Annotated in this window: 53 protein-coding genes and 1 pseudogene; 38 read left to right on the top strand and 16 right to left on the bottom strand. The window is 74.4% G+C overall.

Annotated elements, in window-relative coordinates; genetic code table 11:
- The coding region (locus F8279_RS09320; protein WP_151499680.1) for an AAA family ATPase at positions 1-1,070 on the top strand (1,070 nt) is incomplete at its 5' end.
- A 48-nt stretch (positions 1,071-1,118) separates the two neighbouring features.
- Positions 1,119-1,976, top strand: coding sequence for a DUF2567 domain-containing protein (locus tag F8279_RS09315; protein WP_091420744.1), 858 nt, complete (start codon positions 1,119-1,121; stop codon positions 1,974-1,976).
- Here F8279_RS09315 and F8279_RS09310 read toward each other — a convergent pair.
- Positions 1,942-2,646, bottom strand: a complete 705-nt coding sequence (locus F8279_RS09310; RefSeq protein WP_091420742.1) for an LON peptidase substrate-binding domain-containing protein — start codon at positions 2,644-2,646, stop codon at positions 1,942-1,944. The genes F8279_RS09315 and F8279_RS09310 overlap by 35 nt on opposite strands.
- Before the next feature lie 108 nt (positions 2,647-2,754).
- On the opposite strand from F8279_RS09310, the gene hisD reads away from it, so the two are divergent.
- The 12 genes from hisD (at position 2,755) to hisF (ending at position 10,962) form a co-directional block, all read left to right on the top strand.
- The gene (gene hisD, locus F8279_RS09305) at positions 2,755-4,080 is read left to right on the top strand and encodes a histidinol dehydrogenase (protein WP_091420739.1); all 1,326 of its coding nucleotides are present in this window, start codon (positions 2,755-2,757) and stop codon (positions 4,078-4,080) included.
- Entirely contained in the window at positions 4,077-5,150 is a 1,074-nt protein-coding gene (locus F8279_RS09300; RefSeq protein WP_151499678.1) for a histidinol-phosphate transaminase, read from the top strand. Before hisD ends, F8279_RS09300 begins: the two co-directional genes overlap by 4 nt.
- Positions 5,147-5,758: an imidazoleglycerol-phosphate dehydratase HisB gene (gene hisB / locus F8279_RS09295; RefSeq protein WP_018785239.1), complete on the top strand. Its 612-nt coding sequence runs from the start codon at positions 5,147-5,149 to the stop codon at positions 5,756-5,758. The genes F8279_RS09300 and hisB overlap by 4 nt, the downstream gene beginning before the upstream one ends.
- 58 nt (positions 5,759-5,816) lie before the next feature.
- The gene (locus tag F8279_RS30230) at positions 5,817-5,984 is read left to right on the top strand and encodes a hypothetical protein (RefSeq protein WP_013287581.1); all 168 of its coding nucleotides are present in this window, start codon (positions 5,817-5,819) and stop codon (positions 5,982-5,984) included.
- Positions 5,984-6,604 (top strand): imidazole glycerol phosphate synthase subunit HisH, encoded by a 621-nt coding sequence (hisH, locus tag F8279_RS09290; RefSeq protein WP_091420731.1) that lies wholly within the window; start codon positions 5,984-5,986, stop codon positions 6,602-6,604. Before F8279_RS30230 ends, hisH begins: the two co-directional genes overlap by 1 nt.
- A 46-nt stretch (positions 6,605-6,650) precedes the next feature.
- Positions 6,651-6,971, top strand: a complete 321-nt coding sequence (locus F8279_RS09285) for a hypothetical protein (RefSeq protein WP_091420728.1) — start codon at positions 6,651-6,653, stop codon at positions 6,969-6,971.
- Positions 6,972-6,990: 19 nt separating this feature from the next.
- Positions 6,991-7,719 carry a bifunctional 1-(5-phosphoribosyl)-5-((5-phosphoribosylamino)methylideneamino)imidazole-4-carboxamide isomerase/phosphoribosylanthranilate isomerase PriA gene (priA, locus tag F8279_RS09280; protein WP_018785235.1) on the top strand — a complete coding sequence of 243 codons (729 nt, stop codon included), beginning with the start codon at positions 6,991-6,993 and terminating at the stop codon, positions 7,717-7,719.
- A complete protein-coding gene (locus tag F8279_RS09275) occupies positions 7,716-8,141 on the top strand; it encodes a RidA family protein (protein WP_091420723.1) in 426 nt (141 codons plus the stop codon). The genes priA and F8279_RS09275 overlap by 4 nt, the downstream gene beginning before the upstream one ends.
- Positions 8,142-8,222: 81 nt before the next feature.
- Positions 8,223-8,669, top strand: a complete 447-nt coding sequence (locus F8279_RS09270) for a MarR family winged helix-turn-helix transcriptional regulator (protein ID WP_091420721.1) — start codon at positions 8,223-8,225, stop codon at positions 8,667-8,669.
- A 1-nt stretch (position 8,670) separates the two neighbouring features.
- Positions 8,671-9,096, top strand: coding sequence for an organic hydroperoxide resistance protein (locus F8279_RS09265; RefSeq protein WP_151499677.1), 426 nt, complete (start codon positions 8,671-8,673; stop codon positions 9,094-9,096).
- Between the two features lie 5 nt (positions 9,097-9,101).
- The gene (locus F8279_RS09260) at positions 9,102-10,109 is read left to right on the top strand and encodes an NADP-dependent oxidoreductase (RefSeq protein ID WP_091421957.1); all 1,008 of its coding nucleotides are present in this window, start codon (positions 9,102-9,104) and stop codon (positions 10,107-10,109) included.
- Between the two features lie 85 nt (positions 10,110-10,194).
- A complete protein-coding gene (gene hisF / locus F8279_RS09255; RefSeq protein ID WP_091420714.1) occupies positions 10,195-10,962 on the top strand; it encodes an imidazole glycerol phosphate synthase subunit HisF in 768 nt (255 codons plus the stop codon).
- 8 nt (positions 10,963-10,970) lie between these two features.
- Here hisF and F8279_RS09250 read toward each other — a convergent pair whose 3' ends face one another.
- Positions 10,971-11,432, bottom strand: a complete 462-nt coding sequence (locus tag F8279_RS09250) for a hypothetical protein (RefSeq protein ID WP_091420710.1) — start codon at positions 11,430-11,432, stop codon at positions 10,971-10,973.
- A 116-nt stretch (positions 11,433-11,548) separates the two neighbouring features.
- Entirely contained in the window at positions 11,549-12,184 is a 636-nt protein-coding gene (locus F8279_RS09245; protein ID WP_091420707.1) for a YitT family protein, read from the bottom strand.
- 59 nt (positions 12,185-12,243) lie between these two features.
- Between F8279_RS09245 and F8279_RS09240 the strand changes: the two genes are divergently transcribed.
- Together F8279_RS09240 and F8279_RS09235 are read left to right on the top strand one after the other, a co-directional pair.
- Positions 12,244-13,695: a PLP-dependent aminotransferase family protein gene (locus F8279_RS09240; protein ID WP_091420703.1), complete on the top strand. Its 1,452-nt coding sequence runs from the start codon at positions 12,244-12,246 to the stop codon at positions 13,693-13,695.
- Positions 13,696-13,808: 113 nt separating this feature from the next.
- Positions 13,809-15,080 (top strand): low temperature requirement protein A, encoded by a 1,272-nt coding sequence (locus F8279_RS09235; protein ID WP_091420700.1) that lies wholly within the window; start codon positions 13,809-13,811, stop codon positions 15,078-15,080.
- Between the two features lie 62 nt (positions 15,081-15,142).
- On the opposite strand, the gene F8279_RS09230 is transcribed toward F8279_RS09235, so the two are convergent.
- From F8279_RS09230 to F8279_RS09220, 3 genes are all read right to left on the bottom strand, one after another.
- Positions 15,143-16,969 carry a long-chain fatty acid--CoA ligase gene (locus F8279_RS09230; RefSeq protein WP_091420696.1) on the bottom strand — a complete coding sequence of 609 codons (1,827 nt, stop codon included), beginning with the start codon at positions 16,967-16,969 and terminating at the stop codon, positions 15,143-15,145.
- A 138-nt stretch (positions 16,970-17,107) separates the two neighbouring features.
- Positions 17,108-18,058 (bottom strand): terpene synthase, encoded by a 951-nt coding sequence (locus F8279_RS09225; protein WP_091420692.1) that lies wholly within the window; start codon positions 18,056-18,058, stop codon positions 17,108-17,110.
- A 129-nt stretch (positions 18,059-18,187) separates the two neighbouring features.
- Positions 18,188-18,817 (bottom strand): TIGR03085 family metal-binding protein, encoded by a 630-nt coding sequence (locus F8279_RS09220; RefSeq protein WP_091420688.1) that lies wholly within the window; start codon positions 18,815-18,817, stop codon positions 18,188-18,190.
- Positions 18,818-18,986: 169 nt separating this feature from the next.
- On the opposite strand from F8279_RS09220, the gene F8279_RS09215 reads away from it, so the two are divergent.
- Together F8279_RS09215 and F8279_RS09210 are read left to right on the top strand one after the other, a co-directional pair.
- Positions 18,987-20,885 carry an ABC transporter ATP-binding protein gene (locus tag F8279_RS09215; protein WP_225853201.1) on the top strand — a complete coding sequence of 633 codons (1,899 nt, stop codon included), beginning with the start codon at positions 18,987-18,989 and terminating at the stop codon, positions 20,883-20,885.
- A complete protein-coding gene (locus F8279_RS09210) occupies positions 20,882-22,663 on the top strand; it encodes an ABC transporter ATP-binding protein (RefSeq protein WP_151499676.1) in 1,782 nt (593 codons plus the stop codon). Before F8279_RS09215 ends, F8279_RS09210 begins: the two co-directional genes overlap by 4 nt.
- Before the next feature lie 4 nt (positions 22,664-22,667).
- On the opposite strand, the gene rpsD is transcribed toward F8279_RS09210, so the two are convergent.
- Positions 22,668-23,276, bottom strand: a complete 609-nt coding sequence (rpsD, locus tag F8279_RS09205; protein WP_151499675.1) for a 30S ribosomal protein S4 — start codon at positions 23,274-23,276, stop codon at positions 22,668-22,670.
- A 67-nt stretch (positions 23,277-23,343) separates the two neighbouring features.
- Here rpsD and F8279_RS09200 point away from each other — a divergent pair, with 67 nt between their 5' ends.
- Positions 23,344-24,099, top strand: a complete 756-nt coding sequence (locus F8279_RS09200; protein WP_151499673.1) for a DUF2470 domain-containing protein — start codon at positions 23,344-23,346, stop codon at positions 24,097-24,099.
- On the opposite strand, the gene F8279_RS09195 is transcribed toward F8279_RS09200, so the two are convergent.
- From F8279_RS09195 to F8279_RS09185, 3 genes are read right to left on the bottom strand one after another with little or no spacing between them, the layout of a single operon-like run.
- Positions 24,092-24,688, bottom strand: a complete 597-nt coding sequence (locus tag F8279_RS09195) for a TetR family transcriptional regulator (RefSeq protein WP_091420671.1) — start codon at positions 24,686-24,688, stop codon at positions 24,092-24,094. The two genes, F8279_RS09200 and F8279_RS09195, sit on opposite strands and share 8 nt — an antisense overlap.
- Positions 24,685-25,440, bottom strand: coding sequence for an ABC transporter permease (locus F8279_RS09190; protein WP_151499672.1), 756 nt, complete (start codon positions 25,438-25,440; stop codon positions 24,685-24,687). Before F8279_RS09190 ends, F8279_RS09195 begins: the two co-directional genes overlap by 4 nt.
- Positions 25,437-26,159: an ABC transporter ATP-binding protein gene (locus F8279_RS09185; protein WP_091420667.1), complete on the bottom strand. Its 723-nt coding sequence runs from the start codon at positions 26,157-26,159 to the stop codon at positions 25,437-25,439. The genes F8279_RS09190 and F8279_RS09185 overlap by 4 nt, the downstream gene beginning before the upstream one ends.
- Positions 26,160-26,269: 110 nt before the next feature.
- Here F8279_RS09185 and F8279_RS09180 point away from each other — a divergent pair, with 110 nt between their 5' ends.
- The 5 genes and pseudogenes from F8279_RS09180 (at position 26,270) to F8279_RS09165 (ending at position 30,170) form a co-directional block, all read left to right on the top strand.
- Positions 26,270-26,659, top strand: coding sequence for a MerR family transcriptional regulator (locus F8279_RS09180; RefSeq protein ID WP_013287558.1), 390 nt, complete (start codon positions 26,270-26,272; stop codon positions 26,657-26,659).
- A gap of 162 nt (positions 26,660-26,821) precedes the next feature.
- Positions 26,822-27,472: pseudogene (locus F8279_RS30545) on the top strand (phosphoribosyl-AMP cyclohydrolase); the annotation flags it as partial.
- Positions 27,473-27,652: 180 nt separating this feature from the next.
- A complete protein-coding gene (hisI, locus tag F8279_RS30540) occupies positions 27,653-28,066 on the top strand; it encodes a phosphoribosyl-AMP cyclohydrolase (protein WP_091421954.1) in 414 nt (137 codons plus the stop codon).
- Positions 28,063-29,616, top strand: a complete 1,554-nt coding sequence (locus F8279_RS09170; protein WP_091420663.1) for an anthranilate synthase component I — start codon at positions 28,063-28,065, stop codon at positions 29,614-29,616. Before hisI ends, F8279_RS09170 begins: the two co-directional genes overlap by 4 nt.
- Complete coding sequence (locus F8279_RS09165; RefSeq protein ID WP_151499671.1) at positions 29,613-30,170, top strand: Trp biosynthesis-associated membrane protein; 558 nt, start codon at positions 29,613-29,615, stop codon at positions 30,168-30,170. The genes F8279_RS09170 and F8279_RS09165 overlap by 4 nt, the downstream gene beginning before the upstream one ends.
- Here F8279_RS09165 and F8279_RS09160 read toward each other — a convergent pair.
- Positions 30,163-30,438 (bottom strand): hypothetical protein, encoded by a 276-nt coding sequence (locus F8279_RS09160; RefSeq protein ID WP_091421949.1) that lies wholly within the window; start codon positions 30,436-30,438, stop codon positions 30,163-30,165. The genes F8279_RS09165 and F8279_RS09160 overlap by 8 nt on opposite strands.
- Before the next feature lie 444 nt (positions 30,439-30,882).
- Here F8279_RS09160 and trpC point away from each other — a divergent pair, with 444 nt between their 5' ends.
- Genes trpC through trpA form a run of 3 tightly spaced genes read left to right on the top strand, consistent with a single transcriptional unit; the run spans position 30,883 to position 33,755 of the window.
- Positions 30,883-31,686: an indole-3-glycerol phosphate synthase TrpC gene (gene trpC, locus F8279_RS09155; protein WP_175438750.1), complete on the top strand. Its 804-nt coding sequence runs from the start codon at positions 30,883-30,885 to the stop codon at positions 31,684-31,686.
- Positions 31,687-31,720: 34 nt separating this feature from the next.
- Positions 31,721-32,947 (top strand): tryptophan synthase subunit beta, encoded by a 1,227-nt coding sequence (gene trpB / locus F8279_RS09150; protein WP_091420653.1) that lies wholly within the window; start codon positions 31,721-31,723, stop codon positions 32,945-32,947.
- A gap of 4 nt (positions 32,948-32,951) precedes the next feature.
- Positions 32,952-33,755: a tryptophan synthase subunit alpha gene (gene trpA / locus F8279_RS09145; protein ID WP_151499670.1), complete on the top strand. Its 804-nt coding sequence runs from the start codon at positions 32,952-32,954 to the stop codon at positions 33,753-33,755.
- A 95-nt stretch (positions 33,756-33,850) separates the two neighbouring features.
- Here the strand turns inward: trpA and F8279_RS09140 are convergent, their stop codons facing one another.
- Positions 33,851-34,387 (bottom strand): NUDIX hydrolase, encoded by a 537-nt coding sequence (locus F8279_RS09140; RefSeq protein ID WP_151499669.1) that lies wholly within the window; start codon positions 34,385-34,387, stop codon positions 33,851-33,853.
- Between the two features lie 102 nt (positions 34,388-34,489).
- On the opposite strand from F8279_RS09140, the gene lgt reads away from it, so the two are divergent.
- Both lgt and F8279_RS09130 read left to right on the top strand, forming a co-directional pair.
- Positions 34,490-35,704, top strand: coding sequence for a prolipoprotein diacylglyceryl transferase (lgt, locus tag F8279_RS09135; RefSeq protein WP_151499668.1), 1,215 nt, complete (start codon positions 34,490-34,492; stop codon positions 35,702-35,704).
- 11 nt (positions 35,705-35,715) lie between these two features.
- Positions 35,716-36,903 (top strand): NAD(P)/FAD-dependent oxidoreductase, encoded by a 1,188-nt coding sequence (locus F8279_RS09130; protein ID WP_013287548.1) that lies wholly within the window; start codon positions 35,716-35,718, stop codon positions 36,901-36,903.
- An 85-nt stretch (positions 36,904-36,988) separates the two neighbouring features.
- On the opposite strand, the gene F8279_RS09125 is transcribed toward F8279_RS09130, so the two are convergent.
- A complete protein-coding gene (locus tag F8279_RS09125) occupies positions 36,989-37,831 on the bottom strand; it encodes a GNAT family N-acetyltransferase (protein WP_151499667.1) in 843 nt (280 codons plus the stop codon).
- Positions 37,832-37,976: 145 nt separating this feature from the next.
- Between F8279_RS09125 and gltB the strand changes: the two genes are divergently transcribed.
- The 3 genes from gltB (at position 37,977) to F8279_RS09110 (ending at position 44,822) form a co-directional block, all read left to right on the top strand.
- On the top strand, positions 37,977-42,635 hold the full coding sequence (gene gltB, locus F8279_RS09120; RefSeq protein ID WP_151499666.1) for a glutamate synthase large subunit: 4,659 nt from the start codon (positions 37,977-37,979) through the stop codon (positions 42,633-42,635).
- Complete coding sequence (locus F8279_RS09115) at positions 42,628-44,133, top strand: glutamate synthase subunit beta (RefSeq protein WP_151499665.1); 1,506 nt, start codon at positions 42,628-42,630, stop codon at positions 44,131-44,133. Before gltB ends, F8279_RS09115 begins: the two co-directional genes overlap by 8 nt.
- A gap of 161 nt (positions 44,134-44,294) precedes the next feature.
- Positions 44,295-44,822, top strand: a complete 528-nt coding sequence (locus tag F8279_RS09110) for a hypothetical protein (protein WP_151499664.1) — start codon at positions 44,295-44,297, stop codon at positions 44,820-44,822.
- 50 nt (positions 44,823-44,872) lie between these two features.
- Here F8279_RS09110 and F8279_RS09105 read toward each other — a convergent pair whose 3' ends face one another.
- The gene (locus F8279_RS09105; protein ID WP_151499663.1) at positions 44,873-46,408 is read right to left on the bottom strand and encodes a M1 family metallopeptidase; all 1,536 of its coding nucleotides are present in this window, start codon (positions 46,406-46,408) and stop codon (positions 44,873-44,875) included.
- Between the two features lie 196 nt (positions 46,409-46,604).
- On the opposite strand from F8279_RS09105, the gene F8279_RS09100 reads away from it, so the two are divergent.
- Positions 46,605-47,390 carry an SGNH/GDSL hydrolase family protein gene (locus F8279_RS09100; RefSeq protein WP_151499662.1) on the top strand — a complete coding sequence of 262 codons (786 nt, stop codon included), beginning with the start codon at positions 46,605-46,607 and terminating at the stop codon, positions 47,388-47,390.
- A gap of 66 nt (positions 47,391-47,456) precedes the next feature.
- Here the strand turns inward: F8279_RS09100 and F8279_RS09095 are convergent, their stop codons facing one another.
- Positions 47,457-48,917 (bottom strand): MFS transporter, encoded by a 1,461-nt coding sequence (locus tag F8279_RS09095; protein WP_151499661.1) that lies wholly within the window; start codon positions 48,915-48,917, stop codon positions 47,457-47,459.
- Between the two features lie 258 nt (positions 48,918-49,175).
- Between F8279_RS09095 and F8279_RS09090 the strand changes: the two genes are divergently transcribed.
- From F8279_RS09090 to F8279_RS09080, 3 genes are all read left to right on the top strand, one after another.
- Positions 49,176-49,781 carry a TetR/AcrR family transcriptional regulator gene (locus F8279_RS09090; protein WP_151499660.1) on the top strand — a complete coding sequence of 202 codons (606 nt, stop codon included), beginning with the start codon at positions 49,176-49,178 and terminating at the stop codon, positions 49,779-49,781.
- Between the two features lie 83 nt (positions 49,782-49,864).
- A complete protein-coding gene (locus tag F8279_RS09085; protein ID WP_121686184.1) occupies positions 49,865-50,176 on the top strand; it encodes a hypothetical protein in 312 nt (103 codons plus the stop codon).
- Entirely contained in the window at positions 50,173-50,574 is a 402-nt protein-coding gene (locus F8279_RS09080) for a hypothetical protein (protein ID WP_121686179.1), read from the top strand. Before F8279_RS09085 ends, F8279_RS09080 begins: the two co-directional genes overlap by 4 nt.
- A gap of 56 nt (positions 50,575-50,630) precedes the next feature.
- Here the strand turns inward: F8279_RS09080 and F8279_RS09075 are convergent, their stop codons facing one another.
- Positions 50,631-52,043 (bottom strand): alkaline phosphatase PhoX, encoded by a 1,413-nt coding sequence (locus F8279_RS09075; protein ID WP_151499659.1) that lies wholly within the window; start codon positions 52,041-52,043, stop codon positions 50,631-50,633.
- Positions 52,044-52,226: 183 nt separating this feature from the next.
- Between F8279_RS09075 and F8279_RS09070 the strand changes: the two genes are divergently transcribed.
- Both F8279_RS09070 and F8279_RS09065 read left to right on the top strand, forming a co-directional pair.
- Positions 52,227-54,743, top strand: a complete 2,517-nt coding sequence (locus F8279_RS09070) for an FtsK/SpoIIIE domain-containing protein (protein WP_151499658.1) — start codon at positions 52,227-52,229, stop codon at positions 54,741-54,743.
- Positions 54,740-55,510: hypothetical protein (locus F8279_RS09065; protein ID WP_151499657.1), on the top strand; the 771-nt coding region annotated here is incomplete at its 3' end. The genes F8279_RS09070 and F8279_RS09065, both read left to right, overlap by 4 nt.

The following is a 55,510-nucleotide window of genomic DNA, read 5'->3' as shown; positions in this document are numbered from 1 at the left end:
GGCGGCCCGAGCCGGCCCGGCCGGAGCCGCGCGGCCGGGCCGAGGCGCCGGCCGAGTCCCGGTACTCCCTTCTCGACGGCGGCTACCGGCCCGCGCCGCCGCCGCCCGAGTCCCGCTACGCGCTGCTCGACCGGGGTCGCTACCGGCCGGACACGCCGCCCGCCCCGGAGCCGGTGGTACCCGCGCCCCGCCGCCCGCTGGAGGGCCGCTCCGGCCGGGTCGACGCGGCCCAGGTGCAGTGGCGCGCCCCGGAGCCGGACCCGGAGCTGGAACGGGCGACCAGCGTGCTCCGCCGCGAGCTGGGCACCCCGAGGGTGCTCGCCTTCGCCAACCCCAAGGGCGGGGTGCACAAGACCACCGCGACAGTGCTCGCCGCCGCGACGGTCGGCAGCGTACGCGGGCGCGGCGTGCTCGCCTGGGACGACAACGAGCTGCGCGGCACGCTCGGTCTGCGGGCCGGCAGCGCCCGGCACGCCCGCACCATCCGCCACCTGATCCACGACCTGGCGCAGATCGAGATCCTCGAGGGCAACACGCTGCTGTCGCACCTCGACGACTACCTGCGGCACGCCTCCGACGGCTCGTACGACGTGCTGGCCGGCGAGGAGAGCCCGCGTTTCGCCCAGCGGCTCGACCAGTTCACCGTCAAGCGGGTGCTGGAGCTGCTGCGCCGCACCCACGAGGTGGTCTGCGTGGACACCGGCAACAACGTGGAGAGCCCGAACTGGCGCACCGTCATGCAGGCCGCCGACCAGCTCGTGGTGACCACCGTGCCGCGTGAGGACGCGGCGTTCAGCGCGGACTGGATGCTCGACCTGCTGCACGAGGTGGGCATGGGCGAGCTGGCCGACAACGCGGTCACGCTGATCTCCTGCCCCACGCCGGGGCGTACCTCGTTGCAGGACGACCTGGAACGGCACTTCGCCACCCGTACCCGGGCGGTCGCCGTGGTGCCCTACGACCCGGCGCTGGAGACCGGCTCCTCGATCGAGTACCACCAGCTCCAGGCCGAGACCCGCAACGCCTGGCTCAAGGCGGCAGCGGTGATGCTGGAACCGTTCGCGCGCTGAGCGCCGACCACCGCCCCGCGCCGTGCCCGGGCCTGAGAGGATCAACGGGTGAGTCCGGACACCCCTGAGCCCGAGCGGGCGCGCGAGCGCACCGACGGCACCGACGCGCGTACCGGCGACGCCCTCCCGCCTCCCGGCGACGCCCCGTGGCCTGGTGACGCCGCGTGGCCCGAGCGCGAGCAGCCGCCCGGCTGGCCCGGTGGCCTGCCGGTACCCGCCGGCACGCCGGTCACCGCGCCGGGCGCCGACCCGCTCGCCGGGTATCCCGGCGTGGTGGCGGAGCTGCCCGGCGCCGACGCCGCCCGGTCCGGCCGCCCGCTGGTCACCGCGCTCGGCGTGGTCGCGCTGCTCACCGCGCTCGGCGTGCCGCTGGGGCTGCTGTGGGCGTGGGCGGCGCCCGCCACCCCGGTGCGGCAGACCCCGGCCGGCGCGGTCTACGCGACCACGCAGCCGGAGCAGCCGATCGCCGCGGACGGCTGGTTCAGCCTCCTGACGCTCGGCTTCGGTGTGCTCGCCGCCGTCGCCCTGTGGGTGCTGCTGCGCCGTCGGCGCGGCCCGGCCGGTCTGCTCGCGGTGACGCTCGGCGGCCTCGGCGCGGCGGTGGTGGCCTGGCAGGTCGGCCGCCGGATCGGCCTGTCGACGTTCCAGCGGCTGGTGGAGACCGCGCCGCCGGGCACCGCGTTCACCAAACCCGTCGACCTGCGTGCCGGCGGCGTCGACTGGTACGGCCCGCTGCCGTTGCCGCACGGGAACCTGCTGCTCGCCGCGTTCGGCGCGGCAGTCACGTACACGCTGCTGGCGGGCTGGTCGCGGTGGCCGTCGCTGCGGCCGGAGCCGGAGCCCGACGCGGCCTGGCCGCCCCCACCCGGGTTCAGTTCGGCGCCGGGGGACCAGCCAGCTCGCTGAGCGGCACCGGCACCGCGCGCACCTGCCGCAGCAACGCCGTCTCCCGGTTGAGCAGGCGAAGCTCGGCGCGCAGCCGGCCGGCCGTGTCGTCGACGGCGAGCAGCCGCTGCCGGTCGGCGACGGTCAGCGCGGCGGTCGCGGCGACCAGGTGCGACAGGACCGTCGGATCCTCGGGCAGCTGCTCGGTGATCTCCTGCTGGTCCGGCCGGATCAGGCCCAGATACTGCCGGAACACCGAGATCACCCGGGCCGCCAGCAGGTCGGAGACCTCGTCCGGGCCGTCCGGCTCCGGCAGCCACTCCACCTCGGCGGTGAGGTACGGCTCGGCGGAGTCGTCGACGTCGGCGACCCGGAACCGCCGCCGCCCGACGGTGACGATGTCGAAGCCGCCGTCGGCCAGCTCGGTGACCTGCCGCAGCTCGGCGGTGCAGCCGACCTCGTGCAGCGTGACCTCGCCGCCGGCCGGCCCGGAACGCCCCGGCGGCCCGGCCGGCGCGACCTCCCAGCCGGCCTGGATCGCCACCACGCCGAACTCGCGCGGCGCGCCCTCGGGCAGCCCCACGAGATGACGCACCAGCGCCTTGTAGCGCTCCTCGAAGATGTGCAGCGGAAGGACCAGCCCGGGGAAGAGGACGGTCCCGAGCGGGAACACCGGCAGCCGTGCGCTCACGTGATCGAGCGTATCGCCAACGGGCCCGCCCGCGCGTGTCCCGGCTCACCGTCCCGGCGTGCGGGCGGGCCCGGCCGGTGACACCGGCGGCGGCCTAGACTCGCAGGCGTGCTGAATCGGATCGACCTGCGCGGCGGGGCCCGTGACCCGCGCCGCCTGCTGCCCCGTGCCCAGCTCGACGTCTCCGTGGCGGTCGAGCGGATCCGCCCGCTCGTGGAGGCGGTCCGGGACCATGGGTACCCGGCGATCCGGGAGGCGAGCGAACGGTTCGACGGCGTCTCCCCGGAGCGGCTGCGGGTGCCGGTCGAGACGATCCGCGCCGCCGAGGGCGAGCTGGATCCGCAGGTCCGCGCCGCGCTGCTGGAGTCGATCACCCGGGCCCGCAAGGTCCACGACGACCAGCGCCGCACCGACCACACCACGACGGTGGTGCCCGGCGGCACGGTGACCGAGCGGTGGGTGCCGGTCGACCGGGTCGGCCTCTACGTCCCCGGCGGCCTGGCCATGTACCCGTCGACTGTCGTGATGAACGTGGTACCGGCCCAGGCGGCCGGGGTGCGCTCGCTGGTGGTGGTGAGCCCGCCGCAGAAGGACAACGACGGCCTGCCGGACCGGCGCGTCCTCGCCGCCTGCGCGCTGCTCGGCGTGGACGAGGTGTACGCGGTCGGCGGCGCCCAGGCGGTCGCGATGCTCGCGTACGGCGCGGGCGTCGACCCGGCCGGGGACGAGCGCTGCGAGCCGGTCGACATGATCACCGGTCCGGGCAACATCTGGGTCACCGCCGCGAAGCGGCTGCTGCGCGGCGTGGTCGGCATCGACGCCGAGGCCGGCCCGACCGAGATCGCGATCCTGGCCGACGACACCGCCGACCCGGCGCACGTCGCCGCCGACCTGATCAGCCAGGCCGAGCACGACCCGCTGGCCGCGAGCGTGCTGGTCACGCCGTCCACCGCGCTGGCCGACGCGGTCGACGCCGAGCTGGCCCGGCAGGCGCCGGCGGCCAAGCACGCCGAGCGGATCGGCACCGCGCTGCGCGGCGAGCAGAGCGGCGTGGTCCTGGTCGACGACCTGGAGGCGGGCCTGCGGGTGGTCGACGCGTACGCGGCCGAGCACCTGGAGATCCAGACCGAGAACGCCCGCGAGTGGGCGCTGCGGGTGCGCAACGCCGGAGCGGTGTTCGTGGGCGCCTGGTCGCCGGTGTCGCTCGGCGACTACTGCGCGGGCTCCAACCACGTGCTGCCCACCGGCGGCTGCGCCCGGCACTCCTCCGGCCTGTCCGTGCAGTCCTTCCTGCGCGGCGTGCACCTGATCGAATACACCCAGGAGGCGCTGCGCGACGTGGCCCCGCACGTGGTCACCCTGGCGACGGTGGAGGACCTGCCCGCGCACGGCCAGGCGGTCAGCGTCCGGTTCCCCGAGGGCGGCGCGTCGTGACCACGCTCGACGACCTGCCGATCCGCGACGACCTGCGCGGGCGGACGCCGTACGGGGCGCCGCAGCTCGACGTGCCGGTGCGGTTGAACACCAACGAGAACTCCTACCCGGTGCCCGAGCCGGTGGTGGAGGCGATCGGCAAGGCGGTCGCCGCCGAGCTGCGCGACCTCAACCGCTACCCGGACCGGGACGCGGTGGCGCTGCGCGCCGACCTGGCCGCATACCTCGGTCACGGGCTCACCGCGGACCACGTGTGGGCGGCGAACGGCTCCAACGAGATCCAGCAGCAGCTGCTCCAGGCGTTCGGCGGTCCCGGGCGCACCGCGCTCGGCTTCACGCCGGCGTACTCGATGCACCCGCTGCTGGCGCTCGGCACCGGCACCCGGTGGGTGCCCGCCCGGCGCGGCGCGGACTTCGGTCTCACCGCCGGCGAGGCGGTGGCCCAGATCCGCGAGCACCGGCCGGACGTGGTGTTCCTCTGCTCGCCGAACAACCCGACCGGCACCGCGCTCGACCCGGCGGTGGTCGCCGCCGTACTGGACGAGGCGCCCGGCATGGTGGTCGTCGACGAGGCGTACGCCGAGTTCGCCCGGCCCGGCACGGTCAGCGCGCTCGCCGTGCTGCCCGGCCACCCGCGGCTGGTGGTGACCCGCACCATGAGCAAGGCGTTCGGGTTCGCCGGCGGCCGGCTCGGCTACCTGGCCGCCGACCCGGCGGTGGTGGACGCGGTGCAGCTGGTCCGGCTGCCGTACCACCTGTCCGCGCTCACCCAGGCCGCCGCCCGCGCGGCGCTGGCGCACCGGGACGCCCTGCTCGGCACCGTGGCCGCGATCATGCAGCAGCGGGACCGGATCGTCGCCGAGCTGCGCGCCCGGGGTCACCGGGTGGCCGACAGCGACGCCAACTTCGTGCTGTTCGCCGTCGAGGGGGACCAGGCGGTGGCCTGGCGTACCCTGCTCGATGCCGGCGTGCTGGTGCGCGACGTCGGCCTGCCCGGCTGGCTGCGCGTCACCGCCGGGACCCCGACCGAGACCGACGCCTTCCTCACCGCGATGGAGACAGTTTCATGAGCCGGATCGCCCGGATCGAGCGGGTCACAAACGAGACGAAGGTGCTCGTCGAGATCGACCTCGACGGCACCGGCAAGGCCGACATCTCCACCGGCGTCGGCTTCTACGACCACATGCTCAACCAGATCGCCCGGCACGGCGGCTTCGACCTGACCGTGCACACCGTCGGCGACCTGGAGATCGACGCGCACCACACGATGGAGGACACGGCGCTCGCGCTGGGCGCCGCATTCGACCGGGCGCTGGGCGACAAGGCCGGCATCCGGCGGTACGGCTCGGCCACCGTCCCGATGGACGAGGTGCTGGTCCGGGCCGCCGTCGACCTGTCCGGCCGCCCGTACGTGGTGCACGACGAGCCGGCGCTGGCCCCGTACATCGGGCCGGTCTATCCGACGAGCATGACCCGGCACATCTGGGAGTCGTTCGGTCAGTCGGCCCGGATCACGCTGCACGTGGACGTGCTCCGCGCGGCCCGGCCCGGCGGTCACCCGGACGCCCACCACGTGGTCGAGGCGCAGTTCAAGGCCGTCTCCCGCGCGCTGCGCGAGGCGACCGCGCTGGACCCGCGTAACGCGGGCGTGGTCCCCTCCACGAAGGGCGCTCTCTGATGAGCGCGAGGAACGCAGCGAAGCGGAGTCCCGCAGTCGCGAACGGAAGCTGGCTCTGATGAAGGTGCTGCCCACACTTCTGTTGATCCTGGCCGGCCTGCTGGTCGGCGGGACGTGGTCGCTGCTCAAGCAGGGCGCGCCCCGCGCCGCCGTGGTGATCACCGGCCTGCTGGCCGTGCTGGCCACCGTCGCCGGGGTGCTCTGGCTGCTGCCGGGGGAGAGCTGATGGCACGGGTGGTGGTGCTCGACTACGGCTCGGGCAACCTGCGCTCGGCCGAGCGCGCGGTGGAGCGGGCCGGCGCCGAGGTGACTGTCACCGACGACCTGGACGCCGCCGCGTCGGCCGACGGCCTGGTGGTGCCGGGCGTCGGCGCGTTCGCCGCGTGCATGGCCGGGATCGAGGCGCTGGGCGCCGGGCCGGTCATCGCCGACCGGGTCGCCGCCGGGCGGCCGGTGCTGGGCATCTGCGTCGGCATGCAGATCCTGTTCGGGCACGGCGAGGAGCACGGCGTGGTCACCAAGGGGCTCGGGCTGCTGCCCGGCGGCGTGACCCGGCTGCCCGCCCGGCGGCTGCCGCACATGGGCTGGAACACCGTGCAGCCACCGGCCGGCTCGACGCTGTTCGCCGGGCTGCCGGGCGACACCCGGTTCTACTTCGTCCACTCCTATGGCGTGACCGACCCGGCGGCGCTGGCCGAGGCGGGTGCCGCGGTGACCACCGCGCACCACGGCGCGGACTTCGTCGCGGCGGTGGAGCGGGGGCCGCTGTCGGCCGCGCAGTTCCACCCGGAGAAGTCGGCCGACGCCGGCGCCGCGCTGCTGCGCAACTGGCTCGGCACGCTGTGACCGGACCGGTCCGGGGCACGCGGGCGGGGCGCCCGCGAGTGTTCGCGTGAGCAAGGAGCGGGCCCGCCGCCGCGCGGAGCGCGAGGCCGAGCAGGAGCGGGCGCGCGCCGTCCGCGCCCGCCGGGTGACGCGCCGGGAGCGGCGTCGTTCCCTGGTACGCCGGCTGACGCCGTCGATGCGGCGCGGGCGTACCGGCCGGCTGCGCCGGCACACCCGCCGCGAGCGGGCGACGATCCTGGTGCTCACCGTGGTGGCGGTGGTCGCCATCTGGAACCTGGTGGACGACCTCGCGCTGCGGCTGGTGCTGGTCGTGTTGTTGTTGCTGGTCCTGCCCGCGGTCGTGGTGATCGCGCTGGACCGTCGTTGAGGATCCGAGGAGAGAAGCGTTGAGCCTCACCCTGTTGCCCGCCGTGGACGTCGCCGACGGCCAGGCCGTCCGGCTCGTGCAGGGCGCCGCCGGTAGCGAGACCGCGTACGGCGACCCGCTGGACGCGGCTCTGGCCTGGCAGTCCGACGGCGCGGAGTGGATCCACCTGGTCGACCTGGACGCCGCGTTCGGGCGGGGCTCCAACGCCGCGCTGCTCGCCGAGGTGGTCGGCAAGCTGGACGTGAAGGTGGAGCTGTCCGGCGGCATCCGCGACGACGAGTCGCTGCGGGCGGCGCTCGGCACCGGGGCGGCCCGGGTCAACATCGGCACCGCCGCGCTGGAGGACCCGCAGTGGTGCGACCGGATCTGCGGCGAGTACGGCGACCGGGTGGCGATCGGGCTGGACGTGCGCGGCCGTACCCTGTCGGCGCGCGGCTGGACCCGCGACGGCGGTGACCTCTACGAGGTGCTGGCCCGGCTCGACGCCGCCGGCGCCGCGCGGTACGTGGTCACCGACATCACCAAGGACGGCACCATGCGCGGGCCCAACCTGGACCTGCTGCGCGAGGTGTGCGCCCGTACCGATGCCCCGGTGATCGCCTCCGGCGGTGTGTCCACGCTGGACGACCTGCGGGCGCTGGCCACGCTGGAGCCGGTGGGTGTGGAGGGCGTGATCGCCGGTAAGGCGCTCTACGCGGGCGCGTTCACCGTCGCCGAGGCGCTGGCGACTCTGCGGGCCGGCGCGTGACGGCCGAGCCGGCCCGGACGCCGGCGGACGCCGGGGTGGTGACCCGGCTCGGCTCTGGCGGCCCGTGGGAGGCGCTCTACGGCTATTCCCGGGTGGTCCGGGCCGGCTCACTGGCGATCACCGCCGGCTGCACCTCCACCGTGGACGGCCGGGTGGCGCACGCGGGTGACGCGGCTGCGCAGACCGCGCAGGCGATCCGGATCGGCCTGGACGCGCTGGCCGAGGTCGGCGCCGGGCCGGGTGACGTGGTGCGGACGCGGATGTACGTGACCGACCGGATCTACGCCGACGAGGTGGGCCGGGCACACAACGCGGTGTTCGGCCCGGTGCGCCCGGTGGCGACGATGGTGGTGGTGGCCGGGCTGATCGACCCGGATCTGCTGGTCGAGGTCGAGCTGGAGGCGTACCTGCCGGACCGCTGAGCGGTGCCGCCCGCAGTGGTCGGCCTCGCCTCGCAGCCCGATAAGTTGCGCACAACTTGATTGCGCGCTACCTTTCAGGGCGTGGCCGATGATCTGGTACTGCGCCGGCAGGTGTGCTTCGCGCTCTACGCGGCGTCGCGTGCCCTGACCGACGTCTACCGGCCCATCCTCGACGAGCACGGGCTGACCTACCCGCAGTACCTGGTGCTGCTGGTGCTCTGGGAGCGCGACGACGACGCTCCCACGGTCTCCGAACTCGGCGCCGCGCTCCGGCTCGACTCCGGCACGCTCTCCCCGCTGCTCAAACGGCTGGAGGCGGCCGGCCTGGTGGTGCGTACCCGCTCGGCTGCCGATGAGCGCCGGGTCGAGGTGGGCCTCACCGGCCAGGGCCGGGCCCTGCGGGAGCGGATGGGTGACGTGCCGCGCCGGGTGGCCACCGCGACCGGGCTCACCGAGGCCGAACTGGTCTTCCTCCACGGCATCCTCACCCGGGTCACCGAGACGATCCACCGACAGAAGGAGCAGTGACATGCAGGTGCTCTACACCGCCTCCGCCCGCGCCACCGGCGACGGCCGCGACGGTCACGTCCGGACCTCCGACGGCACGGTCGAGCTGGATCTCGCCGTACCGAAGGAGATGGGCGGCGCCGGCGGCGCGGCCAACCCGGAGCAGCTCTTCGCGGCCGGCTACGCGGCCTGCTTCCACTCCGCGCTGCGCGTGGTTGCCCGCCAGGCCAAGGCGGACGTCTCCGGCTCGGTCGTCGAGGCCGAGGTGGGCATCGGCCCGAACGGCAGCGGCGGCTACGGCCTGGCCGTGACGCTCGTGGTGGACCTGCCCGCGGTCGAGCGCGCCGCCGCCGAGCAGCTCGTGGACGCGGCCCACCAGGTCTGCCCCTACTCCAACGCGACGCGTGGGAACGTCGAGGTCACGCGCACGGTCCGCGCGGCCCTGTGAGCACGATGAGCGAGGCGCGGGTGAACCGGGAGATCCACCTGGCGTCCCGGCCGGAGGGCTGGCCGACCCCGGAGAACTTCCGCCTGGTCACCACCGAGGTGCCGACGCCGGGCCCCGGGCAGGTCGTGGTCCGCAACCGGTTCATGTCCGTCGACCCGTACATGCGCGGGCGGATGAACGACGTCAAGTCGTACGTGCCGCCGTTCGCGCTCGACGCCCCGCTCGACGGGGGCGCGATCGGTGAGGTGGTGGCCGGCGAGGCCGGTGACGTCAAGCCCGGCGACACGGTGCTGCACGGGCTCGGCTGGCGCGAGTACGCGCTGGTGGACGCCAAGGGCGTCCGCAAGGTCGATCCCGGCCTGGCGCCGGTCACCGCGTACCTGGGCGTGCTCGGCATGACCGGGCTGACCGCGTACGCCGGGCTGCTCGACGTGGCCGCGATGAAGCCGGGGGAGACCGTGTTCGTCTCCGGCGCGGCCGGCGCGGTGGGCAGCATGGTCGGCCAGATCGCGAAGCTGCGCGGCGCCGGGCGGGTGATCGGCAGCGCCGGTTCCCCGGCGAAGGTGGAACGCCTCACCGCGCTCGGCTTCGACGCCGCCTTCGACTACCACGACGGCCCCGTGTACAAGCAGCTCAGGGCCGCCGCCCCGGACGGCGTCGACGTGTACTTCGACAACGTCGGCGGCGAGCACCTGGAGGCCGCGATCGGGGCGATGAACCTGCACGGCCGGGCCGCGATCTGCGGCATGATCGCGCAGTACAACGCCACCGAGCCGCCCGCCGCGCCGCGCAACCTGGCGCTGGTGATCGGTAAGCGGCTGACGCTGCGCGGATTCCTCGTCGGTGACCACGGTCACCTGCGGGAGCAGTTCGTGCAGGAGGTGGCGGGCTGGCTGCGCGAGGGCCGGCTGTCGTACGACGAGACGATCGTCGACGGCATCGAGCAGGCCCCCGAGGCGTTCCTCGGCCTGCTGCGCGGCGAGAACCTCGGCAAGATGCTGGTCCGTCTCTGACCGGCGCGAACCACTCCACCGCGGGCGGTGGTGACCGGCCTCACCGGCGGGTCACCACCGCCCGCGCGTTCGTTAGGCTCGGGGCATGACGGTGGCGGTACGGGTCATCCCGTGTCTGGACGTGGACGCCGGGCGCGTGGTCAAGGGGGTCAACTTCCTCGACCTGCGCGACGCCGGCGACCCGGTGGAGCTGGCGGCGGCGTACGACCGGGCCGGCGCGGACGAGCTGACCTTCCTCGACGTCACCGCCTCGTCCAGCGACCGGGGCACCATGCTCGACGTGGTGCGGCGCACCGCCGAGTCGGTCTTCATCCCGCTCACGGTGGGCGGCGGCGTACGCCAGGTCGCCGACGTCGACACGCTGCTGCGCGCCGGTGCGGACAAGGTCGGCGTGAACACCGCCGCCATCGCCCGGCCGGAGCTGATCGCCGAGATCGCCGACCGGTTCGGCCGCCAGGTCCTGGTGCTCTCGCTCGACGTGCGCCGCGCCCCGGACGGCACGACGCCGAGCGGCTTCGAGGTGACCACGCACGGTGGCCGGCGGGGCACCGGGCTGGACGCGGTCGAGTGGGCGGCGCGCGGCGCCGAGCTGGGCGCGGGCGAGATCCTGCTCAACTCGATGGACGCCGACGGCACCAAGGCCGGGTTCGACCTGCCGCTGATCCAGGCTGTCCGCGAGGTGGTCGACGTGCCGGTGATCGCCAGCGGGGGCGCGGGCGAGGTGGCCCATTTCCCGCCGGCGATCGGCGCCGGGGCGGACGCGGTGCTCGCGGCCAGCGTCTTCCACTTCGGCGAACTCACGGTCGGCGAGGTCAAGGACGCGCTGCGCGGCGCCGGGCACCCGGTGCGCTGAGGCGGCGGTCACTGCCGGCCGGAGTGCCCCTCGGGGGAGCGGCGCGGCATCGGGATGGACCGGACCACGTACTCCTGCACGGCGGCGGCGTGGTCGTCCTCGTCGAGCTGCCACTCGGACTCGGCGGGCGGGTGCCGCCGGGTCAGCACGCCCTGCACCGTGTCGACTGTGGTGCCGAGCCCGGCGCTGGGCCGGGTGCGCCAGAGCCGTTCACCGTCCGGGGTGACCCGGAACCAGCCGTCGGCGACGCTGACCAGGCCCGCGCCGACGAGCCGCCGGACCGCCCCCTCCACCTCGTGCCGCTCCGGGATGGCCTGGTTGAGGTGGTCGGCGGTGGAGAGGACGTCGGCCAGCCGTACGCCTTCGGGGCGGCGTGTCGCGGCGGCCCGCCGGTGCCGGCCGGCGCCACTGGCGATGACCAACGCGACGAAGATCCAGGCGTCGCTCCAACGCCATCCGTTCTCCCCCATGCAGGAATGATGCCCGGCGGCGACGGCGGAGGAAACACCTGGTTTCCCGGTTCTGCGTCGTCGCAGCTCAGCGCGTTGCGGCTCGTGCCCGGCCGTGGCGGTCGGCCCGGCCGCGGTCACGTAGCGTACGCACCGGCCGCCGGTCGTGCGGGCAGCGCGAAGACCGGGATGAAGAACTGGGCCAGCGGGCCGATGGTCAGCGCGTAGGCCACCGTGCCGAGGCCGACGGTGCCGCCGAGCAGCCAGCCGAGCGCCAGCACGGTGATCTCGATGACGGTGCGGACCAGCCGGACCGAGAACCGGGGGTGGCGGGCGACGAACCCGGTCATCAGGCCGTCGCGCGGGCCGGGGCCGAGCCCGGCGCCGAGGTAGAGGCCGGTGGCGGCGCCGTTGGCGACGATCCCGGCGACGAGCAGCGCGACGCGCGCCGGCATGCCCTCCCCGGGCGGAAGCACGGCCAGGGTGGCGTCGACGACCAGCCCGATCACCACCACGTTGCTGACCGTGCCGAGGCCGGGACGCTGCCGCAGCGGGATCCAGAGCAGCAGCACGAGCGCGCCGACGGCGATGGTGACGGTGCCGAACGACAGGCCGGTCTGCCGGGCGAGCCCCTGGTGGAACACGTCCCACGGGTCCAGCCCCAGCTCCGACCGGATCATCAGCGCCATGCTCACGCCGTACAGGACCAGCCCGGCGTAGAGCTGGGTGAGCCGTCGCGCCGGCCGGTGCCGGAGATTGCCAAGCTGTGCCATGCATGCCACCCTAGGGGCCAATCGCGGTCCTCAAGGGTGCCAATTCCGGAGGTGTGGCCATGACCAGCCAGGTGCGCGGCGTCCAATTGGCGCGGCTTCTCGGCCAGTGGCACGCCCTGCCGGGCCGCCGGCGCAGCCCCGACTACGCCGCGCTCGCCGGCGCCGTCCGCGGGTTGCTCGCCGACGGGCGGCTCCCACTCGGGGTACGGCTGCCGGCCGAGCGGGAACTGGCCGAGGCGCTGCGGATCAGCCGGACCACTGTCACCGCCGCGTACCGGGAACTGCGGGAGAGCGGCCACCTGGCCAGCCGCCGGGGCGCCGGGAGCTGGACCATGCTGCCCGGCGGACACCGGGTGGCCAGCACCGGGCTGTGGACGCCGCTCGACGACCGCGACATGATCGACCTCGGCGTGGCCGCGCTGTCCGCGCCGCCGCAGCTCGTCCCGGCCGCCCGGGCCGCGGCCGAGGACCTGCCCCGCTACCTCGGCGGCGCCGGCTACCACCCGACCGGCATCATCGAGCTGCGCGAGGCGGTGGCCCGCGCCTACACCGAGCGCGGCCTGCCCACCAGCCCGGAACAGATCATGGTCACCAGCGGCACCCAGCACGCGCTGGACCTGGTGCTGCGGCTGGCCCTGTCGCCCGGCGGCGGCGTGCTCGTCGAGTCGCCCACCTACCCCAACGCGCTGGCCGCGTTGTCCGCCCGCCGGGCCCGGATCGCCACCCACGGCCTGTCCGACGAGGGCTGGGACGCCGAACTGCTGCTCGGCAGCCTCCGGCAGACCCGGCCGAAGCTCGCGTACGTGATCCCCGAGTTCCAGAACCCGACCGGCCACCTGATGGCCGCCGACCTGCGCGAGCGGCTGGTCGGCACGGCCCACGCGGCCGGCACCGACCTGGTGGTCGACGAGTCCTTCGTCGACCTGCCGCTGGACGACACCACGCTGCCGCCGCCGGTGGCCGTCTTCGACAGGCACTCCCGGGTGATCAGCATCGGCGGCATGAGCAAGCCCTACTGGGGCGGGTTGCGGATCGGCTGGGTCCGCGCCTCCGCGCCCCAGGTGCAGCGGCTCGCCGCGGCCCGGGTCGGGGTGGACATGGCCAGCCCGGTGCTCGACCAGCTCGTCGCCGTGCACCTGCTCACCGAGGCGCCGGCCATCGTGGCGGCCCGCCGGGCCCAGCTCGTCGCCCAGCGGGACGCCCTGGTCGCCGCGCTCGCCGACCGGCTGCCCGACTGGCGGGTACGGGTACCGAGCGGCGGCGTCACGCTCTGGGCCGAGCTGGACGGCCCGATCTCCAGCGCGCTGGCCCGCGCCGCCGAGGAGGTCGGCGTACGGCTGGCGCCCGGTCCCCGGTTCGGCCTGGACGGGACGCTGGAGCGTTTCCTGCGGCTGCCCTTCACCCTGCCCGCCGACGAGCTGGTGGAGGCGGTCGGGCGCCTCGCGGCGGTCCGCTACGACCTGGACCGCACCAGCCGTCCGCAGTGGCGGGAGCCGAGCGTCATCGCCTGACCCGCCCGGCCGCCCGATCCGGTGGTGATCGGCCCGAAGTGCGGCTCCGGCCCGTCCGGTGCCCGCAGACTGCCCGGGTGGGGAACGGGAGGGGAGTCCGGCGGTCGTGGACCGTGCGGTCCGCCGCCCCGGGTTCCCGCACCACCCGGCTGGAGCTCTTCTACGACCTGGTCTTCGTCTTCGCGTTCCTGAACGTCACCACGCTCACCGCCTCGGAGCTCACGCCGGCCAACCTGTACCGCTTCCTGCTGGTGCTGGCGCTGCTCTGGTGGTCGTGGACCGGCTTCGCCCGGATGGGCAACTTCTTCCGTGCCGACCAGGGCGTGCTGCCGCTGGTCGGCTTCGTCACCGTGGCGGCGACGTTCATGCTGGTGCTCAGCGAGCCCAGCGCGTTCGAGGACCTCCCCGGCGGGCTGCCCGGCCCGCTGGTCTTCGCCGGCTGCTACTTCGTGATCCGGATGGCCCAGCTCACGGTCTTCGGCTGGGTGGACCGCGCCGACCCGGTCCGGCGCCGCCGGCTGCTCCTGCGCGCCGTGTTCCCGACCGTCGCCACCGTGCTGCTGGTCATCGCCGGAACCGTGCCGACGCGGCTGCCGCAGGAGCGGTTCGCGATCCCGCTGCAACTGGCGCTCTGGACGCTGGCGCTGCTCGTCGAGTACGTCGGCGGGGTGACGCTCGCCCGCCAGTGGTGGGTGGTGGTCTCGGCCGGGCACTGGGCGGAACGGCACGCGCTGATCGTGCTGGTCGCACTCGGCGAGTCGATCATCGCGCTCGGCTTCGGCCCGAAGCACGGGCTGCCGCTGGCCGGGCCGGTGGCGGTGTCGGCGCTGCTCGGCATCGTGGTCGTCGCGGCGCTGTGGTGGGCGTACTTCGACACGCTCGCCTTCGCGATGGAACAGGCGCTGCACCACGCCCGGGACGAGGCAACCCGGGTCCGGCTCACCCGGGACGTGTACACGTTCATGCACCTGCCGATGGTCGCCGGGGTCATCCTCTACGCGCTCGGCCTCAAGGACCTGCTGGCCGAGGCCGCCGACCCGGCCACGCCCGCCTGGGGGCTGCCGCTGGGCGACTTCTGGGGCGCGATCCTGTTCGGCGGGGTGGCGTTGTACCTGCTCAGCCTCGCCGGGTGCTGGTGGCTCGCGCTGCGCGAGGTGCACTGGCCGTTGCTGGCCGCGGTGGTGGCGCTGGCCGTGGTCGGTCCGTTCGTCTTCCGCATCCCGGAGCTGATCGCGCTCGGTGTGCTCGGGATGATCACCGGCGCCGGGGTCACCTGGGAGACGCGCCGCGAGGACGGCCTCCGGCGCCGGGTACGCCGGCTCGCGCTGGAGGAGCAGATCGCCGCCGAGGCCGAGCAGAGCCACTGGCGGCAGAAGCACTTGTGAACGGCGCGCGGCCGTGCCCCGGGACGGTGGGGCACGGCCGGCGCGACGGTACGGCGGTGCGGCTACAGCTCGGCGAGCGTGCCCTCGTACATCTTGTCGATCTCGGAGGCGAAGTTCGTCTCCACGCTACGGCGCTTGATCTTCAGCGACGGCGTGACCTCGCCGTCCTCGATGGTGAGGTCACGGGGGAGGATCGACACCTTCTTGATCGTCTCCCAGCGGTTGAGCTTCGCGTTCAGCTCGGCCACGTACCCCTCGACCATCTCCCGCGCCTGCGGCGAGGTGACGATCGTGGTGTAGTCGCTGCCCTCCAGCGCGGTGCCGGCGGCCCAGCCCTTGATCGCGTCCGGGTCCAGCGTGACGAGCATGGTGCAGTAGTTGCGCGCCTGCCCGATCACCACCGCCTGCGAGGTGTACGGGCACACCGCCTTGAACATGCCCTCGATGTGCGACGGCGCGACGTACTTGCCGCCGGACGTCTTGACCAGGTCCTTCTTCCGGTCGGTGATGCGCAGGTAGCCGTCGGCGTCGAGCGTGCCGATGTCGCCGGTGCGGAAGAAGCCGTCCTCGGTGAACGCGGCGGCGGTCTCCTCGGGCAGGTTGTGATAGCCGCGCATGACCGGCTTGCCGCGCAGCAGGACCTCGCCGTCGGTGTCGATCCGGCACTCCAGGTCGCCCATGGCGCGGCCCACGCTGCCGATCTTCAGCCCGTCGGGCGGGTTCACGAACGCGCCCGCGCTGGTCTCGGTCAGACCGTAGCCCTCCGAGATGGGCAGGTTGGCGGCGGCGAAGAAGGTGGCGATCTCCTTGCTCAGCGGCGCCGCGCCGGAGACCAGCACCCGCATCCGGCCGCCGAGCCGCGCCTGGAGCTTGCTGAACACGAGCTTCTCGGCCAGCGCGTACTTCATCCGCAGCCCGGCCGGGACCGGCTTGCCGGCCTGCTCCAGCGCGACCTTCTCCTTGCCGACCCCGACGCCCCAGGCGAAGATCTTGGCCTTGGCGCCGCCGGCGCCCTGCGCGGTGGTGACCGCCTTGTTGTAGACCTTCTCGAAGACCCGGGGCGCGCCGCACATGAGCGTCGGCTGCACCACGCCCAGCAGGTCGACGAGCTTGTCCACCCGGCCGTCGACGTAGGTGGGCAGGCCGACGTGGGTGGCGCCGCAGAGCAGCGTCTTGCCGAACGAGTGCGACAGCGGCAGCCACAGGTACTGCAGGTCGTCGACGCGCAGCAGGCCCAGCTCGGCCTGCGCCACGCCCTCCCAGCACCAGCCGCCGTGCAGCAGCTCCACGCCCTTCGGGCGGCCGGTGGTGCCCGAGGTGTAGATCAGCGTGGCCAGGTGGTCCGGGCCGATGCCGGCGACGAGCATGTCGATCAGGTCCGGCTCGGCGCTCAGCGCGGCTGTGCCGCGCTCCTCCAGCTCGGCCAGGGTGAGCTGCGGGACGGCCGCCGCCGGGTCGGGCGTGCCGTCGAAGAGCACCACGTGGGTCAGCGCGGGCAGGTCCGCCCCGGCGATCTTCGCCGCCTGGGCCGGGTTCTCCGCGAACAGCACCTTAGAGCCGGAGTCGGCGATGATGTAGATCGCGTCCTCGGGTTCGGTGGTGGGGTAGACGGTGGTGGTGGCCCCACCGGCGCACATGATGCCGAAGTCGGCGAGCACCCAGTCCAGGCGCGTGTTGGCCAGGATCGCGACCGGGTTCTCCAGGCCGACACCGAGCCCGTGCAACCCGGCAGCGATCGCCTTGGCGCGCTGCCCGACCTGCTCCCACGTCAGCCAGACCGGGCCCGAGTCGTCGGGTGCGGGGTGGGCGAAGGCGTGCCGGTCGGGGGAGTCCGCCACGCGCTTGAGGAACATGTCCGGTACGGAACGGTACGGTACATCGAGAGCCATCGCTGTAGCCGCCTTCAGGGGTGGAGGGACGTGACGGGGGTCACGCCGATCTGCGGTTACCGAAGGGTATTGCCTGCACCCGGCCAGCGGCTAGCCCCGATCGGTCGAGTCGCCCCCGGTCCCGCCTGCTGGACCCGTTCAGGCGTACCGGCTGGCCGCGCGGGACCAGTCGTAGGTGGCCCTGATCCAGTCCCGGCGGGTGTCCAGGAAGACCCGCATTCCCTCGTCGGCCACGGCGCTCAGCGCCGCGTCCCGCTCCGCGTACGTGGCGAGGGCCTTGTTGAACCGGTCCGCCGCCGCGTACAGCGCCGCCGACTCGTCCTGCCCGGTCTCACCCGCGATCGTGGTGACCAGGTTGTGCGCCTCCGGGGCGGCGCCGCGCTCCTTGCCGTAGGAGAACAGGTCGTTGCACCAGCAGATCAGGTCGGTGGCGAGAGCGTCCAGCGCGGTGAGCGCCGGCGCGACCCGCTGGTCGGCGTTGGGCGCGGACGGGCGGGCCAGGTCGGTCACCGTGAAACTCGGGCGGACGCCGCCGGTGTGGCGGCGCATCTGGGTGTACTCGGCCACCCCTGGCACCCGCAGTCGCTCCCGGTTGGCGGCCTCCCAGAGCAGCGCCAGCAGGTACTCCCGCAACTGGCTGACCAGGCGCAGCAGGTGGGCCGGCCGGCCCCGGTCGCGGGCCCGCCGGCACAGGTCGTGCAGCGCCAGGGCGATCGGCCCGCCGTCGGCCGGCGCCGGCGCGTCCGGGTCGCCGTGCCGGTCGAGCACCGCCAGCAGCGCGGCCAGCGTGGGTGCCAGCAGCGTGGGCGCCGCGCCGAGCCCGTCGTCGTCGCAGGCGTCGTCCACCACGAACAGCCAGTTGATCAGGTCGGTGAGCAGGCGCAGGCCGTACGGCGACGCCTCGGGGCAGGCGCGAGCGGCCAGCTCCGCCGCGTACGCCCCGGCCAGCCGCCGGCGTCCGGCCTGGTCCTCCACCAGGCCGAAGTCGCGTACCCAGGCGGCGCTCTCCGCGGCCGCCTGGTCGACGGCGGGGTGACGCCGGGAGGGAAAGGGCGGCTCGTGCAGTGCCGAGAGGGCGAAGTCGCGCATCGTCGTCCCCCTGTCCGCCGCCCCGCGGGGTCGGGCCGGTGCGCAGGAGCGTACGGGAGTACGCAACCGTTATCGACGTTCGGGTGTCCACATTCCACTGTCGGCCGCCGACCGGCTACACACCCTCGGTCACAAGCCCAGTTCGGCGGTACGCAGACGCTCGGCGCGGTCGGCCGGACCGTCCACCTGGACCCGGGCCACCCGCTGCCGTCCGGTGAGGAACAGCACGAGTTCCCCCGGCGCGCCGACGAGCCGCAGCCGCTCGCCGCCGCCACCGGCCCGCAGCTCGCCGTGCCCCGGCGCCTGCACCAGCACCTCGGCCGGGAACCGCCGCAGCGCCATCCGGGCCAGCAGGGACACCCGCTTCCACAGCACCGCCTGCTGCCCGGCGGGCAGGTCACGCGGCTGCCAGCCCGGCCCGGCCCGGCGGACGTCCTCGTGGTGGATGAAGAACTCCATCCCGTTGGCCAGCTCGTCGGTGAGCGGGTTGCTCACCGGGCTCCACACCGGGGGACGGCGTACCCGGCCGATCAGGTCGGCGTACGGCCCGGCGGCGATCCGCCGGCGGACCGACTCGCCGTAGCCGCGCAGCGGCGGCAGCAGGATCCCGCCCGCCGCGTCCGGCCGGCGCTCCCGCACCAGAAGGTGCGCCGCCAGGTCACGGGTGGTCCACCCCTCGTTGACGGTCGGTGCGTCCGGTCCCAGTTCCAGCATCAGGTCGGCGAGCGCCTCGCGCTCCGCTCGGGCGTACCGCGGCATGGCCCGATCGTAGGCCCGTTCCGGCCGATCGGCGCGCCGCGCCCGGCGGGATCGCGCCGCCGGACCGATTCCGGCCGCCCTCGACCCAGGTCCGGCGGGAACGTGACGGCGGACATATCCCGGCCGGGTCGGCGGGACCGGCGGCGAGCGGTAAGGATGGGGGAGAACGATGCGGCTTACGGCGGGGGAGAGCGTGGCGAGCGGGACAAGTCGGGACGTGCTCGGCAGAGGGCTACGGGTGCTCGGCCAGGCCATCCGGGAACAGCCACGGATCTTCGCGGTCGCGGTCAGCGGCAGCGTGCTGTTCGGCCTCCTGGTGATCGCCAGCGCGTACGTGGTCGGCGCGGTGGTCGGCGACGTGGTCGTGCCGGCCGTGGAGCGCGGCGAGGCGGCCCGCGGGGCGCTGGCGCTGGCCGCGGCGGCCCTGTTCGGCATCAGCGTGCTGCGGGTGGTGGGCATCTTCGGCCGCCGGCTCGGCGCCGGTTACATGCAGTACCGGCTCCAGGCCGCCTACCGTCGCCGGGTCACCCGGCGCTACCTGGAGCTGCCGCTGGCCTGGCACCACCGCAACTCCACCGGCACGCTGCTGTCGAACGCCAACTCCGACGTGGAGGCGGCCTGGTACCCGATCGCGCCGCTGCCGTTCGCGGTCGGCACGCTGGTGATGCTCGTCGGCGCGGTGGCCTCGCTGTTCTTCACCGACTGGGCGCTGGCCCTGGTCGGCCTCGCCGTGTTCCCCGCGCTGTTCGCGCTCAACGTGGTCTACTCCCGCCGGATGGCGCCCCGGCAGGCCCGGGCACAGCGGCTGCGGGCCGAGGTCAGCGGCATCGCGCACGAGAGCTTCGACGGCGCGCTGGTGGTCAAGACGATGGGCCGCGAGGCCCAGGAGACGGCCCGCTTCGCCTCCCGCGCCGGTGAGTTGCGCGACGCGCTGATCTCGGTCGGCCGGCTGCGCGGCGTGTTCGACCCGATGCTGGAGACGCTGCCCAGCCTCGGCACGCTCGCCGTGCTGGTGGTCGGCGCGATCCGGTTTCGGCAGGGCGCGATCAGCGTGACCGAGCTGGTCAGCGTCGCGTTCCTGTTCACAGTGCTGGCCTTCCCGGTACGCGCCATCGGCTGGGTGCTGGCCGAACTGCCGCGCAGCGTCGCCGGATGGGACCGGGTCCGCCGGGTGCTCGATGCGACCGGCGAGATGCCGTACGGCACGACGACACTCGACCCGGCCACCCGCGAGCCGGCCACGCTCGCCTTCGACGACGTGCACTTCGCGTACGAGCCGGCCGAGGCGCACCTGCCCGGCGCCAAGGTGCTCGGCGAGGTGACGTTCACCGTCCCGGCCGGGAAGACCGTCGCCCTGGTCGGCCCCACCGGCGCGGGCAAGTCCACGATCGCCTCGCTCGCCGTGCGCCTGGTCGACCCGGGTGCCGGGCGGGTCACGCTGGACGGCGTGGACGTGCGGGAGCTGACCGCCGCCTCGCTCGCCGGCAACGTGGCGCTGGTGGCGCAGGTGCCGTTCGTCTTCGACGACACGGTCCGGGCCAACATCGCGCTCGACCGCGCCGGCATCGGCGACGACGAGGTGTGGGCGGCGCTGCGGCTGGCCGAGGCGGACGGCTTCGTGGCCGCGCTGCCGGACGGGCTGGACACCATGGTCGGCGAGCGGGGCACGTCGCTGTCCGGCGGACAGCGTCAGCGTCTGACACTGGCCCGGGCACTCGCCGGGCGACCCCGGCTGCTGGTGCTCGACGACGCCACGAGCGCCGTCGACCCGCGGGTCGAGGCGGCCATCCTGGCCGGGCTGCGCGCGCCCGCCGACGGCGGCGCCCCGGCGTCGATCCTGGTGGTGGCGTACCGCCGGGCCACCATCGCGCTCGCCGACGAGGTGATCTACGTGGAGCAGGGCCGCGTGGTCGCGCGCGGCACCCACACCGAGCTGCTGGCCACCGTGCCCGGCTACGCCGACCTGGTCACCGCGTACGAGCAGGCCGAGCAGGAACGCGAGCAGAATCGGACGTACGACGAGGTCACCCCGTTGCCCTCGGGCCTGGAGATCGAGGTGGACCGGTGAGTACGACCACGGGGGAGAACAGCGAGAGCACCGAGACCACCTGGCGGACGCTGCGGCGAGGGCTGGCGCTCTCCCCGGAGCTGCGCACCGGCCTCGCCGGAACGCTGGCGCTGGCGCTGGTCTACATGGTCGGCCGGGTCGCCGTGCCGGTGGCGGTGCAGCGAGGCATCGATCACGGCATCGTCGGCGGGCTCGACCTGAACGTCATCTCGCTCACCGTGGCGATCACCGCCGGGGTGCTGGTGGTCACCACCGCCTGCGGCTATCTGATGATGCGCCGGCTGTTCACCGTGAGCGAGACCGCGCTGGCCGGGGTGCGCACCCGGGCGTTCCGGCACGTGCACGACCTGTCCATGCTGCACCAGCAGTCCGAGCGGCGCGGGTCGCTGGTCTCCCGGGTCACCAGCGACGTCGACCAGATCACCCAGTTCCTCCAGTGGGGCGGCGTGATCCTGATCGTCAACCTGGGCCAGCTGCTGGTGACCACCGCAGTGATGCTCGCGTACTCCTGGCAGTTGACGCTCGTGGTGCTCGTCGCGTTCGCGCCCGCGCTGCTGGTGATCCGGCGGTTGCAGCGCCGCCTCGCCGGGGCGTACGGGCTGGTGCGGCAGCGCACCGGCACGTTGCTCGGCGCGATCGGCGAGAGCGTGGTGGGCGCGCCGGTGATCCGGGCGTACGGCATCGCCGGGCGTACCGCGCGGCGGCTGGACACGGCCATCGACGGGCAGCGGGTGGCCCAGCAGAGGGCGATCCGGATCAGCATCATGGGCAGCTCGGTGGGGGAGCTGGCCGCCGGGCTGGCGCTGGCCGGCGTGGTGGTGGTCGGGGTCAGCCTGGGTGCGGGCGGCACGCTGTCGATCGGCCAGCTCACCGCGTTCCTGTTCCTGGTCACGCTCTTCATCCAGCCGGTGCAGATCGCCACCGAGGTGCTCAACGAGGCGCAGAACGCGATCGCCGGCTGGCGCCGGGTGCTGGACGTGCTGGACGTCTCCCCGGACGTGGCGGACCCGGGCGAGCAGGGGCGGGAGCTGCCGCCGGGGCCGCTGGACGCCCGGTTCGCCGGCGTGACGTTCGCCTATCCGGGCGGGCCGCCGGTGCTGCACGACGTGACCCTGGACATCCCGGCCAAGAGCCGGGTGGCGGTGGTGGGCGAGACCGGAAGCGGCAAGACCACGTTCGCCAAGCTGCTCACCCGCCTGATGGACCCGACCGAGGGGGAGGTCCTGCTCTCCGGGGTCGACCTGCGGCAGGTGCGCTTCGACTCCCTGCGCTCCCGGGTGGTGATGGTGCCGCAGGACGGCTTCCTGTTCGACGCCACGGTGGGGGAGAACGTCCGCTTCGCCCGCCCCGACCTGACCGACGAGCGGCTCACCGCCGCCTTCGCCGAGCTGGGCCTGTCCGACTGGTTGGACGGGCTTCCGTCCGGGCTGGACACGCCGGTCGGTGAGCGCGGGGAGGCGCTGAGCGTCGGCGAGCGGCAGCTCGTGGCGCTGGCCCGGGCGTACGTCGCGGACCCGGACCTGCTGGTGCTGGACGAGGCGACGAGCGCTGTCGACCCGGCCACCGAGGTCCGCCTGCAACGGACGCTCGACGCGGTGACCCGGGGCCGGACCACGCTCGCCATCGCGCACCGGCTGTCCACCGCGCAGGCGGCGGACGAGGTGATCGTGGTGGACCGGGGCCGGATCGTGCAGCGCGGCCCGCACGAGGAGCTGGTCCGCGACACCGACTCGGTCTACGCCCTGCTGTACGCCTCCTGGCTCGAGCAGACCCGGTAACCGGTCAGCGGGAGTAGAACTCCACCACCAGCTGCTCGTCGCACATCACCGGCACCTCGTGCCGGGCCGGTTCGCGCACCAGCGTGGCGCGCAGCTCGCCCGGCTGCGCCGACAGGTACGGCCGGGGCTGCTCGTCGGCGTGCGCGCCGGCGGCGGCGAGCTGGAACGGCGGCAGCGCGCGGCTGCGCTCGCGTACGCCGATCACCTGGCCGGGACGCAGCCGGTACGACGGGCGGTCGACCTTGCGCCCGTCGACCGTGATGTGGCCGTGCGCGACGAGTTGGCGGGCCTGGTAGATGCTGCGCGCCAGCCCGGCGCGCAGCACCACCGCGTCGAGGCGCCGCTCCAGCAGGGCGACGAGCGTCTCGCCGGTCTTGCCGGCGCCCCGGGCGGCCTCGTCGAACAGCCGGCGCAGCTGGGCCTCGCTGACGTTGTACTGGTGGCGCAGCCGCTGCTTCTCCAGGAGCCGCACCTGATAGTCGGAGGTGGTACGGCGGGATCGGCCGTGCACACCCGGGGGATAGGGCCGCCGCTCGAAGTACCGCACGCACTTGCGGGTCAGCGGGATGCCGAGGGCTCGGGAGAGCCGGGCCTTGGGCCGGGGGTGGTTCACGTCGACGTCTCCGATCGTCTAGCCTACTTCTTAGGTAAGGCTAACCTATGTTGAGGAGGTCGGGATCATGCGGCCCAGCCCGGCGGAGATCGTGCGAACTTTGGTGGCGGGCCGGTTGCCCGCCCTCGTCCACCTGGCCCGGCATCCCGGCCCGCACCAGGTCCGGCACGCCCTCGACCCCGACGGGCGGGTGCTGCTGCTCGTACCCGTGGTCAGTGACCTCGCCGCCGCGCTCGTGCCGCCGGCGGGGGACACCGACGTGGCCACCGTGCTCGACGTGCTCGACCTGCCGCCCGCGGCCGGGGCGCCCTCGCTCGGCCGGGCCTGGGTGTCCGGCTGGGCCGCCCGGCTGAACGGGGACGAGGCGCGCGACGCGGCGGTCGACTTCGCCGCCACCGACCCGGCCGGCGACCTGCTCGACGTGGGCAGCCGGTTCCACCTGCACCGCTTCGAGGTGGCCGAGGCCCGCTGGGAGCGCGCCGGGCGCGTGCGCCGGGTCGACCCGGAGGCGTACGCGGAGGCCGAGCCGGACCCGCTGCACCCGGTCGAGGCCGACCTGTTGGCGGACCTGGCCGACCACCACGCCGAGCAGGTCGGCGACTACCTGCGGCGGCGGCTCGACCTGCCCGGCGACCAGGTTCCCCGGGTGGTCCGGATCGACAGGTACGGGTTGCTGGTCGCGCACGGGCGGCCCGGCGCGACCCGGCGGGCCCGGCTCGCCTTCCCCCGGCCCGTCGCCGACGTGGCGGAGCTGTCCCGCCTGCTGCACCCGATGCTCTGCCCCCGGGTGAGTGACGTGGCAGGCCCGGCCGGGCTCAGGTGATGTCGCCGGTGAGGTAACGCTGGACCGTCGGACCGGCGGCGGCCACGAGCGTCGCCGGCTCGGCGTCGGCGACCGCGTCGAAGCGGAGTACGTACCGCATCATGGCCAGCCCGGCGAGCTGGGTGGCGACCAGTCCGCCGCGCAGCGGGCGCTGCGCCGGGTCGACGGCGAGGTGGTCCAGAACCGGGCGCAGCACCTGTGTCACCAGGAACTCGCGCAGCAGCCGGGCGGTCCAGTCGTTGCTCACCGCCGAGCGCAGCAGCGCCACCCCGGCGGCGCCGACCGGCGAGTCCCAGACCTCCAGGAACACCCGGACCAGCCGCTCGCCGACGCCGTCCCGGTCGCCCGCCAGCACCGCCGGCAGCAGCCGCCCCGGGTCGGCCGGGAACGCCGTCGCGGCCCGGAACAGCTCCTCCTTGCCGCCGAAGTAGTGGTGCACGAGCGCCGGGTCCACACCGGCCGCGGTGGCGATCGCCCGGATCGACGCGGCGTCGAAGCCGCGCTCGGCGAACGCCTCCCGCGCCGCGGCGAGGATGGCCTCCCGGGTGTCCGGGCTGCCGGGCCGCCGCCCGGTGCGCCGCGCGCTCACCCGCTGCGCCGGCGCAGCGTCGCGGCGGCCAGCACCAGCGCCGCCACCGCCGCCCCGGCCACGATCGCCACGTCCCGCCACATCGTCCCGGTCGGCTCGGCGTGCGCGCCGACCTCCTGCAGCGCCTCGACCGCGTACGAGAGGGGCAGCGCGTCGCTGACCGCCTGGAGCCAGCCGGCCATCTGGTCGCGCGGCACGAACAGGCCGCACAGCAGCAGTTGCGGGGCCACCACCACCGGCATGAACTGGACCGCCTGGAACTCGGTGCGGGCGAACGCCGAGCAGAACAGCCCGAGCGCCACCGCGAGCACCGCGTTCACACCGGCTATCAGCACGACCAGCCACGCGCTGCCCGCGGTCTCCAGCCCGAACACCCGGTACGCGACGATCGAGGCGACAGTGGACTGGAGCACTCCGGCCAGGCCGAACGCGATCCCGTACCCGAACAGCAGGTCGAGCTTGCCCAGCGGCGTGGTGAGCAGGCGCTCCAGCGTGCCCGTGGTGCGCTCGCGGAGCATGGCGATGCTGGTCACCAGGAACATGATGATGAACGGGAAGAAGCCCAGCATGATCAGGGCCACCCGGTCGAACGTGCTCGGCGCGCCGGGCGGGGCGGGCTGGTCGACGTACATGAAGTAGACGAGCGTGAGCAGCACCGACGGCACCACCACGAGCAGCGCCACGGTCCGCCGGTCGTGCCGGAGCTGGCGCAGGATGCGCCCGGTGGTGGCGGCCAGGATCCGTCCGTTCATCGCGCCTCTCCCTCGGCGTCGCGGATCAGGCGCAGGAACGCCTCCTCCAGGTCGTCGGTCCCGGTGGCGGCGCGGACCGCGGCCGGGGTGTCGTCGGCCACCAGCCGGCCCTCGCGGATGAGCAGCAGCCGGTCGCAGCGGGCGGCCTCGTCCATCACGTGGCTGGACACCAGCAGCGTGGTGCCGTTCGCGGCCATGGCGTGGAACCGGGCCCACAGGTCGGCCCGCAGCACCGGATCCTGGCCGACAGTGGGTTCGTCGAGGACCACCAGTTCCGGTTCGCCGACGAGCGCGCAGGCGAGCGAGGCGCGGCTGCGCTGGCCGCCGGAGAGCGTGCCGACGAGCTGGTCGGCCGCGCTCGCCAGGCCGACGTCGTTCACCGCGCGGTCGGCCTCGGCGCGGCCCCGGCCCTGGAGCACCGCGAAGTAGCGGGCGTTCTCCCGCACGGTCAGGTCGGCGTAGACGCTCGGCGCCTGGGTCAGGTAGCCCACCCGGCGGCGCAGGTCGGCCGAGCCGGCGGGGCGGCCGAGCACGTCGACCGCGCCGGAGCCGACCGTCTGCACGCCGACCACCGCGCGCATCAGCGTGGTCTTGCCGCTGCCGCTGGGCCCGAGCAGCCCGGTCACGGTGCCCCGGGGCACCCCGCAGGTGATGCCGTGCAGCACCCGCCGCCCGCCCCGGTCGACCACCAGCTCGCGGACCGACACCGCGTCGTCCATGCTCGCCTCCGTCAATTCATCGCCCGTTGAACTCAACGGTAGGTGAATTCCTCCCCGAGGGCAACGAGGTACTTGACTTCGAGTGCGCTCGAACTGGAAGCCTGGAGGACGTGGACATCAGCACGCGGGAGATGAGCCTCACCGTGGGTGAGGCGGCGGAACGGGTCGGCCTGACCACCTACACGCTGCGCTGGTACGAGCAGGAGGGCCTGGTGGGCCGCGTCGGGCGGGACTCGTCGGGCCGCCGGCGCTACACCGAGTCCGACGTCAACTGGCTGTTCCTGCTCACCCGGCTGCGCCGCACCGGGATGCCGGTGCGCGACATGCGCCGCTACGCCGAACTGGCCCGGCACGGCGACAGCACGCTCGGCGCGCGACGGGCGCTGTTCGAGGCGCACCGGGCCCGTGTACTGGCCCGGATGGCCGAGCTGGAGGAGGACCTGAAGGTCCTCGAACACAAGATCGACGCGTACCGCCGGGCCGAGGAGGAATCCGGCTGAACGCCCCAGTGGCGGACACGGGGTCCGGCAACGGTCATTGCGGTGAAGATCGGATTTCGGCACCATGGCGCCGTGGGTCCAGCGCAGTTGCCCGACACCGCGTTCCTCGACGACTGGGCCGCCCGCCTGCGGCAGGCCGCCGACCGGCCGGTCGTCGGGATCATGCTGCGCGGCAGCCATGCCCGGCGGGCCGCCACCGAGCACAGCGACGTGGACGTGGACGTGCTCGTGGCCGCCGACGACGGACGGGCCGCCGGCGCGGGCGCCCGACAGGCCACGTCCCGCCGCGGCACGCCGTACGCGGCCCGGCGGGCGTACCTGACCGAGTTCGCCGGTCGCCTCGTGCACGTCTCCGTGGCCGCCCGCGACATCCGCTCCTGGGTACGCCGCCTGGGCCAGCCCGCCGACTGGGCGTTCGGGCTCCCGGTCACCGCGCCCGCCCGGCTGCTGTGGGCCGTACCGGAATGGCGTCGCCGGATCGACCTGCCGGTGCTCTGCCAGCCCGCCGACGAGCCGCGCCTGGAGGAGCTGATCGCGACGCTGGGCAAGGTCGCCGCGGCCCGCGTCGCCGACGACCCGGTCGGGGTCCGGCTCGCCGCGGCCGACCTGGCCCGGCTCTGCCCCTCGGTGCTGCGGCCGGCCAACCCGACCGTCCGTGTGGTGTCCCGCCGGGCCGCCCTGACCGCCGCGCTGGACCTGCCGGTCGCCCCGCCCGGCTACCGCCACGACATGCTGCTCTGCCTCGGGCTGCGCGCCGGTGACCCGGCCGAGGTCGGCGCCGCCGCCGGACGGCTGGTCACCGGCATCCTCCCGCTGATCCGCCCGTACGCCGACGAGATCGCCGCCACCCACGGCGCGGATCTGGCCGAGGCGCTGGTCGACGGCCGGGTGGACCGCTACCTCGGCGGGCTGGGCCGGGCGCTGGGGACGGTGACGCCCGCCTCCCGGGACACGTCGGCGGTGCCCGGACCGCGTGCGGGAGAATGGTCAACCGTGCCCGCCCCTGACGCGCCGCTGACCGGCGCCCCCGCTCCCGGACCGGCCCGTCCGTCCCGGCTCGACCCGGCCGTCGCGGCCCGGCTCCGCCGCACCCCGGACGGCCTGGTCGCCGCCGTGGTCCGCGCCCACGACTCGGGCGAGGTGCTGATGGTCGCCTGGATGGACGACGAGGCGCTGCACCGCACGCTCACCACCGGGCGGGCCACCTACTGGTCGCGCAGCCGCGGCGAGTACTGGGTCAAGGGCGCCACCTCGGGCAACCACCAGTACGTGCGCTCGGTGGCGCTCGACTGCGACGGCGACGCGCTGCTGGTCAGCGTCGAGCAGGTCGGCGCGGCCTGCCACACCGGGCAGCGCACCTGCTTCTTCACCGAACTGCCGGTCAGCTCCCCGGAGGCGACCCCGTGACCGACGGCACGGTCAACCCGGACCGGTCCACCTTCGCCGACCTGGCCGCCCGCTGGCGGGTCGTGCCGGTGACCCGGCGGCTGCTCGCCGACGCGGAGACGCCGGTCGGGGTCTACCGCAAGCTGGCCGGCGGTCCCGGCACGTTCCTGCTGGAGTCCGCCGAACAGGGCGTCGGCTCGGCCGGCACGGCCTGGTCGCGCTACTCGTTCATCGGGGTACGCAGCGGCGCCACGCTCACCGAGCGCGACGGCACGGCGAGCTGGACCGGCACGCCACCGGCGGGCGTGCCCACCGAGGGCGACCCGGTCACCGTGCTGCGCGAGACGGTCGCCGCGCTCGCCGGGCCGGGCTGGGATCCGGCCGGTGACATGCCGCCGCTGACCGGCGGCCTGGTCGGCTACCTCGGGTACGACCTGGTCCGCCGGTTCGAGCGCCTGCCCGAGCTGACCGAGGACGAGCTGGACGTGCCCGAGCTGGGCATGATGCTCGCGACCGACCTGGTGGTCCTCGACCACTACGAGGGCTCCGCGATCCTGGTCGCCAACGCGGTGCTGCCGCCGCTGGACGACCCCGACCGGGCCGAGCGGGTCGAGGCCGCGTACCACCACGCCGTCGGCCGCCTCGACGCGATGACCAGCGCGTTGTCCCGGCCGATTCCGCCCATGGTCTCGACTGTCGGCCGGCCCGGCGTCGGCGAGGTGGTCAGCCGCACCCCCGCGGGCGCCTACCCGGAGGCGGTGGAGGCGGCCAAGGAGGCGATCCGGGCCGGCGAGTGCTTCCAGATCGTGCTCAGCCAGCGCTTCGAGCGCCCCACCGACGCCGACCCGCTCGACGTCTACCGGGTGCTGCGCACCACGAACCCCAGCCCGTACATGTACCTGTTGCGCTTCGACGGCTTCGACATCGTCGGCTCGTCGCCGGAGGCGCACCTCAAGGTCAGCGCCGGGCCGGACGGGCGGCGGCGGGCGCTGCTGCACCCGATCGCCGGCACCCGGCCGCGCGGCGGCTCCCCGGACGGCGACGCCAAGCTCGCCGCCGAGCTGCTCGCCGACCCCAAGGAACGCGCGGAGCACGTGATGCTCGTCGACCTGGGCCGCAACGACCTGGGCCGGGTGTGCCGGCCGGGCACCGTCGAGGTGCCCGAGTTCGCCACCATCGAGCGCTACAGCCACGTCATGCACATCGTCTCCACAGTCGTCGGGGAGCTGCGCGACGACCGCACCGCGTTCGACGCGCTGGCCGCGACGTTCCCGGCCGGGACGCTCAGCGGCGCGCCCAAGGTGCGGGCCATGGAGATCATCGAGGAGTTGGAGCCGGTGCGGCGCGGCGTCTACGGCGGCACCGTCGGCTACTTCGCCTTCGGCGGCGACCTGGACATGGCCATCGCGATCCGTACCGCGCTGATCCGCGACGGCCGCGCCTACGTGCAGGCCGGCGCCGGGATCGTGGCTGATTCCGACCCCGCCGCCGAGGACCAGGAGACGCGGAGCAAGGCCGCCGCCGTCCTCGCCGCGATCGCGGCCGCCGAGACGCTGCGGGCCGCCCGGTGAGCGCGCCCGGCGCCACCGCGCCGCCGGCCCGCGGGCGGCGCGAACTCGCGTACGCGGTGCTGCTCTGCCTGGCCGGCGCGGGCCTGGCCTGCTGGGCGGTGACCCGGACCTGGTCGGTCGAGGTGACCGCCCGGGCGTCGCTGCCGTCCGGGCGGGCCGAGCGCACCGGTACGGAGCTGCTGCCCTGGGTGCTGGCACTGACGTACGTGGGACTCGCCGGCGGTGGCGCGGTGCTCGCCACCCGGGGCCGGCTGCGCCGGCTGCTGGGTGTGCTGCTGGCCGCTGTCGGCGTGGCCGTGGCGGTCGGCGGCGGGATCGGCCTGACCGAGGGCGGGGTGAGCCGGCAGTGGCCGGCGCTGGTGCTGGCGGGCGGCCTGGCCCTGGCGGCCGGCGGCGCGTTCACCGCGCTGCGCGGCGACGGCTGGCCGGCGATGGGCGCCCGGTACGAGCGGCGGTCCGCTCCGGCGGACGAGCCCGGCCGGCCGGCGGTCGAGCGCGGCACCCGGGACGCGTGGGACGCGCTGGACCGGGGCGAGGACCCGACGGTCAGCTGACCGGCTGCGCCTCGCGGGCGTCGCGCCGCTGCCGGGCCGCGGCCCGCGCGGCGGCCAATTCGGCCACCAGCCGCTCCAGCTCGCGGCGCTGGGCGGCGCGGGCCCGGTCGGCGCAGACCGCCTCCCAGGCGTTGCCCCGGGCGGTACGCATCCGGCCGTCACCGGCCACCGCGCGTTCGAGCGTGTGCACCACGCCGACGGCGAGCGAGGCGACGGTACGGGAGATGGTGGTCAAGCCGATGGTCTCGGTCGGCCCGTTGGCGCTCATGGTCACCCCATACGAGATCGTTGGCGACGGTCGGCAGCCGCCGGCGTCGAGTGTGCCCGACGACGATGCTTCCGGGCGGACGTTTCGCCGCCGTGAAGCACAGGTCAACGCTGTCGCACCGCGGGCGACCTGGGCAGGGCCGGAGGTCCTTGAGCTTGGTCACAGCGGCCGCCGGGACCCGTCCTGCGGGCACGGAACGGTCGTGGTGAGATAGGGGATGGGTGACGGTCGATGTCATCGGTGGCGCTGCGTGACATGGCGTTCACCAGAAGTCGGCCATCATGCCACAGCCCATGTCGTGAGGTGCGCCATACCCCCCGGCACTCGTCGCCAGGTGGCGCCCCCTAGCATCGGCCCATGACGCCCGGAGAGGGGAGTCCGTTGGTGACTGCTGAGCATGCGCACGCGGAGGGGGACGACGCCGGAGCGGCGCCGTCCGCAGGGGTGCTCGACGAGATCCTGGCCGGTGTGCGCGAGGACGTGGCCCGGCGCCAGGAGCAGGTTCCGCTGGAGCGGATCCGGGAACTGGCCGCCGCCGCGCCGCCACCGCTGGACGCGTACGCGGCCCTGCGCCGCCCCGGTGTGGCCGTGATCGCCGAGGTGAAGCGCTCGTCGCCGTCCAAGGGGCGGCTGGCCGAGATCGCCGACCCGGCCGTTCTGGCCGGGGACTACGCGGCAGGTGGCGCGCGGGCGATCAGTGTGCTCACCGAGGGCCGCTGGTTCGGCGGGTCGCTCGACGACCTCGCCGCGGTGCGGGCCGCGGTGAACGTGCCGGTGCTGCGCAAGGACTTCGTGGTCTCCAGCTACCAGGTGCACGAGGCCCGCGCGCACGGCGCCGACCTGGTGCTGCTGATCGTCGCCGCGCTGGAGCAGAACGTGCTGGTCGGGCTGCTGGAGCGGATCGAGTCGCTCGGCATGACCGCGCTCGTCGAGGTGCACACCGAGGAGGAGGCGGACCGCGCCCTGGAGGCCGGCGCCCAGGTCATCGGCGTGAACGCCCGCGACCTGCGTACCCTGGAGGTCGACCGCTCGGTGTTCGAGCGGATCGCGCCCGGGCTGCCGAGCAGCGTCGTCAAGATCGCCGAGTCCGGGGTGCGCGGTCCGCACGACTTGATCCGGTACGCCTCAGCCGGCGCCGACGCCGTGCTGGTGGGCGAGGGCCTGGTCACTCAGAAGAGCCCGCGCGAAGCGGTCGCCGAGCTGGTCAACGCCGGTAACCACCCGGCGACGCCCCGCCCGGTGCGCTGAGCCGCCGGGCACCCGATCCGAGAGGACGCCCGCGATGAGCGCCGCACCCGCAACCGGCCAGGTCCCCGACGCCGCCGGTCACTTCGGCCGGTTCGGCGGCCGGTTCGTCCCCGAGGCGCTGGTCGCCGCGCTGGACGAGCTGGACGCGGCGTACCGAAAGGCGATGGGCGACGAGGACTTCCTCGCCGAGTTCGGCGCGCTGCTGCGCGACTACGCCGGCACGCCCTCGCTGCTCTACGAGGCCCGGCGGTTCTCCGCGCAGATCGGCGCGCGGGTACTGCTCAAGCGCGAGGACCTCAACCACACCGGCGCCCACAAGGTCCGCAACGTGCTGGGCCAGGCGCTGCTGACCAAACGGATGGGTAAGCGGCGGGTCATCGCGGAGACCGGCGCCGGCCAGCACGGCGTCGCCACCGCCACCGCCGCCGCGCTGTTCGACCTGGAATGCGTCGTCTACATGGGCCAGGTGGACACCGAGCGGCAGGCGCTGAACGTGGCGCGGATGCGGATGCTCGGCGCCACTGTCGTCCCGGTGACCGCCGGCTCGCGCACGCTCAAGGACGCGATGAACGAGGCGATGCGGGACTGGGTCGCCAACGTCGAGGACACCCACTACCTGATCGGCACCGCCGCCGGCCCGCACCCGTTCCCGGAGATGGTCCGGGACTTCGTGCGCGGCATCGGCGAGGAGGCCCGCCGGCAGTGCCTGGACCTGACCGGCGCGCTGCCGGACGCGGTCGCGGCCTGCGTCGGCGGCGGCTCCAACGCGCTCGGCATCTTCCACGCGTTCGTGCCGGACACCGGGGTCCGGCTCTACGGCTTCGAGGCCGGCGGCGAGGGCGTCGACACCGGCCGGCACGCCGCCAGCATCACCGGCGGCTCCTCCGGCGTGCTGCACGGCACCCGCACGTACGTCCTCCAGGACGCCGACGGGCAGACCATCGAGTCGCACTCGATCTCGGCGGGCCTGGACTACCCGGGCGTCGGCCCGGAGCACGCCTGGCTGCACGACACCGGCCGGGCCACCTACCTGCCGGTCGACGACGCCGACGCGATGGCCGCGTTCGAGCTGCTCTGCCGCACCGAGGGCGTGATCCCGGCGATCGAGAGCGCACACGCGCTCGCAGGCGCCCGCGCCATCGCCCCCCGGCTCGCCGAGGAGCTGGGCCGGGAGCCGGTGATCGTGGTCAACCTGTCCGGCCGGGGCGACAAGGACGTGCACACCGCCGGCGCGTACTTCGGCATCCTCGACAAGGAGTGACAGCGTGAGCCGCATCGGGGTCGCCTTCGACAAGGCGCGGGCGGACGGGCGGGCGGTGCTGGTCGGCTGCATGCCGGCGGGCTTCCCGACTGTCGAGGGCAGCATCGCCGCCATGAAGGCCATGGTCGAGGCGGGCGTGGACGTCATCGAGGTGGAGATCCCCTACTCCGACCCGGTGATGGACGGCCCGGTCATCCAGAAGGCGAGCGACATCGCGCTCGCCGGGGGCGTCCGCGTCGCGGACACGCTGCGCGCCGTCGAGGCGGTCGCCGCGACCGGGGCGAGCGTGGTCACCATGACCTACTGGAACCCGATCGAGCAGTACGGCGTGGACGCGTTCGCCCGCGACATGGCCGCCGCTGGTGGCACCGGCCTGGTCACGCCGGACCTGATTCCCGACGAGGCCGCCGAGTGGCTGGCCGCCTCCGACGCGCACGGCCTGGACCGCACGTTCCTGGTCTCCCCGTCCTCGACCGACGCGCGGCTGCGGATGACCGCCGAGCACTGCCGTGGGTTCGTCTACGCCACCGCGATCATGGGCGTCACCGGCGCCCGCGCGCAGACCTCCGAGGCGGCCCCGGTCCTGGTCTCCCGGCTGCGCGAGGTCACCGACATCCCGGTCGGCGTCGGGCTGGGCGTGGGCACCGGCGCGCAGGCCGCCACCGTCGCCGGGTACGCCGACGCGGTGATCGTGGGCAGCGCGCTCGTCCGCTGCGTGCTGGACGCCCCGGACCAGGCCGCCGGCCTGACCGCGCTGCGCAAGCTCAGCGCCGAACTCGCCGAAGGCGTCCGCAACCCCGCTCGCTGACGGGCCGCCTCTCCGACCGAGATCTTGGTACGAAACGGCCCCTATGAGGGCCACTTCGTACCAAGATCGGGAAAGCGGTCGGGCAACCTCGACGGTCAGCGCTTGGTGCTGTCCACCGGCCGCGACGCGCGCTGGCCGGGTGGCGTGCTCGGACCGTCTGCGGGTTCCGCCGTCGACCCGTCGGCAGCGGTGCGGCGGAGCACGCCGGAGCGCCCGGCGAGCGCGTCCGCGACCGCCGCGCGCGTGGTGGGGGTCAGCGCACCGGGTAGCCCCTCCGCGGGCCACCACTGCACCAGACAGCCGGCCACCGGCTCGCTCAGCGGCTCGACACCGGCCGGCGCGGCGCGGAACACGTGCACCAGCACGTCCGGCCGCCCGCCGCACCGCCCGGCCGGCGGCGGGGAGGTATCCGGGTCGGTGACCCGGTAGAGGCCGACCAGGTCGACCAGCTCCACCGCCCAGCCGGTCTCCGCGCGGACCGCCCGGACGGCGGCGTCCGGCGGGCTCTCGTCGTGACGCAGCCGCCCGCCCGGCAACCCCCAGCGGCGGGCCCCCTCGGACCGGCGGCAGAGCAGCAGCCGGCCAGACCCGTCGGTGACGACAGCGGCGACCGCCCAGGTGAGCGGGCTCATGGACAAAGAGCCTACGACCGTGCAAACCAGAAGTCATCCGACCCGCGCGGCAGGCGGCCCGGGGTGCCGCACACACAGTCCGCACCGGTACCGTGTGCACCCGTGACCCTCGCCCCGATGACCCCACTGGCGGCCATGCCCAGCCCCAGCACCGCCGTCTGGCAGCTCGGTCCGGTTCCGATCCGGGCGTACGCGCTCTGCATCATCCTCGGCATCGTGGTGGCCTGCGTGGTCACCGAGTACCGGCTGCGCCGCCGCGGTGTGGCGCCGGGCGCGGTGCTCGACATCGCCGTCTGGGCCGTGCCCGCGGGCATCATCGGCGCGCGGATCTACCACGTGATCACCTCGCCGGAGAAATACTTCGGCGCCGGCGGCGAGCCGATCAAGGCGCTCTACATCTGGGAGGGCGGTCTCGGCATCTGGGGCGCGGTGGCCGGTGGCGCGGTCGGCGCGTGGTTCGCCGCCCGGCAGCTCGGCATCCCGTTCACCGTCATCGCCGACGCGCTGGCCCCGGGGCTGCCCCTGGCGCAGGCCGTCGGCCGCCTGGGCAACTGGTTCAACAACGAGCTGTACGGCGGGCGGACCACGCTGCCGTGGGGCATGGAAGTGCACGTGATGGACCCGGACAACCCGGGTCACGCGCTGCGTGACGACGCCGGCAACCCGGTGCTCCAGCCGGGGCTCTACCACCCGACGTTCCTCTACGAGGCGCTCTGGAACGTCGGCGTCGCCGCGCTGGTGCTGTTCCTCGACCGCAAACTGCGGCTCGGGCGTGGCCGGGCGTTCGCGCTCTACGTGATGGGCTACACGGCGGGCCGGTTCTGGATCGAGCTGATGCGCACCGACGAGGCGAACCTGATCCTCGGCGTACGCCTCAACGTGTGGACCGCCGCGCTGGTCTTCCTCGGCGCGCTGGCCTACTTCATCCGGGTCCGCGGTCCCCGCGAATACCTCGTGCCGGTGGGCGAGCCGGCCCCCGCGGCCGGTCCGGCCGGCGACGTGTCCCAGGTCGACCTCTCCGCCCGGGAGGCCACCGCAGGGCCGGCCGCGCCCGAGGGCTACCGCGTGGTGACCGAGGAACAGTTCGACGCGTACCGGGAGACCGGCGTGCTGCCCCCGGAGCCGGACGACGAACCGGCACGAGCCGAGTCCGCCACCGACGACGCCGCGTCGGACGGCACGGACGGCGACGACAGCGCGAACGCCGACCCGGCGGACGGCGACGACACGGGCGCCGACCCGGAGCGGGCGGACGCCGAGCGTACGAACGCCGGCCGGGCCGAGGGCGGCGGGCGCCCGGCGGACCGGGACAGCTGAGCGGGGGAGTCATGCGCAGCGCGGTGGTGGTCGGCGCCGGCCTCGGCGGAATGGCGGCGGCCGGTGTGCTGGCCCGGTCGGGCTGGCAGGTCACGCTGCTGGAACGCGCCGACCGGGTCCGCCCGGAGGCAACCGCCGTGGTGCTCTGGCCCAACGGGGTACGCGCGCTGCGCGCCCTCGGGCTGGGCGACGGGCTGGACGCGATCGCCACCCCGCTGCCCGACGGCGGCGTGCGCCGGCCGGACGGCCACTGGCTGGTGCAGGCCCGGTCCACGCCGGCCGAGCGGATGCCCGTGGTGGTGCACCGGGAGGATCTGCACGACGCGCTCATCGCCGGCCTGGGCGACCGGGTCGAGTTGCGTACCGGCGTGACCGTGCGGACGGTACGCGCGGCGTCGGGCGAGCGTCCGGCGGTGGGCGACGGACGGCACACCTACGAGGCGGACCTGGTGGTGGCCGCCGACGGCACTGACAGCGAGATCCGCCGGCACCTCGCGCCGGAGACCGCGGTGGTCAGCTCCGGGTGCGCCGCCTGGCGGGCGGTCATCCCCTGGTACCGGGCCCCGCAGCTGCCGGACGACCAGCCGGTGCACGGCGAGACGCTCGGCGCCGGGTACCGCTTCCTGGCCGCCTCACTCGGCGAGCGGGGCACCGCGGGCGCGTCCCGCCGGGGCGGCGTCTACTGGGTCGCCACCGCCGCGGGCGCGCCCCGGCCGGAGCCGCCGGAGATCCAGCTCGCGCTGCTCAAACGCTGGTTCGCGGGCTGGCCCGCCCCGATCGGGACGCTGCTGGAGGCGACCGACCCGGAGGACGTCGTCCAGCAGGAGATCCGCGAGCTGCGCCCGCTGCCCAAGGCGTACGGCTTCCCGGCCGGCCCGGGCGGCGTGGTGCTGCTCGGCGACGCCGCGCACGCCATGCCGCCGCACCTCGGGCAGGGCGCCTGCCTGGCGTTCGAGGACGCGGCGACGCTGGCCGGGCTGCTGCGGGAGTCGCGGCTGCCGGACGCGGTGACCGCGTACGACAGGTTGCGCCGCCCCCGTGCGGCCACGATGGTCCGGCAGACCCGGCGGATGTCGGCGGTCCTGCAGGCCCGGGGCCGGCTGGCGCTGCGTGCCCGGGACGCGGCCCTGGGCACGATCAGCCCGCGACTGCGCAACACCGCCGCCGCGGCGGCCGCCGCCTGGCAGCCGCCGTCCTGACCGTCCCGACGCTCACCGTCCCGCAGCGGGCCCGGCCGGAAGCGGCCCGCCCAGCGACGGCGCGGGCGGGCGGCCCGGCCGGTCCTCAGATGACGGCGGCGGGCTCGGCGATGCAGGCGGTGCCGACGCGGCGGAACCCGACCCGCAGGTAGACGCGGGCGATGTCCTCGCTGCCGGCGCTCAGGAAGATCAGGTCGGTGCCGGCGGCGCGCAGTTCCCGCGCGAGGGTGGCGGTCACCGCCGCGCCCAGCCCACGCTGCCGGGCGGACGGCAGCGTGGCCACCCCGGCGATCTCCGCCACGTCGTCCACCCGCATCGCCATCCCGCTGGCGAGCGCGCCCTCGTCGGGCGTACCGGCGAGCACCGAGATGCGCCGCCCGTCGGCGACCCGGGTCGCCTCCTCCTCCAGCGCCGCCACGTCCAGCTGGGCGAGGGTGGCGTCGCGCTCGGCCGGCCCGGCGTCGCCGCGCGCGGTGCCGCCGTTGGCGAAGCCGACCGCCGCGACGGCCCGCCGCAGCGCGATGTCCGCCGCGAAGCCGGCGTCGCCGGGGTCCAGCACCCGCACCGGTACGTCGCTGAGCGTCCCCGGGTCGGGCAGCCGTTCCGGTTCCAGCAGCATCAGCGGCGCCTCCAGCACGCTGAGCCCGGCCGAGCGGGCCACGGCGAGCAGATCCGGCTGGTGCTCGTGCACCCACTCGAACGCCTCCGGCAGGCCCAGTTCCCGCTGCCGGGCGCGGACGGCTGTGACGTCGGCGAGCGTGGGCGGCTCGTCGGCGTCGAGCCGGGGCCGGGCGTAGAACGGCCATCCGGCGCCGTTCCGGACGAACAGCACCAGGGCGCCGTACTCCTCGGTCCGGGCCCCGTCGCGGGGCACCGCATCGTAGAACCGCTCCAACCGGGCGAGTGCGTCAGCGCGTGCGAGATCCACCGCGCGAGACTACACGTCCCAGCATCTGGAAGTGTGATCAATCTGAACTGGCCTTGCGCCGGAAGCCCTAACGTAGACTCAATAAACCGCAGAGGGCCGACGTCGTCCCCATCATGATCCATCCTGAGTGACGACAGGAGGCCCGGTGGCCTTTCCGTACCCTCACAGCCCGCAGTCGGCCCAACCGGCGACCGGGCTCTACGACCCCGCGTACGAGCACGACGCCTGCGGCGTGGCCTTCGTGGCCGACCTGCACGGGCGGCGCTCGCACCAGGTCGTCGCGAACGGCCTCGGGGCGCTGTGCCGGCTGGACCACCGGGGCGCCCGGGGCGCGGAGCACAACACCGGGGACGGCGCGGGCATCATGATCCAGGTGCCGGACGCGTTCCTGCGCGCCACCGTCGACTTCCCGCTGCCCCCGGCCGGTCAGTACGCCACCGGCCTGGTGTTCCTGCCCGACGACGACGTGGCCGAGGCCCGTGCCCGCCAGGTGGTCGACAAGTACGCGCTGGTCGAGGGCGCCGACGTGCTCGGCTGGCGGGAGGTGCCGACCGACCCGTCCGGGCTGGGCGAGACCGCGCTCGCGGCGATGCCCCGGGTCCGGCAGTTGTTCGTGGCCGCCCACCGGCTGACCGGCTCGCCGGCCGGCCCGGCGGGCTCCCCGCTGACCGGGCTCGACCTGGACCGGGTGGCGTTCTGCCTGCGCAAGCAGGTCGAGCGGGAGACCGCCGAACGGGGCGTCCCGGCGTACTTCCCGTCGCTGTCCGGCCGCACCATGGTGTGGAAGGGCATGCTCACCCCGGACCAGCTCCCCGCGTTCTACCCGGAGCTGACCGACGAGCGGGTGGTGAGCGCCATCGCGCTGGTGCACTCGCGCTTCTCCACGAACACGTTCCCGTCCTGGCCGCTGGCGCACCCGTACCGGTTCATCGCGCACAACGGCGAGATCAACACCATTCGCGGCAACCGCAACTGGATGCAGGCCCGGGAGGCGTTGCTCCGCAGCCCGAGCATCCCCGGCAACATCCGCCGGGTCTTCCCGGTCTGCACCCCGGCGGCGTCCGACTCGGCCAACTTCGACGAGGTGCTCGAACTGCTGCACCTGGCCGGGCGGAGCCTGCCGCACGCGGTGCTCATGATGATCCCCGAGGCGTGGGAGAACGACCCGGACATGCGCGCCGACAAGCGCGCGTTCTACCGCTTCCACGCCAGCCTGATGGAGCCGTGGGACGGTCCGGCATCGGTCGCGTTCACCGACGGCGAGATCGTCGGCGCGGTGCTGGACCGCAACGGCCTGCGCCCGGGCCGCTGGTGGCACACCGCCGACGGCCTGGTGGTGCTGGGCAGCGAGGCGGGCGTGCTCGACCTGGACCCGGCCACCGTGGTCGCCAAGGGCCGGCTCCAGCCGGGCAAGATGTTCCTGGTCGACACCGTCAACGGCCGGATCGTCTCCGACGACGAGATCAAGACCGAGCTGGCCGCCGAGCAGCCGTACCAGGAGTGGCTGCACGCCGGCCTGATCGAGCTGGACGACCTGCCGCCGCGCGAGCACACCGTCTACACCCACGACTCGGTACGCCGCCGCCAGCAGACGTTCGGCTACACCGAGGAGGAGCTGAAGATCCTGCTCGGTCCGATGGCCCGCAGCGGCGCGGAGCCGATCGGCTCGATGGGCACGGACACCCCGATCGCCCCGCTGTCGACCCGGCCGCGGCTGCTCTACGACTACTTCCATCAGCTCTTCGCCCAGGTCACCAACCCGCCGCTGGACGCCATCCGGGAGGAGCTGGTGACCAGCCTGGCGTCCACGATCGGGCCGGAGGGCAACCTGCTCGACCCGGGCCCGGCGAGCTGCCGGCAGATCGTGCTGCCGTACCCGGTGATCGACAACGACGAGCTGGCCAAGATCCTGTCCATCGACGAGGACGGCGACCTGCCCGGTTTCAAGGCGGTCCGGGTCTCCGGCCTGTACCGGATCCGCGACGGCGGCGCCGGCATCAAGGCCCGGCTGACCGAGATCTGCCGGCACGTCTCCGAGGCGATCGAGGACGGCGTGCGCATCCTGGTGCTCTCCGACCGGGACTCCAACGCCGACCTGGCGCCGATCCCGTCGCTGCTGCTGACCGCGGCGGTGCACCAGCACCTGGTCCGCGAGCAGACCCGCACCCAGGTGGCGCTGATCGTCGAGTCCGGCGACTGCCGCGAGGTGCACCACGCGGCCGTGCTGATCGGGTACGGCGCGGCGGCGGTCAACCCGTACCTGGCGTTCGAGTCGGTGGAGGACATGATCTCCACCGGCGTGCTGAGCGGCGTCGACCGGGTCAAGGCCGTCCGCAACTACGTCAAGGCGCTCGGCAAGGGCGTCCTGAAGATCATGTCCAAGATGGGCATCTCGACCGTGTCCTCGTACTGCGGCGCGCAGGTGTTCGAGGCGGTCGGCCTGGACACCCGCCTGGTCCACAGGTACTTCCGCGGCACACCGAGCACCATCGGCGGCATCGGGCTGGCCGAGATCCACGCCGAGGTGGCGGCCCGGCACGGGCGGGCCTGGCCGGCGCCGGGCGCGCAGGCGAGCGACCGGCTGGAGGTCGGCGGCGAGTACCAGTGGCGCCGCGAGGGTGAGCTGCACCTGTTCAACCCGGAGACCGTTTTCCTGCTCCAGCACGCCACCCGCAGCCGCCAGTACGACGTGTTCCGGCAGTACACCGCGAAGGTCGACGAACTGGCCGCGCAGGCGGGCTCGCTGCGCGGGCTGTTCACGCTGCGCACCGGCGTACGCCCGGCGGTGCCGCTGGACGAGGTCGAGCCGGCCGGCGAGATCGTCAAGCGCTTCGCCACCGGCGCCATGTCGTACGGGTCGATCTCGGCGGAGGCGCACGAGACGCTCGCCATTGCGATGAACCGGCTCGGCGGCAAGTCCAACACCGGCGAGGGCGGCGAGGACGTCGAGCGGCTGCACGACCCGGCCCGGCGCTCCGCGGTCAAGCAGATCGCCAGCGGCCGGTTCGGCGTGACCAGCGAATACCTCGTCAACGCCGACGACCTGCAGATCAAGATGGCGCAGGGCGCGAAGCCCGGCGAGGGCGGGCAGCTGCCCGGCAACAAGGTCTGGCCGTGGATCGCCCGGACCCGGCACGCCACCCCCGGCGTCGGCCTGATCTCGCCGCCGCCGCACCACGACATCTACTCCATCGAGGACCTGGCCCAGCTCGTCCACGACCTCAAGTGCGTCAACCCGGCCGCCCGGGTGCACGTCAAGCTGGTCAGCGAGGTGGGCGTGGGCACCGTCGCGGCGGGTGTGGCCAAGCTCAAGGCCGACGTCATCCTGATCTCCGGACACGACGGCGGCACCGGCGCGTCCCCGCTCAACTCGCTCAAGCACGCCGGCACCCCGTGGGAGCTGGGCCTGGCCGAGGCGCAGCAGACGCTGCTGCTCAACAAGCTGCGTGACCGGGTGACGGTGCAGGTCGACGGTCAGCTCAAGACCGGCCGGGACGTGCTGATCGCGGCGCTGCTCGGTGCCGAGGAGTTCGGCTTCGCCACCGCGCCGCTGATCGTCGAGGGCTGCGTGATGATGCGGGTGTGCCACCTGGACACCTGTCCGGTCGGCATCGCCACCCAGAACCCGGTGCTGCGTGAGCGCTTCACCGGCCGCCCCGAGTTCGTGGAGAACTTCTTCCTCTTCCTCGCCGAGGAGGTCCGGGGCTATCTTGCCGAGCTGGGCTTCCGCAGCATCGACGAGGCGATCGGCCACACCGAGCTGCTCGACGTGGTCGGCGCGATCGACCACTGGAAGGGCCACGGGCTCGACCTGAGCCGCGTGCTGCACCTGCCGGAGCTGCCCGAGGGCGCGGCCCGCCGGGGCGTACGCGCCCAGGACCACGGCCTCGACGCGGCGCTGGACAACCGGCTCATCGAGCTGGCCGGGCCGGCGCTGCGCGACAGTACTCCGGTCCGGGTCGAGGTCGAGGTCCGCAACGAGCACCGCAGCGTCGGCGCGATGCTCGGCGGCGAGGTGACCCGCCGCTTCGGCGGCGCCGGCCTGCCCGACGACACGATCGAGTTCCGGCTGCGCGGCACCGCCGGCCAGTCGTTCGGCGCGTTCCTGCCGCGCGGGGTCACGCTGCGCCTGTACGGCGACGCCAACGACTACGTCGGCAAGGGACTGTCCGGCGGCCGGATCGTGGTCCGGCCGGACGCCGACGCGCCGTTCGTCGGCGTGGACGCCGCAGCGGGCCGTCGCGCCGAGGACCAGATCATCGCCGGCAACACCATCCTGTACGGCGCCACCGGCGGCGAGGTGTTCCTGCGCGGCCGGGTGGGGGAGCGGTTCGCGGTGCGCAACTCCGGCGCGGTGGCGGTGGTCGAGGGCCTCGGCGACCACGGCTGCGAGTACATGACCGGCGGCACCGTCGTGGTGCTCGGGCCGACCGGGCGCAACTTCGCCGCCGGCATGTCCGGCGGCACCGCGTTCGTGCACCGGCTCGACCAGCAGCTGGTCAACGCGGAGCTGGTCGACCTGTCGCCGCTGCGCGACGCGGAGCGCGACCGGCTGCACGAGCTGGTGCAGCGGCACTTCGCCGAGACGGACTCGGCGGTCGCCGAGGATCTGCTCAAGCGCTGGCCGCAGGCGGTGGAGGAGTTCACCGCAGTGGTGCCCCGGGACTACCGCCGGGTCATGGAGATCATGCGGGCCGCCGAAGCCGCCGGCCGAGACGTCGACGACGCGGTGATGAGTGCCCTCTCTCCCGCGCCGGTACCGCCCGCGCCCCGGGCGGTCGCCCAGGAGGTGGCTCGTGCCTGACCCGAACGGTTTCCTGCGCTACGACCGGCGGCTGCCGGCCCGCCGTCCGGTGCCGGTGCGCATCTCCGACTGGCGGGAGGTCTACCCGCCGGCCGGTGAGGAGCTGATCCGCGAGCAGGCCACCCGGTGCATGGACTGCGGCATCCCGTTCTGCCACGACGGCTGCCCGCTGGGCAACCGCATCCCGGACTGGAACGACCTGGTCCGCACCGGCAACTGGGACGCCGCCGTGGAGTCGCTGCACGCCACCAACAACTTCCCCGAGTTCACCGGCCGGCTCTGCCCGGCGCCGTGCGAGGCGGCCTGCGTGCTCGGCCTCGGCGGTCAGCAGCCGGTCACCATCAAGCAGGTCGAGGTGGAGATCGCCGACGCGGCGGTTGCCCGCGACGGCCTGCGGCCCCGGCCCGCCTCCGCCCTGACCGGCCGGTCGGTAGCGGTGGTCGGCTCCGGCCCGGCCGGGCTGGCCGCCGCGCAGCAGCTCGCCCGCGCCGGTCACACGGTCACCGTGTACGAGCGCGACGACGCGATCGGCGGCCTGCTCCGCTACGGCATCCCCGACTTCAAGCTGGAGAAGCAGCACATCGACAGGCGGCTGGCCCAGCTCACCGCCGAGGGCGTGCGCTTCCGGACCGGCGTCGAGGTCGGCGTCGACGTGACCGCCGAGCAGTTGCGCGCCGAGCACGACGCGGTGCTGCTGGCGTGCGGCGCGTTGCAGGGCCGGGACACCCCGGCCACGCCCGGCCGGGCGCTGCGCGGCGTGCACCAGGCGATGTCGCACCTGGTGGCCGCGAACCGGGTGGTGGCCGCCGCGGGGGACGGGCGGCCCGCGCTGGCGACGCTGCCCGACGGTACGCCGATCGACGCCGCCGGCAAGCACGTGGTGATCATCGGTGGTGGCGACACCGCGGCGGACTGCCTCGGTGTGGCGCACCGGCAGGGTGCGGCCGGCGTGCACCAGCTCGACCTCTACCCGCAGCCGCCCACGGAGCGCGACGCGGCCCGCGACCCGTGGCCGACCTGGCCGTGGCTGCTGCGCAACTACCCGGCGCACGAGGAGGGCGGCGAGCGCGTGTTCGCCGTCGCCGTGCAGGAGTTCGTGGACGACGGCACCGGCCAGGTCCGCGCGGTCCGGATCGCCGAGGTGACTGTGGAGAAGGTGGACGGCCGCCGCATCGTCACCCCGCTGCCCGGCTCCGAGCGGGAGATCCCGGCCGACCTGGTGCTGCTCGCCATCGGCTTCGAGGGCACCGAGGAACAGCCCATGCTGGCGCAGTTCGGGGTGACCCGCAACGGCCGGGGCGCGATCGACTCCGGCCCGGACTGGCAGGCCGCCGACGGCGTCTTCGTCGCCGGCGACATGCACCGGGGCGCCTCGCTCATCGTCTGGGCGATCGCCGAGGGACGCGCCGCCGCGGCGGCGATCCACGCGTACCTGGGCGGGGTGGGCGAGCTGCCCGCCCCGGTCGACCCGGCCCGCCAGCCGCTCGCCGCGAGGTGAAAGGAAGGGCCCCCTTTTAACGCCTCAGGTAGAGGAGGGGGCCCTTTTTAACACCCGCTGCCGCCGCGCGGCGCGTGGTCCGCGCGGCCGTCCGGGAAGGGTGGCCCAGGTCATGCCGAGCGGGGCACCGGCGCCACGGCGACCGTCGTTAGGCTGCGGCCATGGACGTCGAGGTACGCCTGCGGCGCATCCGCCGTTGGCTCTGGCTGGTGGTGGCGGGACTCTTCCTCAGCGGGGTGACCGCGTTCCCCCTGGAGGTCGAGGTGCGGTGGCTGCTGGCGGTGTCCGATCCGTTCGCCGGGCAGTTCCCGGCGCTGGTCGACTGGATCGAGCGGGTCCACGTCGGACTGGTGGCGGCCGGTGACGACTACCCGTTCCTGCGGTACGGCACCGACTGGTTGGCCTTCGCGCACCTGGTGCTCGCGGTGGCGTTCTGGGGGCCGCTGCGTGACCCGATCCGCAACGTTTGGGTGGTCCAGGTCGGAATGATCGCCTGCGCCGGCATCGTGCCGCTGGCGCTGATCTGCGGCCCGATCCGCGACATTCCCTGGTTCTGGACGCTCGTCGACCTCTCGTTCGCGGTCGGCGCGTTCCCGCCGCTCTGGTTCGCCTACCGCCACATCCGTGCGATCGAGGCGGCGCAGCCCTGGACGGCGTCGACTGTCGCACCCGTGCCGACCGCCGGTTGACCGGCCCGCCGGCCCGCCCCCGTGGTTGGGAGCGGTCCGGCCGGCGCCGGTCAGCGGCCGAGCAGGTCGTGCGCCGCCCGGATCTTCGCCCACGAGGCGGGCTGCGCCGGGGCGGCGGTCGTGCGCGCGGCGGTGGCCACGTCGGGCCGGCCGGGCGTGAACAGCCAGGTGGTGAACACTGCGTCGAGATCCCGCCCGGAGATCCGCTCGGCGAGCGCCTGGAACTGCCCGACGGTGCCGTTGCCGTACTGCCGCTTGGCGGTCCAGGTGCGCAGGATGCGGAAGAACGCCGCGTCGCCGACGGCGAGCCGGATCTGGTGCAGCGCCATCGCGCCCCGGTCGTAGACGGCGTCGTCGAAGATCCCGCTCGGGCCCGGATCGCCGGGGCGCACCTGCCAGAACTCGGAGTCGGCCGGGTAGCTGTCGTAGGTGAAGTCGAACAGCTCCTGCGCGGTGCCCTCGCCCTGCTCCTCCGACCAGAGCCACTCGGCGTACGAGGCGAAGCCCTCGTTGAGCCAGATGTGCCGCCAGTCGGCCACCGACACCGAGTCGCCGAACCACTGGTGGGCGTTCTCGTGCACCACCACGTACGGGTTGGCGCCGCGCCGCCAGAAGCCGGGGCCGTACACCGGGCGGGTCTGCGTCTCCAGCGCGAAGCCGATGCCGTCGACCGGCCCGGCCACGCCGCCCTGCGCCTCGAACGGGTACGGGCCGAACAGCCCGCTCTCCCAGTCGACGATCTCGGCGGTGCGTTCGATGCTGGCCCGCGCGGCCGGCAGGCGCTCGCCCAGCGTGGTGCTGTACGCGTTCACCACCGGCTGCCCGTTCGGCGCGGTGTCGGTGACGATGTCGTACTGCCCGATGGCCAGGAACGCCTGGTACGTCGCGCCGGGCTTGACGCTGCGCCAGCTCCACCGGGTGCGGTTGCCGGCCTCGGGCAGCGGGTCACGCGGCTGCACGCCGTTGCTGATCACCTCGACGCCGGTGGGCACCGAGACCGAGACGTCCCAGGTGGCCTTGTCCTTCGGGTGGTCGTTGCTCGGGTACCACCACCAGGCCGACTCGGGCTCGTTGACCGCGAGCGCCCCGTCGGCGGTACGCGTCCACGCGGTGTAGCCGTAGACGGTGGTCTGTGACGGCACGCCGGCGTACTTCACCACGACGGTGAGCTGCTGGCCCTTGGTCAGCGGCCGGGCCGGGGTGATCACCAGCTCGTGGTCGCCGGCCCGGGCGAAGCCGGCCACCCACGCGTTGACCCGCACCGACTCGACGTCGAGTGCGAAGTCCAGGTTGAACCGGGACAGGTCCTTGGTGGCGGTGGCGAGGATCGTGGTGGTGCCGCTGAGCCGGTCGGTGGCCGGCTCGTAGCGCAGCCGGATGTCGTAGTGGCCGACGTCGTAGCCGCCGTTGCCGTAGTCGGGGAAGTAGCTGTCGCCCAGCCCGGGGCTACCCGGCGTCGGGGTGGCCGCCGCGGGTTGCGGCCGGCCCCATCCGCCGGGGACGGCCTGGGCGGGTGCGCCGGTCACTGTGGTGCCGGCCGCGGTGAGGGTCAGGGCGGCGATGGCCGCCGTGAGTGCACGTCGCACGGTGGGACTCCCTCCGTCGGGTGTCGTCACCGTCAAGCTAATCGACACATGTGAACATATCTGTCCCGTCCGGCCATCTCGGCTATTCAATTTCTGCGAATGTTTCGATAGCATTACCGACCAGTAACAGCATCGATCCCTCGGCCACGCGCGCGGTCAACGGGCTCCACCACCCCTGCCCCGTGGAGGCTCTGTCATGTCCCGTCGCGTCCGTACCGCGCTCGCCGCCGTACTGGCGGCCGTTCTCGGCGCCGTGCTCCTGCCCGGCGCCGCCCGGGCGGCCACAGTCAACTACGTCGCCCTCGGCGACTCCTACTCCTCCGGCGTCGGCGCCAGCCCGTACGACCTGTCTACCTGCCTGCGCAGCCAGAAGTCGTACGCCCCGCTCTGGGCCGCGGCGCACTCGGTCACCAGCTTCAAGTTCCCGGCCTGCGGCGGCGCGGTCACCGCCGACGTGCTGGCCAACCAGGTCGGCCAGCTCAGCAGCAGCACCACGCTGGTCACCATCACCATCGGCGGCAACGACGCCGGCTTCGCCGACGTGATGACCAGTTGCCGCTTCGGCAGTACGTCGAGCTGCGAGAGCGCGGTCAACGAGTCCAAGGCGTTCGCCACCGCGACGCTGCCCGCCCGGCTCGACGCCACGTACACCGCGATCCGCAACCGGGCCCCGAACGCCCGGCTGGTGGTGCTCGGCTACCCGCGGCTGTTCGAGACCGGCTCCTGCGGACTGCTCGCCATGAGCAGCTACAAGCGCACGATCCTCAACCAGGCCGCCGACACGCTCAACGGCGTCATCTCCGGCCGGGCCGCCGCGGCCGGGGGCACCTTCGTCGACGCGCGGCCGTTCTTCGCCGGGCACGGCGTGTGCGCCGCCGACCCGTGGATCCGTGACGTCAGCGGCGTCATCGAGGCGTACCACCCGAACGCCAGCGGCTACCGCTACGGCTACCTGGCCGCGCTGACCGCAGCGATCGGCTGACCGGCGCGGCGGAGCCCCGCCCGGCACGGTGCCGGGCGGGGCTCCCGTCTGCTCGTACCCCTGGGGTCAGCGGGCCGGGGCCAGCTCCGCGGCCGGCGCCGGCACCAGGTCCGGCACCGCCGGCCCGATGCGCCGCCGGGGCCACCGGCGGCGTCCGGAGGGTACGGCGAGCGCGGCCAGCGCGGCGGCCACCGAGATGCCGGTGAGCAGCAGGAAGCCCGCCGTGAAACCGGCCTCCCGCGGCAGCCCGCTCGGCTGCGGATTCGCGGTGATCACGGCGCTGGCGAGCGCCGCGCCGATCGCGCCGCCGATGGTACGGATGTTGGCGTTCATGCCGGTCGCCGCGCCGGTCTGCCCGGCCGGCACGTTCGCCACGATCAGGTTGGCCATCGAGGCGAACGCCAGCCCGATGCCGAGGCCCACCAGGCCGCCGGCGATCCCGACCTGCCAGCGGGTGTCGTGCGCGACGGTCAGCATGGCGGCGGCGGCCACGTTGAACACCGCGCCGGTGCTGAGCTGTGCCTTGGCGCTGAACCGGGACTCCAGCCGCCCGGCCAGCAGCCCGGCCACGAACATGCCGACGAGCATCGGCAGCATCAGCAGCCCGGCCTGGGTGATGCTGGCGCCGAAGCCGTAGCCGGCGCTGGTCGGGATCTGTGCGAACTGCGGCAGGAACGCGTAGACGGCGAACATCGAGGCGCCGTAGAGCAACCCGACGAGGTTCGTGGTCCAGACCGCCGGCAGGCGCATCATCCGCAGGTCGATCAGCGGGTTGGCGGCGCGGGCCTCGGTCGCCAGCCAGGCGACCGCGAGCACCGCGGCCAGCGCCAGCAGCCCGACCACCCGGCCGGAGTCCCAGCCCCACGCGGCGCCCTTGCTGACCGGCAGCAGCAGCGCCACCAGCCAGCCGGAGAGGAGTACGGCGCTGAGCCAGTTGATCCGGCCCGGGGTGCGTACCGGCGAGCGCGGCACGAACCGGTGTGCGGCGAGCGCGGTCAGCCCGACCACCACGAGTGGGATCCAGAACAGCCACCGGTAGCCCAGGGTGGCCACGATCGGCCCGGCCAGCACCACGCCCAGCCCGCCGCCGACGGCCACGACCGCGGAGATCGAGGCCACCGCCGAGCTGACCCGGGCGGCCGGGAACTCGTCGCGGATGATGCCGAACGACAGCGGGAAGACGGCGCCGCCGATGCCCTGCACCACGCGGGCGGCGATCAGCACGCCGATGCTGGGGGCCACGGCCGCCAGCAGGCAGCCCAGCGCCAGCGCGGCGAGCGAGAAGACGAGGGTCTTCTCCTTGCCGACCATGTCGCCGATGCGGCCGACGATCGGCGTGAAGACGGACGCGGAGAGCAGGTAGGCGGTGAGCACCCAGGTCACCGTGCTGGGCGAGGTGTGCAGGTCGTGCTGGATGGTGGGCAGCACCGGCGTGATCAGCGACTGGAGCATCGCGAAGAATCCGGTGCCGGCGGCCAGCACGAGGAAGGTGATCCGGCGCGAGCCGCGCCGGGATGAGTGGATCATGTGGGACGACTCCCCGTTGTCGGTACGACTGTGGTGGCCGCTCGCGCGTGGTGCGGCGGTGGCGGCCGGTTTTCGCTGGTGCTCAGCGGTCGGCGGGCATGGTGGGACCTCCCGGGTCCGTGGGGCGCGAGGATCGCGGGGCCGGATGGCGGCCGGAAGTCCGGAGTAAGCTATCCGGAGGGGTGGCTCCGGTCAGTAACCGGAGGCGTGCCTCCATTAATCTAGCGGAGGGGTGCCTCCGGTTGCAAGGCGGAAGGGGTGACGCGCGTCATGGCCGACGCCGACGTGTCCGGTGAGGTCTTCGCGCGCCGCCCGAAACGGGCCGACGCCCGCCGCAACTACGACGCGCTGATCGCCGCCGCCCGCGAGGTCTTCGGCGAGCACGGCGCGAGCGCGTCGCTGGAGGAGATCGCCCGTCGGGCGGGCGTGGGCATCGGCACGCTCTACCGCAACTTCCCCCAGCGGCGGGACCTGTTCGAGGCGGTCTACGTCGAGGAGGTGCGGGCGCTCAGCGCCTCCGCCGACGACCTGGCCGACGAGCCGCCGTGGGACGCCCTGGTCGGCTGGCTGCACCGGTTCGTCGCCTACGTGGCCACCAAGCGGGCGCTGGCCGAGGAACTGGTGCACGACTCCGAGGTGTTCCGCACCTGCCGCACCGAGATCTACGCGACCGGCGAGCCGCTGCTGCGCCGCGCCCAAGCAGCCGGGGAAGCCCGGCCGGACGCCGGCTTCGACGACGTGATCCGGCTGATCAGCGGCCTCGCCGCGTACCAGTTCCCCGACCCGGCCCAGCGTGACCGTGTCCTGGCCATCGCGCTGGACGGCCTGCGTGCGAGCGCCGGAGCGGAATCGACGCGGGCCTAGCCGAGGCGGAGATTAACCGCTTCCGTCGAGGCGATCCCGCGTGGCGCAGCCCTCGGCTGGTGCGATCCGATAGCATCCTGGGTGTGACCGGACCGGTGAGCAAGAAGTCGTTCTCGCTGCCTGCGGATGTCGCGGAGCGTTTGGAGCGCGAGCCGAACGCCAGCGCCTACGTCGTCGACGCCGTGCGGGCACGGATGCGCGCCGAGGACCTCGATGCCGAGTTCGCCCGGCGCGGGATGACCGTTTCCGCCCAGGGTCGTGCACGAGCCCGGGTGCAGCGCGCGCAGGTGGAGCAGGAGTGGTCGCCCGGTCGCCGCCAGGCTCTGCGAGAGCGTTCGCGCCGGGCGGCACGGGAGATGGCCGGCGAGACCGACCCTCAGGCACCGGCGGCATGACCACTGAGGAGCCGCCGGTCCGCCTGGTGCTGGACCGGTCGGCGTTGGTCGGCTACGTGGCCGGTTCGATGCATGTGGCCGAGCCGCTGCACGAGGTCGCGCACGACGGGGTGCGCTTCGGCGTGCCGGCGGTCGTCGTGGCCGAGGCCTTGGCGGTGATCGACGAACCGGGCGACCGCGCGGTGCTGCACCGGCTGTTGGAGCGTCCCGCCTGCGCGGTCCTGCCGACCTGGGGCGAGGACTGGCAGGAGCTGGCCTACTGGCGCAGGATCACCGGCCGGGTCGACCTCGCGGCAGCGGTGATGGCCGTTCTCGACCACGACGCGAGTGTGCTGACCAGCGAGGGTAAGGCCTACGGCGACGGGGGAGACCTTCCCGTCATCGCCTTTCCCGGCTGACCGGATGTGCCGGCCGGCGGCTCCCACGCGAGAACCGCCGGCCGCTCGCTGTCCCGTCAGCGGTGCCCGTTGCCCGGCCGCCCCCACGGTCCGGTGATCGCGAACACGTACCCCGGCGACTGGATGTTGGCGAACAGCGTCCTCCCGTCCGCGCTGAACGTCGGCCCGGTGAACTCGCTGTCGTTGAGGTCGTTGCGGGCCAGCGGGTACGTCCTGCCCTGCTCGGTGACGCCGACCAGGTGCGACACGCCCTCGCCGTCCTCGGCCAGGATCACCCCGCCGTACGGTGAGACGGTGATGTTGTCCGGCCCGTCGTAGTTGCCGTGGTCGGCCTCCGGGTCGGTGTTCACCCCGAAGATGGTCTTCAGCGTGATCGTCTGCCGGCGCGGGTCGTAGAACCACACCTGGCCGTCGTGCTCGTTCGCGCTCCCGTCGTCGTGGCGGGCGTAGCTGGCCACGAAGTACGCGCCGCCGTCGCCCCACCAGGCGCCCTCCAGCTTGCGGCTGCGCGTCACCTCGGCGTCGGTGAACTGCTTGCGGACCGACACGGTCCGCGCGTCGCGGTCGGGCACCTCGACCCACTCCACCCGATACCGGGTGCCCGGGGTGGTGGCCTCGGACAGGTCGGCCACGTGCGCGTCGCCACGCAGGCAGCGCATCGCGGCGAGGCTCCCGGCGGTGCCGCCGTCGGGCCGCTGGGCCAGCGCCCGCAGCGCGCCCTTGCCGGCCCGGAAGCCGGGCGGCGGCGTCCACCGGAAGTACAGGCCGTTGGGCCCGCTCGCGTCCTCGGTCAGGTAGATCGAGTGGGTGTACGGGTCGACCGCGACCGCCTCGTGGGAGTACCGGCCGAGGAACGTCAGCGGCACCGGGTCGGTGTTGGCGGACGGGTCGTGCGGGTCGACCTCGAAGACGTACCCGTGGTCCTTCAGATACCGCCCACCGGCCCGCTGCTCGGTCTCCTCGCAGGTCAACCACGTGCCCCACGGGGTGATGCCACCGGCGCAGTTGTTGTGCGTGCCGGCCACGCCGACGTACTCGCGCAGCCGCCGCCCGTGCCGGTCCACCTCGATGGTGGTGGTGCCGCCGCGGGCGCCCGGGTCGTAGGTGAGGCCTGGTAGCGCCGGCACCGGGTACGGCTCGTCGCCGCCGATCTCGTGGTTGTTCACCAGCACCGAGCCGTGCGGGCCGCGGAAGCAGCCGGTGCCGTCCGCGTCGCTCGGGGTGGGCTGCCCGGACTCCAGCAGCGTCGCGCCGGCCTGCGCGACGACGGTGTACGAGAAGCCGGGCGGCAGCGCCAGCAGGCCCGCCGGGTCCGGCACCAGGTCGCCGTAGCCGACTGCGGGGCGGCACGCGGGCCGGGCCGCGGCCGGTCCGGCGATGGCCTCCAGGCTGCCGGCCACCACGATGCCGAGTCCGCCGGCCGCGCTGCCGCGCAGCAGGGACCGCCGGGAGAGGGGTGAGGTGGTCACGTCGTCGCCTTCCTGTGCGCACGGTTCGCTGAGGGAAGGCAAGCCGGGCCGGGGGAACGGTGGGCGGTGCTCCCGCCCGACGCCGGGTGAACAGTGGACGAATCCCCGGTGCGGAGCGCCCCGTGCCGGTGCGGCGCGCGTCCGTTAGGGTTCCCCTCGATCGCAAACGTCGGAGGGCGGACGGTGGGCAGACTCGCGGCGGCGTACCGGCAGGCGGTCGATCGGCATCGACGGGCGGTGCGGCACTGGGAGGCGGCCCGGCGGCTGCTGGGCGCCGCCGGCCCGGCGCCCGTGGGCAGCCCCGAGCTGGTCGCGCGGCTGGCCCGCCTCGGCGGTCAGCTGGCCGCCGCGGTGCCCGGCACGGCCCGCGTCGCGACCCACCCCGTTCCGGTACGCCTCGGCGCGGCGACCACAGTCGACGGCGCGTTCCCGGTGCTCGTGCCGGTCGGGGCGGGCGCGCACCTGGCGGTCGACGTGGACGCCCGCGACCCGCGCGTCGGCGAGCTGCTGCGGGCGGTGGTGGTACGGCTGTTGACCGCCGCCCCGGCCGGCGCGATCCGGGTGGCCGGCATCGACCAGGCCGCCTTCGGCGCGGCTTTCCTGCCGCTGCGCCCGCTGCACGACGCCGGGGTGCTCGCCGCGACGGCGACCACCGAGGCGGAGACGACGGCCCTGCTCGACCTGGCCGAGCGGCACGCCCGTACCGCCCAGCGGTCCGCGCCGGAGGACCGCGAGCTGCTGGTGGTGGTCGCCGCGTCCGCGCCACCGCCCCGGGAACTCGCCCGCCTGGCCGCGCTCACCCACGCCGGCCCGGCCGCTGCGGTCTGCGTGCTGCTGGCCGGCCACCCACCGGCCGGGCCGACCGCCGCGCCGCCGCTGGGCGCCACCACCCAGCTGCGCGTCACCGAGCGGTACACGCTCGTCGGCGACCCGCCCGGGCGCCCCTTCAGCACCGACGGCAGCGGGCTGGCCGCGCCCGTGGTGCTCGACGGCGACCCGTCGCACGCCACGGTGACCGCGCTGGCCCGCCGGTACGCCGAGGCCGCCGGCCAGGACAACGTCACGTTCGCCGACCTGCTGCCCGCGCAGCGCTGGGCCGGGTCCGCCGCCTCCGGGCTGCGTACCGCGCTCGGCCGGGCCGGCCGCCGGCCGCTGAGCGTGGCGTTCGACGACGCCACCCCGCACTGGCTGATCGGCGGGCGGACCGGCGCCGGCAAGACGGTCCTGCTGCTGGACGTGCTCTACGGGCTGGCCGCCCGCTACTCCCCGGCCGAGCTGCGGCTGATGCTGCTCGACTTCAAGGAGGGCGTCAGCTTCACCGAGTTCGTGCCCACCGACCGTGACCCGTCCTGGCTGCCGCACGCCGACGCGGTCGGCATCGAGTCCGACCGCGAGTACGGCGTGGCGGTGCTGCGCGAGCTGCGCGCCGAGCTGGGCCGCCGCGCCGACCTGCTGAAGCGGCACGGCGTCAGCCGGCTGGCCGACCTGCCGCCGAACGCCCGGCCGCCCCGGATCGTCACAGTCGTCGACGAGTTCCACGTGCTGTTCGCCGGCAACGACGCGCTGGCCCGGCAGGCGGTCGACCTGATCGAGGAACTGGCCCGCAAGGGCCGCTCGTACGGCCTGCACATGGTGCTGGCGAGCCAGAGCACCACCGGGATCGAGGCGCTGTACGGCCGGGCCGAGGCGATCTTCGGGCAGTTCCCGCTGCGGATCGCGCTGCCCGGCGGCGACGCCGTGCTGGATCCCCGCAACGACGCTGCACGCGGACTCACAGTCGGCGCCGCCGTGGTGAACACCGGCGCGGGCGCGCCCGGCTCGGACGTGGAGGTGCGGTTCCCCGACGCGCACGCCGCCTCGGCCGACCTCGCCGCCCTGCGCCACGAGCTGCACGCGGCCCGCCCCGCCGGGTCGCGCCCGCCTGCCGTCTTCCGGGGACACGAGACGCCCCGGCTCACCGACGACCCCGCCTGGACGGCGCTGGCACCGGGCGCCGACCCGCCGCACGCGCTCGTCGGCCGCGTGGTCGACGTCCCCGGCAGCCCGGCCGGGTTCGCGCTCGACGCGAGCCCCGGCCGGCACCTGGCAGTGGTCGGCACCTCGGCGGCCGGCGCGGACGTGCTCCGGTCGGCCACCCTGTCCCTGGCCCGCCAGCACGCCCCCGGCACCGCCCGGTTCCTGTTCGCGCCGCTCGCGCCGGGCACCACCGACGCCGCCGACGACCTGGCCATGACGCTGGCCGCCGCCGGGCACCCGGTCCGGCGCCTGGAGGCCGGTGCGTTGCGCGCCCAGCTCGCCGAGACCGCAACCGGTGACGACCCGGCGACCGGGCGCACCTACCTGGTGGTGTTCGGGATGGACGCCGCCGCCACGACGCTCGCCGCCTCCGACCCGGCGACGTTCCGCTCCGGGTACGACGACCTGCGCGCCGTGCTGCGCCAGGGCCCCGCGCGCGGCGTGCACGTGCTCGGCTGGTGGCGCGGGCTGCGCCGGCTCGCCGACGACCTCGGCGGCAGCGGGCACCGCGACGACGTGACCGGCCTGGTCGCGCTCAACGTCCCCGCCGCCGACCTGGGCCTTCACCTCGGCGTGCACGACCTGGCGTACGTCCCGCGCGAGGGCCGCGCCCTGCTCGTCGACCGGCACGAGCACCGCACCGCGCTGATCGTGCCGTTCGCCGCCGGGGGAGATGTTCCATGAGTGGATTCGACGAGTACGCGGCGCTGCTGCGGGAGCTGTCCACCCGGCAGCGGGGCGGGGAGCGGGAGATCGCCGCCGAGGCGGAGCGCCGCCGTGGCCTCCAGAGCGCCGTCGACACGCTCGGGCAGCGTCTCGCCGCCCAGGGGCAGCACCTCGACCGGCTCGGGCAGGCCATCGGCGTGCCGATGACGTCGGTCCCGGCGGAGGCGCCGGCGCCGGCGATGGTGACCGGTGGGGGAGCGCCTGGTCCCGCGCCGGGACCGGGGGACGGGATGCCCGGCGGCGCAGCCGACGCGCCGGGGCGGCCGGACGTCGGGGCGTACCCCTCGGGGGGTGTTCCGGCACCGCGGGCCGGCGACCCGGCGGCGGAGCTGGCGGCGGCGGGCCGGCTCGTCGAGGAGGCCGACGGGTTCGGGCAGCAGGCCGACGCGCTGGCCCGCACGCCGGTGTTGCTGCCCACCTGGTCCGCGCCGGCGCGGGCGGTGGTGGTGTACGCGGGTTGCGCGCTCGCCGGTTCGCTGCTGATGCTGATCGCGATAGTGGGTTCGTCGCTGCCGGTGACCGGGCTGGACCTGGTGGCGGCGCTGTCCTGCGCGGGCGTGCCACTGCTGTCCTTCGTGGCCGGTCAGGTCGTGCTCGCCCGGTGGGGCCGCCCGGTGGTGGAGGGCGAGGCGCCGCCGGCCGGGCGGTACGTGCCGCTCGGCTTCGTGATCTGCGCGCTGGTCTCCCCGTCCTTCTTCTGCCTCTACCTCCTCCTGTTCCGCCTC

Source organism: Micromonospora sp. AMSO1212t (assembly GCF_008868145.1).
In the GTDB taxonomy this organism is placed as follows: Bacteria; Actinomycetota; Actinomycetes; order Mycobacteriales; family Micromonosporaceae; genus Micromonospora; species Micromonospora tulbaghiae.
This window is presented reverse-complemented; position numbering and strand designations above follow the sequence as displayed.

Bases quoted from the DNA above. Each gene is read 5' to 3' on its own strand.
- hisB (WP_018785239.1), top strand. From the start codon at position 5,147: ATGAGCCGGATCGCCCGGATCGAGCGGGTCACAAACGAGACGAAGGTG.
- F8279_RS30230 (WP_013287581.1), top strand. From the start codon at position 5,817: ATGAAGGTGCTGCCCACACTTCTGTTGATCCTGGCCGGCCTGCTGGTC.
- hisH (WP_091420731.1), top strand. From the start codon at position 5,984: ATGGCACGGGTGGTGGTGCTCGACTACGGCTCGGGCAACCTGCGCTCG.
- F8279_RS09265 (WP_151499677.1), top strand. From the start codon at position 8,671: ATGCAGGTGCTCTACACCGCCTCCGCCCGCGCCACCGGCGACGGCCGC.
- F8279_RS09260 (WP_091421957.1), top strand. From the start codon at position 9,102: ATGAGCGAGGCGCGGGTGAACCGGGAGATCCACCTGGCGTCCCGGCCG.
- hisF (WP_091420714.1), top strand. From the start codon at position 10,195: ATGACGGTGGCGGTACGGGTCATCCCGTGTCTGGACGTGGACGCCGGG.
- F8279_RS09250 (WP_091420710.1), bottom strand. From the start codon at position 11,432: ATGGGGGAGAACGGATGGCGTTGGAGCGACGCCTGGATCTTCGTCGCG.
- F8279_RS09245 (WP_091420707.1), bottom strand. From the start codon at position 12,184: ATGGCACAGCTTGGCAATCTCCGGCACCGGCCGGCGCGACGGCTCACC.
- F8279_RS09240 (WP_091420703.1), top strand. From the start codon at position 12,244: ATGACCAGCCAGGTGCGCGGCGTCCAATTGGCGCGGCTTCTCGGCCAG.
- F8279_RS09230 (WP_091420696.1), bottom strand. From the start codon at position 16,969: ATGGCTCTCGATGTACCGTACCGTTCCGTACCGGACATGTTCCTCAAG.
- F8279_RS09225 (WP_091420692.1), bottom strand. From the start codon at position 18,058: ATGCGCGACTTCGCCCTCTCGGCACTGCACGAGCCGCCCTTTCCCTCC.
- F8279_RS09220 (WP_091420688.1), bottom strand. From the start codon at position 18,817: ATGCCGCGGTACGCCCGAGCGGAGCGCGAGGCGCTCGCCGACCTGATG.
- F8279_RS09215 (WP_225853201.1), top strand. From the start codon at position 18,987: ATGCGGCTTACGGCGGGGGAGAGCGTGGCGAGCGGGACAAGTCGGGAC.
- F8279_RS09200 (WP_151499673.1), top strand. From the start codon at position 23,344: ATGCGGCCCAGCCCGGCGGAGATCGTGCGAACTTTGGTGGCGGGCCGG.
- F8279_RS09190 (WP_151499672.1), bottom strand. From the start codon at position 25,440: ATGAACGGACGGATCCTGGCCGCCACCACCGGGCGCATCCTGCGCCAG.
- F8279_RS09185 (WP_091420667.1), bottom strand. From the start codon at position 26,159: ATGGACGACGCGGTGTCGGTCCGCGAGCTGGTGGTCGACCGGGGCGGG.
- F8279_RS09160 (WP_091421949.1), bottom strand. From the start codon at position 30,438: ATGAGCGCCAACGGGCCGACCGAGACCATCGGCTTGACCACCATCTCC.
- trpB (WP_091420653.1), top strand. From the start codon at position 31,721: ATGAGCGCCGCACCCGCAACCGGCCAGGTCCCCGACGCCGCCGGTCAC.
- F8279_RS09140 (WP_151499669.1), bottom strand. From the start codon at position 34,387: ATGAGCCCGCTCACCTGGGCGGTCGCCGCTGTCGTCACCGACGGGTCT.
- F8279_RS09130 (WP_013287548.1), top strand. From the start codon at position 35,716: ATGCGCAGCGCGGTGGTGGTCGGCGCCGGCCTCGGCGGAATGGCGGCG.
- F8279_RS09110 (WP_151499664.1), top strand. From the start codon at position 44,295: ATGGACGTCGAGGTACGCCTGCGGCGCATCCGCCGTTGGCTCTGGCTG.
- F8279_RS09100 (WP_151499662.1), top strand. From the start codon at position 46,605: ATGTCCCGTCGCGTCCGTACCGCGCTCGCCGCCGTACTGGCGGCCGTT.
- F8279_RS09095 (WP_151499661.1), bottom strand. From the start codon at position 48,917: ATGATCCACTCATCCCGGCGCGGCTCGCGCCGGATCACCTTCCTCGTG.
- F8279_RS09080 (WP_121686179.1), top strand. From the start codon at position 50,173: ATGACCACTGAGGAGCCGCCGGTCCGCCTGGTGCTGGACCGGTCGGCG.